Genomic DNA, 57,671 nt, shown 5'->3' on the forward strand with positions numbered 1-57,671 from the left:
CATCATCTATTTTTAAAAATTCAGACAAAGGGGACAGACAAAGGGGACGGTTCCTCTTGTCCGTTTATTTTGATTTTCAGACAAAAGGAACCGTCCCCTTTGTCTGTGTTATGCCAATAAAAAAGTAAGGCTCGTAATGGTCTTCGCTTCAGCCAGTACAAATCTCTTCATACCTCACTTAAAAGGCAAGGTATTGCAAAACCCATACTGACCTATGCTCGACTATTATAGATACCTTAGAAACCTTATGCACTTTGCATAAGACCTCCAGTCTAAGTACATGACGTACTTCGACCTGCGGAACCCATAATAGTCTTAGCTCGACTATAATACATCCTTTTTTAGCCTGAAAATTTAGGCTTTACATGGACATATTATAATCTGCCCGCCGACTAGCATCCGACCTTTCGATCGAATACCAATCTTTGGCCGGTCATCACAGAACTTGCGTCCTGTGATGACCTTGGCTCGACCATTACGAACCTTACACTATTATATTGCCCTTTTTGTCTTTTTATATTCATTTGTTTTTAAAAAAATTTAAAAAGGAATGAGATACCCACTTTTTTGGTTTAAGCTAAAGCTCTTAGTGAAAACAAAGGAACTGTACTTCATTTTGAATTATACAGAATATTGATAATTTAAAGCAATTACTTTTGGCTCACCTTCTAGATCTTTCTTAGTAATACCTATTTCTGTGGATAAAATCTTTTTGCCACCTGTCATTTCCAAAAAGTTATCCACAGTATCAATAGGGAAATTAATAAACTCCGTTTTATAGTGCATTGGTATAGTTATTTTAGGCTTTAACTGGTTCATCACTTCTACCGCTTGTTTTGCATCAATTGTATAATAGCCTCCAACAGGAATGAGTAGAACATCAACTGGTCCTATTTCTTCAACTTGCTTTTCTGTTAAAACATGTCCCAAATCTCCCATGTGACAGACTCTGATTCCATCAATATCAAAGACAAAAACTATATTTTTGCCTCTTTTTGCACCATGCTCGTCATCGTGAAATGTATTTACACCTTTTATGTTGATACCTTTTATATTATGTTCTCCTACTGTGTCAACAATATCAAAGTTTCCCTTTACCGCCTTAAAATAATTGTGGTCAAAATGGGAATGAGAAGATGTCACAATGTCTGCCTTCACATTTGGCATAGGGTACCCAACTGATTCATCAAAAGGGTCTGTGACAATGACCGTACCCTTCTCGGATGTCAACTTAAAACAGGCATGTCCCAACCATTTTATATTCATAAATTAACACCTCCTAACCATATTATACCACAAAATAAAGGCGGAAAAACCGCCTTTTACATTCTCTCTGGTGCAGTTATTTTTAATATATCTAAAGCGTTCTTTATGACAGTCTTTACTGCTAATATGAGCACAAACCTTGCTTTCATCAAATCTTCTTCTACGCCTTTTACTCTGTGACTGTTGTAAAAAGAATGGAAAAGCGATGCTACATCAAGTACATATCTCGTAATCCTATGAGGTGCCAATGTCTTTGCAGCAATGGTAATTTCTTCTGGGAAATATGCCAATTTTTTAATTAATTCTTTTTCCTCTTCTTCTTTTAAAAGGCTTAAATCTACTTCATCTATATTATCTATCTTTACTCCAGTTTCTTCTAACTGTCTAATAATTGAGCAAATCCTCGCATGGGCATACTGGACATAAAATACTGGATTTTCATTCGATTGCTCTTTAGCCAAGTCAAGGTCAAAATCAATCGGGCTGTCTGCAGACCTCATGTTGAAAAAGAATCTTGCTGCATCTTTTCCTACTTCATCTATCAGATCTCGTAGTGTCACCATTCTGCCTGTCCTTTTGGACATTTTAACAACTTGACCGCCCTCTATGAGTTTCACAAGCTGCATTAAAACAACATCAAGCCTATCAGGGTCTATGCCAAGTGCCTGCATCGCTCCTTTCATAGGAGCAACATGGCCATGGTGATCCGCACCCCAAACATTTATAACCCAATCAAATCCGCGAGTTATAAATTTATTTTTGTGATAGGCTATGTCAGAAGCCAAATAGGTAGGAAATCCATTAGACCTAACTAATACATCGTCTTTTTCCGCACCAAATAATGTCATTTTAAACCACAAAGCCCCGTCTTTTTCATAAGTATACCCTTTTTGCTTAAGCTCTTCAATTACTTTATATACTTCTCCGCTGTCATAAAGAGATTGTTCAGAAAACCACACGTCATATTCTATCCCGTAGAGTTCTAAATCCTCTTTTATTTTCTCTAAATTTTTCTTAAGTCCATATTCTATGAGTGCCCTTCTTCTCTCTTCTGATGGCACATCTTTATACTTATCTCCGTAAATTTCCAAAAACTCTCTTGCTCTATCTATTATGTCCTCTCCGTGATAGCCACCTTCAGGCACTTCAGCAGGTATTCCCAATAATTGAAGGTATCTCGCCTCAAGGGAATATCCAAACTTTTCAATCTGATTTCCTGCATCGTTTATATAAAATTCCCTAGTCACATTATATCCTGCATACTGAAGGACGGAAGCCAACGCATCTCCCAAAGCGCCGCCTCTTGCATTTCCCATATGCATAGGACCCGTCGGATTTGCCGATACAAATTCCACTTGCACTTTCTTGCCATTTCCTATATTTACACGTCCATAATCTTTTCCTCGTTCATAAACGAGCTTTAAAGTTTCTTCCAAAAATTTATCCTTCAAAAAGAAATTGATAAAGCCAGGTCCTGCCACTTCAATTCTTTCTATAAAAGTATTTGAAGTGTCCATTTTTGAAACAATAATTTCTGCAATTTTTTTAGGAGGCATTTTAGCCTGCTTTGCCATCACCATCGCTGTGTTTATTGCAAGGTCACCATGCTGCCTTTCCTTTGGTTCTTCTATTTCTATTTCTGGAATGTCATTTACAGCTATTAAACCCTCTTTTATTGAGTTCTCTATAGCATTTATCACCACATTTTTTATTTCATCTTTTACCTTTTGTACAATGTTTTCCAAATCAGTTTACCTCCCGAACTTTTAAGTATAGTTCATTATTACTGACGGTCTTGTTGTTAAAGTCAAGGGCATATTTTATAGTAACCTCACCACCAACTTCTGACATATCTACTTTTAAGTCCGTTGGTAGTATTCCTAAAAAAATTCTTCCGTAAGGGGTATAATAATCTGATTCATATCTTTTGTTTTTCTCAAAAACCATCTTCGATTTATTAGTGCCAAAACGTATAAGAGTGACTTTATCATCAGTTATCTTCAAAGTGGTAGTCGTTCCATTCATCCCTGATAATTCGGTTTCTTCATAAACCACGTAAAAAGCATTGCCTTTAATGTAAAAATTGCCTTCTGTCACAAGCTCTATTGTATCAGACTCATTTTGAGTATTTCTCTGAGTACCTTTAACAGATATAATCGCTTTTTTCAATTACCTCTCCCCTTTATCCCTTATTTTTGTTACCATTCGCTGCACTTTTCATTATAAGCCTGCAATGCCAAATTTATGAGGTCATCCAGCAACACAGAATAAGGCTTTCCACTTGCCTCCCATAATTTAGGATACATGCTTATTTTCGTAAACCCAGGAATGGTATTAACTTCATTTAGATAAAGGATACCTGTGTTTCTATCCATCAAAAAGTCTACTCGCGCCATACCCCTTAAATCCAATGCTTTGTACGCCTTTATAGCCAACTGCCTTACTTCTTCCATTTTTTTATCAGGAAGTGGTGCAGGTATTAAGAGAAGAGATTTACCCCCATCAAAATATTTAGCATTATAATCATAGAATTCATTAGAAGGAACAATTTCTCCTGCAATAGAGGCTTGCGGATTTTCATTGCCTAACACAGAACATTCAATCTCCCGGGCATCTATTCCTCTTTCTATTAATAATTTTCTATCATATTTCGCAGCTAATTTCAAGGCCCCAGTAAGTTCTTCCTCATTGTGGACTTTGGTAATGCCAACACTCGACCCCAAATTAGCAGGTTTTACAAAACAAGGATATCCTAAGTGTTCAATTTTCTTTTTAATAGCTTCCAAATCCTCAATTTCATTTCTATAAACTACTACAAAATCAGGCGTAGGCAGTCCCGCTTCTTTAAAAATTCTTTTTGTGAAGACTTTATCCATACATAAAGCAGAAGAAAGGACGTTAGCACCTACATAAGGCATCTCTAAAAGTTCTAAAAGCCCTTGTATAGTACCATCTTCTCCATTGGGACCATGTAAAACAGGGAATACCACGTCTATTGGATAAAAATCATTTTTCCTATCTTCGAAAGTTATTATGCCTCTATACTTTGTAGAAGCTCCCATAATCGCCGGAATCCCTTCTTTTTCCCATTCTCCAGTTTCTACTTTTTCTACATCTCCTTTGTATAGATACCATTCACCTTTTTTAGTAATACCTACCATATAAATTTCGTACTTATCTTTATCGAGATTGTTTATAATTGATTTTGCAGACATCAAAGAAACCTCATGCTCTCCTGATTGTCCTCCAAATAAAACCGCTACTCTTACTTTCCCCATGCTTTCACACTCCTACTCATTTTCTTACATTATCTTTATTCTACTCTTTTAAGAATATGTATTCAAGAAAAAATTTATTTTATAAATCTAAAGCCGAGGAAGATGTTTCTTCCCCGGCTTGGTGGGCATTTAGAAGGTGGTATTTCCGTTGTTATAATTTTCTACAAGCATTTTTTCTGCTTTTTCGATTGCAAGTTTTACAAGATTACCGCAATTTCTAGAAGAAACACTTCCCCAACCTTCCTTCATTACTGTGTCGTAAACGCCGAGTTCTTTAGCCAACTCATATTTAAGCTGGTCGGACATCAAGCCTCTGCGTCTACCCATTTTTATCCCCTCCTTCTTTTGCCCTACACTTATTTTGTGATTTTAAAAAGCATTTATGTTATGGACTACATGGTCAAATCTCCATGTTCTGTTTTTATGACTTTCAATATTTTTTCTTCATTCCCATTTAAAGCGTTTATATATACATAGAAAGTATCTCCGTTATAGGTGCCTTTAAATTCATAGGCTAATACTTCTTTTCCATTTTCAAGAGGAATAAGAGTAAGTTTAGCTCCTTCCAGTTTTAAGTTTTTACTTACCTTTTCTTTAGCTTCCGCTTCTGTCAGTTTTGGTTTTTCTAGTTTCCTTGTGGTATGATTCATATAATAAGCTGTGGCATCAAAACCTATTATATCCCCATTATCAAGGGCTACTTTCACCTTAACAATATCAGGATACAAATACACATCATTTTTTACAGGAACAAAGTTAAACTGTACACTGCCATCTGCCTTCATAGAATAAGTGTTTTCCATGTTTTTGAAACCACGTTGTTCCAAGAATTTTCTGGCATATTGAAGCGCTTGGGACTGAGATATGTTTATTTTTGTCACACTTCTTTGGTCCATCATCCATACTACATGCCCGCCTTTTTTGCTGACATTTATATACACAGGCAATTTACCTGTAACTTTCAATTCTACACCATATGCCTTTATTTTACCGTTATTGGGACTATACTTGTTCTGTGACTCTACAGGTTTTCCTAAAAAATCTCTCGCTATTTGAACAGCTCTGTCATAAGAAACATCAGGTCCTGATAATCCCTTGGGAGTTCTTTTAGCTAAACTTTCAGAAAAAGGACCATCGTAAATTAAAGTGGGATAATTTGTCATTGTCTGATTGACTGTATTCATTTTTACATTTAAGATTTTACTGTCAATTTGCCCCATTTTTTGTGTTCCTTTTTTGCGCAAATTCCCAAGTTCATACCCGCCTTGAATCCTTTTTCTTAAATCTTGAAGATTTTTGCCAAGAAATACAGCATAGTTATGTAGTTTTGCAATCGTTTCTAAGTCTTGTTGCGTCAACTTTTGCCCTGCCGCAACTTTTCTGGTAAGGCTGTAAGAATAATCTCCAATTTGTGTTAAAAACTTCGAAGTGTTGTCTATTTCAGGCTGACCTATAGGAAGTTGGTTTAAATGCTCTTGACCTGAAAAAGCCTCCCTCCATATTTCATCTAAAATGGGAATAGTCGTTTTATCAGAAGAAGCCACCATCAATTTCCCCATAGAAGTTTCAATATTTTCCACATTAGACACCAGCTGATAAAAAGACCTATCGTATTGAGCTTGTAAATACCTATGGTAGGAAATTTTTTCAATGTATTGCCTGTATCCCCATGCTCCAATGGTTAATAGGAGAAGCAGAACAAAAGCCGTCAAACCTCGTTTTACCATTTTTTCACCTCACCTTGCAAATATATGGCTACCTATTTGAGTTATAATAGGTCTATTAAATATCCAATAATTTGTCACCCTTGCAGCGTTGTAATAATACAATGCACCACCGGTAGGGTCCCATCCAGCAATCGCATCTCTTGCCGCCCTTATGCTGTCATTTGTAGGAGGTAGCCACATTTGACCATCATCTACTGCTGAAAAAGCCCCAGGTTGAAATATAACACCTGCTATAGTTTTTGGAAACCTCGGGTCTCTTACTCTATTCATCACCACAGCTCCAACTGCAACTTTTCCAATATAAGGTTCCCCTCTCGCTTCCCCGTTTATGAGCATTGCCAAAAGATATGCGTCGTCATTTGTCGTAACAGAAGTAGAAGCTTGATAAGTAGCAGCTATATCTTGAGCAGTAGTTGTAAATCCTAAAGCCACTTTTGTATCGTCATCCACAATTCCCGTTACATTAAGGCCGTTGTATGCTTGGAATTTCCTCACTGCCAACCATGTTCTTACACCAAAAAAGCCGTCAACCGCTCCGTTGTAATATCCCCAATCCTTAAGCCTCGATTGAACTTTAGCCACATCGCTGCCGGTATTTCCCCAATAAAGATTTGACATTGCTGTTTTATTTAAATTATAAGCAGTGTATTCTAACGTCGCAGTTATAAAAATAGCAAGTACCGCTATGATAATTTTTAACCTAAAAATAAAATCCCTCTTCATCTTGTGCCTCCTTTTCTTTGGTGTTTGTAAATATTTTTTGTAGTAACTACTGTATTATACATTTCCTATACATGGTCTTTTAAAAAATTAATAGCGCCAGTATAAGGCGCTTATTTATTCCAAGCCATCTTAAGTTTGTTGTAGTATTTTTCCAAAATCTCTGCTATCTTAAATTTTATTTCCGTCTTATCACTTTCAATAATTTCCATTTCGTCTTTTGTAAGATATTTTGCCATTTCCTCTTTTGCTTTTGAGTCAGTTATGCCATGGGTAATATCTATAAAGCAAAGGGGAGGAAACATGACACACCACCAATTCTTACCTTCACCATTTCCTATAACCACCTTAAGAGCATTGTAGCTTCCTGCTGGAAGAGTTATAGCTCCATAATATCTTGTAGGAAAATCGTACTTACCGTACATTACCTTCACATCATAATTTTTTCCGTCATTTAAAATTTCCTCTTGAGCAATTTTTTTAATTTCATCCAGGTTTTCCTTTATGATTTTTTCGGATTCTTTGACGCTCTTTGCCTTTTCAAATTTAGGATTTAAATTAAAAAGTATCGCATCCCTAACCTTAAGTTTAAGCTGTTGGTCTTGTTGCGAATCGCTGTTAGCAATTACATGAAAGCGTATCAATTTTCGAGATAAATCTTCTTTTTGAAGCGCTGAAGTCTTTGGCGTATTAAAATACCCAGATATAACCGCAACTACTACTATAAAAGCAATTATTTTTTTCATCTTTTATCCCCCAATTTAAATCTTTTACTTACATTATTGACTGCTAATTTAAAAAATATACTCTGTCATCTAAAAAGCCCTATTCTTCTCACATGAGAAGACACATCAACCTTTATCTCTATGTCAGGGAAAATATCATTCCAATTCTTCCCGACTTTTTCCCACAGTGTTGGATTATGCTTTTCAATATAGTCACCAACACCTAACATGTCTACTTTTAAATCTTTTTGAAACCTATCTATTGCTTTTTTTGTCATTTGCTTTATTCTTTCACTGGTCTTTTTTTCCATAACGTTTAACACATTTGTTTCCATCATCTTACCGTGTTTTTCAAAAGTATATTCAGTGATATCTCCTTCTACCTCTAATTTCACTTCATAAACAATTTTCCCATTTTCCTCTTTTACAGACCTTCTCCTGCTGACATTTGAAATGTTAAAGGGCACTTTTATATTTTCTCCATCCCCTGGCATTATAATAGATACATCACCACCTTTAACAAGGCCAGTAAGCCACATATAACCCATATTTTCATCGTCTTCCATCCATCCCACAAGCCTGTAATTCTTAATAATCGCAGAACCCGCTATTTTGATGTCCTCTTTGCCAGCAACTATTTTAGGAATTATGGCATTCCCATTTGTTTCATGAAGAGACTTGATAATTTTGTTATAATCAATACTTGGAAATATTGATGTTCGGTTGTACTGTTTAAAAATATCCCGTATATAAGCACCGGTATTAGGTTCAATTTCGTATTTTTTAAGAAGTATATCCTGCGCCCTTTGAGGCGTAACAAGAAGACGTAACTTACGACTCAGTTCATAGCTTCTATCTAATGAGTCTAAAACTTGCTGAAATTTATCTCTGTCTTCTCCAACATCTTTTCCCAAAATAATAACTTGCGTGTGCCCTAAATATAACGCCTTATTAAGTCTTGTGCTAATATGCCTTGAAGCAGAGAAGATAGTATCTGCCACTTCAGAAACTGCAAAGCTTGGTCTTTCACTTCCTCCTCCACCTCCACTGGTACCTTTTGCTATTTGAGCAGCATTAGGGAATTGAAAAGTGACAACATACCTTTTGGTAGATGAAGAAGACAAGTCGATGCCAATTGCCATGACAAAAGCTCTATCTTCTATTTCTACTTTATCCCAACAGCCTGTCAATAAAACCGCACTCAAAAGTAGCAATATTATAACTTCAAGTTTTTTCTTCATCCTTAGCACCTGCCTTTTTAAGCTTTAAAATAATAAACAGCACAACTGGCAAAATAGCTATAAAAAATATGGACATATACTGCGAAACATAACCGGCATATTTGTATACAGTCACAATCGAATCGGGTATCAACGCCATCGAATACATGATAGGAATCAGAGGTAATACAAAATAGGAATGTTCTCTGCTTTTCACAATTTTTGAAATCGTTAAAACAGCAAAATAATGAAAAGAGTAAATAGAAGTAAATATTGTAAATGTCCATATCCCCATCACAATTCCATCTACATTTTCAATGAAAAAAACAGGAAAATTAAGCGACTTAATAAGTGTCAAAAAAGGCCAAAGCTGCTCTTTTGTCTCTTTGTATCCAAATATGCCAATTACAAAAAAAGTTATGTACATGTAAAATAACATAGTGGATATCATCGCCACATTTACGCTTTTTCTAAGCTTATTAGAGTCAAAAACATATGGAAAAAGCATATAAAGTATCTCAAACCCTACAAAGCTATAAGTAGTTAAAAGTATGCCTTTTAGAAACTTACAAAAAGGAATTCTCATAATAGGAAGAAAATTACTTACATCCACATCCGTCAAAGCTGGCAAAAAAAGTAACATAAGTGGTATTACTATTATTGGAAATAAAATTTCAGACATCCTTGCAATCGGCTCAAGGCCATATCTCACAAGATAAGCCGAAGTAAAAAGCATAGTAAGGATTATAATCTCAATGGGCGTACTTGGCAAAAGGTATATCTTTAAAACTTCGCCAAAAATTCTCGCATCAAGGCTTACAAATATCATAAAATAAATTGTAAGTGTAATACTTACAATAACTGAAATAGGTTTTGTAATAAGTTTCGCTGTATACTCTACAAATGTTTCTGTAGCAAAAGAAGAAGAGATATATAATATCATTCTTGCAAAAAAAAGGGAAATAAAGCCTCCCGCTAATATGGCTATAAGACCATTAGGTCCCGCTTCTTTTGACACATCAGCGGGAAGGCTGAGTATTCCTGCTCCTACCATTGTAGTAAAAAGTAGAATACAAACTTGATTGGCAGAAATTTTGTCATTGTTTTTTATCATTCCTGTCTCTCCTATCATCTTCTATGCTTTCTATTTTTTCTTCTCGCAAATCTTTCATCTTCCTTTTATCAGGGGTATCTAAAATTTCAGGTCTGTTTTTGAAATACATTACAGGAGCTTTTATCAACGTATCCGCAAGGTCACTCATATCTATTTCCACAAAAGGTGAAAGATATGGAACTCCAAAGCTTTTTAAGACCACAAGATGAGTGAGAAGTACCATAAACCCAAGCATTATGCCATATAAGCCAAAGACAGCAGCAAAAAGTATAAATATAAACCTAAGCATCCTAAAAGCAATGGCAGCGCTGTAACTGGGTATTGCAAAAGAAGCTACAGCTGTAACAGCTACTACTATTACCATGAGAGGACTTACAATACCTGCTTGTACAGCAGCTTGACCTATGATAAGACCACCGACAATGCCAATGGTCTGTCCTATAGGTACAGGAAGCCTAACACCTGCTTCTCTTAAAAGTTCAAAGGTTGCTTCCATTACCAAAGCTTCAAAAAAAGCAGGAAAAGGAACACCTTGCCGAGTTGCAGCGATATAAAGAGTCAACTTCGTAGGTATAAGCCCTGGATGATAAGCTGTAAAAGCTATGTAAACTGCAGGTGATATTAAAGCTACAATCGCTGCAAGAAATCTTAAAATTCTTAAAAGCGAAGATATCATCCATCTTTCATAATAATCCTCTGGCGATTGAAACAAAGTAGCAAGTGTTGTGGGAATAATGAGTGCAAAAGGGGTATTATCCGTTAAAATTGCCACTCTTCCCTCCAAAAGAGAAGCTGCAACTTTGTCAGGCCTTTCTGTATTTAAAACTTGAGGAAAAGGAGAATGCCAATCCTCTTCAATCAATTGTTCTATGTATCCGCTTTCAAAAACCCCATCTATTTTTATATTTTTCAGCCTCTCCATCACTTTATCCAACACATTTCTATCAACAATATCTTCTATGTAAAGCACTGCTACATCTGTATGAGTCCTTTCTCCAATCTGCATCTGCTTTATTTTTAAGTTGGGATCTCTAATCCATCTCCTTACAAGAGCAGTGTTAACCCTTATTGTCTCTGTAAACCCTTCTCTCGGTCCTCTTACAACCGTCTCTGCCTCGGGAGGTGAAATTGACCTCATCTGCCATCCTTTACTAGAAATGATGACTATTTCATGAGAACCATCAAAAAGCAAAGCAGTGTCTCCACTCAAAATTGACAAAATACACTTGTCTAAATCTGTTATCTCTTTTATGTCTCCTCCTGTTATAGTCCCTTTCTTTATGACCTCATACAAATTTCTCTTTATCTTTTCAATAGAAGGGTCTGCTTGTCTTGAATCCAAAAGCAAAGAGTGGAGTACATGGTCATTTATGAGGTCTTTATCCACAAGCCCGTCTATAAATACAATTGCAAGGTTATACTGCTGGTTTTCTCCCACCCAAATATCTCTATATATTACATCATCACAGTCTTTCAATTTGTTTTTTATGTAATCTAAATTATACTTTAGGCTACTTGTAGCAGGAATACCTTCTTTTTTGCTGCTATTATTTTTTTTGCCAAATATTTTATCTAAAAATCCCATAGTATCCTCCTCACATTGTGAAAAAAGTTATTACTATAATTGCGATAACCCCAATAACTATGTATATTATCCCTATCCATCTGCACAATCTCGAATCCCTATCCAAACCTTTTTTATCTAAAAATTTAGGCTCAACAAATGCTTCATAAAAACCTACGATGAATACTGTAAAAAACATATAAACAGTAAAATACTGCCTTATAAAGTGCAGCAGTTTAAACATTTATATCACCTTCCTCATATATAATTTGCAGTTAAAAGAAAGAATATACAAAAAAAAATAGGCTTACGCCTATTTATCCTTCAAGTATTTACTTGCCATTATCACGTCTTCTTTTTTGTCTACATCATTTCCTATTTCAGGATACGGTGATATAATAGCTTTTCCTTTTATATTAAAAAGCTCTTCCACTTTTTTCTCAATATGAGGAATGGAAAGTCGACCTATTATAAACAAAAAAAGTATCTTTCCACCGAGAAGTTTTCCCAATTTCCACGGCTTTTTTCTGTAAGCTATAAACTGCCTAGCACTTTTTATTAACCTATCAATAATAGCAGGATTTACATAAAATATATTGCCTCCTGTAAAAGTCCCTTCTTTAATTCTGGCATAAGTCCTTTTAGCATCTGGAAATTTCCTTTCATTGTCCTCTTTTCGCACAATGGGATAACAAAGGTCAGCTCCTGTCGCTTCAGCCTTCTCGATAAAATCACAAACTGCCTCTTTTGTCAGCATTGGAATATCGCAGGAAAGTATTAAAACTCTTCTGTCATTTTTAAAAGGTTGCACACCTTTTAAAACATTGTCCATTATGTTATCAGATTGTTCTATAATCATGTCTATTCCTTGTATATTTTTTTCTTTGAGCTTATCAGCATCCCCAACCACTGCTATTTTGTCTATCTTGTCACACCCTCTTAAAGCCTCTATGACATAAGAAATCATATATTTGCCATTTATTTCAACAAAAGCTTTGTCAGGCAGTTTGTCTTCTTTGCTGCTGCCGGCCAGAATAATGGCATTCACTTAATATCACTCCTTGTAACTGAAATACTTCATATCTTTTATAAACTCTGTTTGGAAATTGCGGATATGCTTTTCTGCCCATTTGCGTGCACCATCAGCATCTCTTGCTTCAATAGCTTCTGCAATTTTTTTGTGCTCATGGTATATTTTTTTTAGCTTTTTTTTCCTCATTTATATACCGTACTCTAAAACGATGGACATGCTCTTGAATATTGTTCACAATTTGTATTAATTTGTCATTGCGTGATGCTGCAAAAATTAAATCGTGAAATTCTTTATCAAGCCTGATTAAAGCCTCATTATCACCCAGCTCTATATTTTTTTGAAACTCTTCTAAAATACCTTTTAACCTTTCAATTTCCTCATCAGTTATCCTCTCAGCAGCCAAAGATGCAGCCAGTCCTTCCAATGAACTTCTTACTTCTAAGACATTTAGTAAGTCCTTCGCATCCAGGTCAGAAACATACGCTCCTTTTCTGGGAACCATAACTACAAGCCCCTCCAGTTCAAGCTTTCTAATCGCTTCTCTAACTGGAGTTCGACTTACTCCTAACTTTTCTGCCAGCTGCACCTCCATAAGTCTTTCTCCTGGTTTTAATTCTCCTGTAATTATGGCATTTTTCATGTAATCAAAAACTATATCTCTTAACGGCTTGTAATTTTCTAATGATAAAAAATTAGTCATAGAATTCTAACCCCTTACCTATAGTTTTTGCAAACGCTACAAAACCGTAGTTTTCTTTCAAATCTACATAAGCTTTTTCAAGCTTTTTTGGGTCATCAAAAATCCCGTAGACAGTAGGTCCACTTCCTGTCATAGCACAACCTAATGCTCCTTTTTTAAGCAACTCAGATTTTATTTTTTGCACAACCTTAAATTTTGAAGAAGTTACAATTTCCAAATCATTTCCTATACTTTTTGCAATTTCATATAGATTTCCTTTATTTACAGCTTGTATCGCAGCAGCAGTACAATTTTGGCTTTTTATATTTAACTTGTCCCACTCTTGGTAAATCTCTTTTGTAGAAACTTCTATATCAGGTTTAATAATGAGCAAATCCAACTGAGGAGTTTTCAAATCCTCTAGAATTTCTCCTACTCCTCTTGCAATTTTTGTCCCACCTTCAAGACAAAAAGACACGTCTGCTCCTAATTTCAAGGCAATTTCCTTTTGTTCCTCTTCTGATAAACTCAAATCCCACAACTTATTTAAAGCGACAATAGTAGCAGCAGCATCCGCACTTCCACCTGCCAGGCCAGCAGCCAAAGGTATTTTTTTATTTAGTCTAATCAAAACACCCTCTTTTTCATACCTCTCTTTTAAAATTTTTACAGCCTTTATTATGAGATTATCTTCTCCTTTAGGCACTTTTTCATCATCACAAATCAATTTGATTTCTTCATTTCTTTCAAACTCCAGGATATCGCATAAATCAATTGACTGCATTATCGTGTAAATCTCGTGATATCCATCTTTTCTCTTTCCCAAGATATCAAGTGAAAGATTAATTTTAGCATAGGCTTTTACATTGAGTTTTTCCATTTGTCCATCCCATCCACAACATCCTAATTTATATTATAATTATATACTATACATTATACAACAAAATTCCTGTCATTTTTTAATAATATGCAAAAAAAATACGCAGTTTCCTGCGCATCATTCATCTCCACTAGGCACTATAAGTTTCATACCTTCAAATACCTTATCCTCTTTTAATTCGTTTGCAGAAATTAAGTCCTCTACGTTTACTCTATATCTTTTCGCTATATCCCATAAAGTCTCGTCTCTTTGAACCATATAAACGATAATACTGTGGTTATTTTCTTTTTCTCTGGGAGCATCAATTTCTTTTAGGTCTATTATAGCTTCAAACTCTTTTTCCACAAAAATGTCTGCAAGGCTATCTATCACAAATTTCAGCTCTATCTCTTTCATAGCCATTATTTCATAAGATACATGAGAAACTTTTATGTCAAGCAGTACTACACCTTGCACTTTTTCTGCTTCTACAAAAGTTCTAAAAGGATATTCATCTCTATAAGCCTTTATATTCCCCTCTTCTGAAACATACAAAATAGTATAATCTAATATGCCTTCTATCACCAATTTATCTACATCCATGCTGTAATCTGAAACCACAGGTATAACTACAACATCCACAAATCTTTTCAAAGGGGAAGGCAATTCTATATTAGTTTTAACGACAAATTGAGATTTAAAAGGCTGCAAGCTTTCAACAGCTTTAAATCTTTCTTTTATTGGTTGAATATACACTTTTGTCCCATAGGCATCAACAGGAATTTCTCTTTCTTCTGTCTCCGTCACAAATGCTTTAATTCTCATTGTCAACTCAACATCCAAAATCGTGCTTTCACCCTTTTCATCTTCCACAACAGTTGTGTTTATATCTAAAATTTCCTCTTGAGTCTTTGCAGACATGTAACTTAATGCACCTGGTATGTCAATAAAATTAGCATAATTCAAATCACATTCTAAATTGCCAAACTGCCCCTCTTTTGATTTGTATAGGATGTTGCAATCGACATTGCCTTGTACTACCACTTTGTTATCTGTAATTTTTATTTCCTCTGGCTTTATCACATTATCTGTTTTTATTACTTTTTCTATAGGTGATTCTCCCTCTGGTACTTTTACTTTGCCCTTCAAAAAAACTTCAGCGCTATTTTGTCCTACAGTATGCATTAATTTGACATTCTTTTTGAGAGATTGAATTTTAACAGAATCTTCTGCACCTACAACAATTTCTTTCTTCTCGGATACAAACAACCTACATTGAATTCTTACAACAGCCTTTATGTTTATCTTTCTGCTGTTTATCACTTTGTAGTCAATATTCTCTACGTTAGCTAAAACAACACTTCTGCTTCGTCTGTCAATCTCTTCCTCCTCAATAACATGAGAATAATCGATGTGTTTTTCAATCCTTTCTAATTCTCCATTTTTTTCACTAATATACAAAATATCTAATGCCAATTTACCCTCAAAATGTACTTTGCCATCCGTTACAAAAACTCCTTCGATATAAGTCCGAGGGTTCACTGTTAAAAGTGCCAGCACGTCCGGTTCATTCTCAGGAACAATGATGTCACTCTCCACAAGAATTTGGGCATCATAAGTTCCAGCCGCCAAGTCAAATTCCAACATATCTTTATAAACTTGTGGCATAATTTTACCTCCTCTATGGATAATAAACTTCGCAGTACGCTAATATAATATATAAATCCAAAGGTAAAATTATGCCAAAAAATAAGACCGAATACTTCTCGGTCTACTGCACACAATGTATTTTTTTATTTCCATCCATTACTGTCAGTTCCACTGTATCTGTCAAAATATCGGAGTAACTGTATGAAACCCTACGGGTTGCCCCTTGTCCATCCAGCACAACAATAAAAATGCTGGGATATGTTTTTTCAAGAAGGCCTTCCCTTATTATGGTCTTTTTGCGTCCTCCATTTGTCTTAAGCCGCACCCTTGACCCAACATGGCTTTCCAGCTGTTTCTTTATCTCATTAAGGGCTGATTTGTCCGCCAACTTCACCAACTCCTTAATACACATGCTGAAAATATTATAACACAATTTTCAGAACATGTCAAGGGTATAATATTATATGATAGTGTCAAGATACTGTAGGATTTTTTTAAGACAACCCCTGAAACTTAGTTAATTTCATACTTCAACTTATCATGCTTTTTATATAACTTGTGCATATTTTAATGCTCTTAAAACCCTATATATTGGCGTTACTTTCCCTATATTCAAAACCGTAATATTGTTTATTTTTTCATTTGTAGACGTTTTAACTCTCCTTACCGCTTCTTTTATTTGCTTCTTCGTTAAATTATAACTCCCAGCATTGATATTCTTTTTCTTACCCCATTCTGCTTCTCTTAAGTCTCCTCCATTCTTGCTGAATACCCTTAATTTCGCCATTAACTTTAATCCTTCTCTACTCCACCCTAGTGGATTCCTGCTTAATCTGGCTGAAAATACATGGCTTATATGCCCTTCTGCACTGCACCCTATTACATCTTCGTCTTTGTTGTATATCACTATTCCTTCCCAATTGTTTAGTATGTATTTCCTTGCTTCTTTTATCTTCTCTTTCTCTCTCTCTTCCTCTGCTGCCTTTATTAGCTCATCAAATACCTTCTTCACTCCTTCTTTATTCCCTTCATTTATTGCTCTCCATATCTTATCTCTATACTTTGGCTCTTTTGATGTTGCTTTTAATACGTATTTGTTTAAATGATATCTGTCTAACACAAACCTTGATTTTAATATCCATTTTAATCCCTCTTTTATCCACGGTGCCCCATCTCCTGCTATGTATATCTTCTCTATCTTCTCTTCTTTGTAATTGTCTTCTATGTAATTTGCTACATCTATCCATATGTCTTCAGGTTTCTCTCCTACATATGCTTTGTAATGCACATTTCTCAGTACATTTCTACCATTTTTCTCTTCTTTACCTTCATGTATGTATATCAATCGCGGTGTTTCATTGCTGCCATCTTGCAAAGGCACATGGTCTTCATCTGCTTCTATGTATAATACCCTTACCTCTTTCTTCTCTTTTATTTCTCTCTTTACTTCTACTTCTCCTATTTCCCTTATTGCGTTTAATACCGTCTGTTTACTTAACTCCTCTGGACATGCTTTTTTACTACTTCTCTCATATGATTCTTCTATCGCGTTTTCTACTAACTTTATTTTTACTCCCTTCTCTATCCTATCGTGCCGTCCTATCTCTAATGCATCATCTATCAAGTATGTATATCTTCCATCCTCTCTGGATTTGTAATATGTCCTCTCATATTCTATATCCCCAAGGATTGTCGTTAATCTCTTTTTATCTTTCCTCTCTACTACCCATTTTTCTTTCCTTCTCTTATCTTCTTTTATTATCCTATCTAACTCTTCAATAATTGCTTCTATTGCCTCTCTACCTAGTTTGTCCGTCAGTTCCTTTATCCTTGCTGCAAGCTCTGTAATATTCATTCCTTTATTTAATAAATCACCAAAAATTTCTACTACTTCCTTAGTGAAATTTAGAGCATTTTGTAGTATAATATCCTCAAAGATATTTTTTTTCACAAGAGACACCCCTTTCTGTATTGTTTTGTTTTCCATAATCTATTTTATCACAGGGGTTGTCTCTTGTTTTTTATCACTTAAAAAATCCTACGATAATTTTACACTATGTATTATATCAGTGTATAGGCCTTCTTGTCAATAATCATTTCTATACAAAAAATAAAAAATTTATGCAAGCTATAGAGATATTTGTACATAATCAAAAGATTTTGCTTTAAAAAGGATTATTTGCGAAATTTAATATTTGCCCTTAGGTATTCCATACCTAAACTTTCCCATTGTCTGTAACCCTCCAATTCCTGCTGCTCCTGTTATGGTGCTTTCTATTAATTCTTCTATCTTTACAATTTCATTTATATGAGAAAAAGCCACTTTTTCACTAACTAAAACGGGGTCAAGGCAGTGAATCAAAACCCTCTCCGGCGAACTGGCGTAATTTGCTCCAGCTTTTATTAAAGCTTCGTAATTAGATTGACACGCACCGGCAAAAATTACTAAATTGTCAAGGACGGGTTCATACTTTCTCGCATTTTTAACTGCTTCCACAAAATATTTGGAATTTCTATAACTATTCATGTCGCTATAACTTCTGGTACTTTTTATACTGTCATGTCCTGTAAGAACTAATATATCAGGCCCATATTTTTCCAACAGTTCATATACTTTATCTGGTTGTTCCTCTTCATTCACTACTACTCCCACTACATCCATTCCTACTTTTTTGTAAGCTTCAAGGCATATATTTAAATATTCTTCATCTCCGTCTATGTGAAGGACTTTTCCCGGTTTTCCATACGCCTCTTGACGACTTGACCGCAACAATCCTCGTATTCGCTGAAGGTTTTTTGAAGAAGCAATTTTTTTTAAAAGGTACTCAGCTTTTTCTCTATAAGGTCTATCGTATTCAGCTATTCTCGCGCGAGACGCTTCTATAAGGTCTTCCTCCGGTGCATCTGCTATTATCCGCATGTTTACCCCGTGTAAAAGATAATGCCTTACCCCTTTATTATCTATCACATCAATGACCCTAAACAAAATGTCAGAGCCATAGGACTTTCTCATGACAATGTCATTAATGCAAAAAGCCATATTATACCCCCCTGCATATCCAGAATTCTATATTTCATAATATGCAAGGGGGTATATGTGAGTGTATATAAATTTATTCCTCCATCTGTTTCCCTAAAAAAGCAGCCGCAGTTTCAGCGATTTTGGCTTCAACTTCCGTCACCGTTTCACCTGTCTCTTTTGTAAATATCACTACACTTCCTATTGTATCACCTCTTGAAATTATTGGGACTATAACTTGTGAAGTGATGGTAAAATCTTGACCTTCACTTATTTTAATTGGGCCCTTGTCTTTTCCTGTGCCCAACATCACCGTCTTTTTTTCTTCTAAATATTTCTCAAGGTCTTGGCTTATGGGCTTATCTATTAAATCTTTTTTCGCTACTCCCGCCACTGCTATCACATTGTCAGTATCCGTTATGCAAACAGGATGTTTTGTGGATTGATAAATGCTATCAGCATATTCCTGTGCAAAATCACTTAACTCGCTTATAGGCGAATATTTCTTTAAAATTATCTCCCCCTCTTTATCCGTGAAAATCTCCAATGGATCTCCCTCTTTGATTCTTAAAGTCCTTCGTATTTCTTTTGGAATAACAACTCTTCCAAGGTCATCTATTCTTCGTACAATTCCTGTAGCCTTCAAAGTAAATACCTCCATTTCCTAAAATTTTTAGCTCAAGATTAGTATTTATGTTTTTCCATAAATTTATGCGTAAAAAAAAGACACCGTTTAGTGTCCTTTTTCAGTGTCTTTAACTTACAGTAACTTTTATGTTTTGTGGAAATTTTTGTATTTTAGCTGCTTTTTCAAGGTCGCTATATTTCTCTTTAATTACCTCGTTTTTCTTATTGTTCAAAAGATGATTCTCTATGCTGTCTTTTACTTCCTCAAAAGGTTTTACAGTGGCGCCTTCGGATTTTATTATATGATAACCATACGTTGTTTTGACAGGTTTTGATATTTCTCCTTTTTTAAGTGAGAAAACCACCTGGTCAAACTCAGATACCATAACACCGCGAGGAAATTCTCCTAAATCGCCACCACTATCTTTGGTAGCAGTGTCAATAGAATACTCTTTTGCTAAAGAAGCAAAGTCCTCTCCTCTCATCAATCTGTTATATATCTCATCTGCAGTCTTTTCATCATTAACCAAAATATGGCTGGCTTTGACAACCTCAAACTGGCTTTTATTGTCATCGTAATACTTTTTCACTTCCTCTGGTGTAACTTTTACGTCTTTTGTGTACTCATCAAAAAGTTTCGTTATCAAAAGATAATTTTTTACATCCTCTTTTGTAACATCTTTATTAACTTCTTTCTCCTTTTCGTATTCACTGTTTATTTCCTTGTCTGAAACTGTGATATTTCTCTTTCTCGCTTCTTGCAAAAGTAACTTTTGCGTTATGAGATTTTCAAGGACGTTTTCTTTAACAACCTCCAAAAATTTTTTACCTTGGTAGTCTTGATTCCAAATATCTTTTGTGTATTGAGGGCTGCTCTCAATCTGAGCCTTTACTTGGTCAAAAACTTTTTTGTATTCGGCATTAGTGATGTTTTCACCATTGACAGTTGCAACAACGTCTTTTTTGGTAGAACAGGAAACGGTCAAAAGCAAAATAAACACAAAAGACAAAATTAAAGCGATCTTCCTTTTCAAAATAACATCCTCCTGACTTAAAAAATTCACAAATACATAACTCAATTATATACCACTTTTACTCCATCTGCAAATTTTTTATCTTTTCTACAAGCCCAATTAGCTCTTTTTGTATTGTTTCTTTTTTGTTGAATTTGTAAGTAAGGTAAGGTGGAATTTGATTTGAAAACATTAGATTCCCCCTATACTCTTTTGTGAGTTTCTCTATTGTGTCTAAATTTACTGACTTAGTATCTTTAAATTTTAAAATAACATAATTGCCCCTCTCTGTTATTTCAGTTATGCGCAGTTTAGAAGCAATGGCTTTCAAATAAGCTATCTCAAGTAGTACTTCAACCGGCTTGGGATAATCACCAAACCTGTCTATAAGCTCCTCTGAAATTTCTTCCATATCCTTTTTAGATTCAATAGAGGCTATCTTTTTATACATTTCCAGTCTTAAATTTTCATCCTCGATATAGGAAGAATCGATGTAAGCATTGACTTTTATATCCACAGTAGTAGTGACCTCTTCTTCTATGACTTCTCCCTTTAAATTTCTTATGGCTTCTTCTAAAAGCTTGAGATACATGTCATATCCCACTGCATCGATATGGCCATGTTGTTCAGCTCCTAAAAGATTTCCCGCCCCTCTTATCTCCAAGTCTCTCATCGCTATTTTAAAGCCAGAACCAAATTCAGTAAACTCTTTTATCGCCTCTAATCTCTTCTCCGCAACTTCACTTAAGACTTTGTCCTTTCTGTAAGTAAAGTATGCGTAAGCGAGCCTATTTGACCTTCCAACGCGCCCTCTTAATTGATACAGCTGAGAAAGTCCCATTTTATCCGCATCATAAACTATAATCGTATTGACATTGGGTATATCAAGGCCTGTCTCAATAATCGTAGTGCTGACTAAAACATCGTATTCCCCGTTTAAAAAGTCTATCATCACTTTTTCAAGGCAGCTTTCTTCCATCCGACCGTGAGCGACAGCTACTCTACAGTTCGGAATCAATTCTTTTATAAACGAAGCCATTTTTTCTATGCCGTTTATGCGGTTGTATACAAAATAAACTTGTCCTCCTCTCCCCATTTCTCTCAGTATTGCATCTTTTATTAATTCTTCATTAAATTCTACTACATAAGTCTCTACCGGATATCTATCTTCAGGCGGATTTTCAAGTATGCTCATATCTCTTATGCCAATCAAGGACATGTGAAGAGTCCTTGGAATAGGAGTCGCTGACAAAGATAACACATCTATACTTTCTTTAAGCTTTTTTATCTTTTCTTTGTGAACAACCCCAAATCTCTGCTCCTCGTCTATAATTAAAAGCCCCAAGTCCTTAAACTTTATGTCATTTTGCAAAAGCCTGTGGGTACCAACAATAATGTCAATATTCCCTTCTGCTAAAGCCTTAACTATTTGCGCTTGTTCTTTAGGAGTTCTAAAGCGGCTGAGCATCTCTATTTTAACAGGAAACTCTTTGAATCGCTGTAGAAAATTTGTATAATGCTGCTGCGCCAGTATAGTCGTTGGGCACAGAAAAGCAACCTGTTTTCCATCAGCAACCGCTTTGAAAGCAGCTCTTAAGGCCACTTCTGTTTTGCCGTAGCCTACATCCCCACAAAGCAATCTATCCATGGGCCTATCCTTTTCCATGTCCTCTTTAATTTCTTTTATGCACCTTAACTGGTCTTCTGTCTCTTCATAAGGAAACTGCTCTTCAAACTCCTTTTGCCATGGTGTATCAGGAGAAAAAGCATGTCCTTTTACCATCTGTCTTTTGGCATAAAGCTTAATCAAGTCTTTCGCAAGGTCTTCCACAGCTTTTTTAGCTTTTCTCTTTGCCCTTAGCCACTCACTTCCTCCCAGCTTGTTTAACTTAGGAGGATTGTCAGTAGGTCCCACGTATTTTTGCACGAGGTCCAATTGCTCAACTGGTACAAAAAGTGTATCTCCACCTGCATAGGTTATCTTTAGGTAATCCCTTATAATCCCATCCACTTTTATTTTTTCTATGCCCTCGTATTTGCCTATTCCGTAATTCACATGAACAACATATGAACCCGCAACAAGCTCTGTAAAACTCTTTATTTTATCTGCATTTTTAATCTTTACAGTTTTTCTCGCTTTTTTTGTCTGTCCAAAAATTTCGCCGTCGCTTATAACAGCAAATTTTGCATCTACATATTCAAAACCTTTGCTTATCGATGCAGGATATATCACAACTTGCCCTTTTTGTATATCGTATTCACTGTCTTCAGCCACAATTGCGTCAATTCCATAACTATCAAGGGTTTCTTTGAGAATCCTTCCTCTCTCTTGATTTCCACTTAATAGTAAAACTCTGTAACCGGTATTCTTGTAATATTTTAAATCGTCAACTAATATATCCATTTTGCCGTGAAAAGGATGCATAGTCTTTGCTACAAAATTAACAATTGCTTTTGGCTGTAGTTCACTGTCAGGTTTTGCTAAAGTGTTCATAATCAACAGAAATCTGAACCTGCATCTTTTTAATATGTCCTCATAGTCAAAAAGAAGTTTGTTTTGCTCAGGTAGTACTTCTCCTTTCTCTAACAAAGTTTTAAAATTTTCGTTAAATTCCATGTGAATATTGTTTATTCTCTGTTTAATTCGAGAACTTTCGTCCAAAATTACAATCGCATCTTCAGGCAAATAATCGATGATAGAATACACATCTTTATAAAAATAATCTATGAGTTCGTTGATATTTTCAACCCTTTTAGACTCTGTTATTTCTTCCATAATCCCTTCAAATTTTTGCTGCAATTTTTCGGCAATACCGCTTTTTAGTTTTCTTATTTTAGATAAATAAGAATTTAAATGACCTGACACATTCGAGATTCCGTATTTTATGTGCTGGCTTTCTACAATAAATTCTGTTGCTGCAAAAAGACTCACTTCATTTACATTTTCCAAAGACCTCTGAGTAATAGTATCGAATATCCTTATAGAATCTATTTCATCGTCAAAAAGTTCAATCCTATAAGGATATTCTTCAGTAGAAGGGTAAATATCAATTATACCTCCTCTTAAACTAAATTGACCTTTGCCTTCTACCATTTGAACCCTTTCATAACCCATCGTCAAAAGATTCTTTATAGTATTTTCCAAATTGATAGTATCTCCGACTTTAAAAGTAAATTGATATTTTTTAAACAATTCTATTGGAATAAGCTTTCCAATAACCGCATCTATTGAAGCGACAACAGCGTGAGGTTTGCTTTCAACCAGTTTTTTGATGGCTTTAAGCCTTTGCGATGCAAGCTCTTGGCTGGCAGCATCTATTTTGTAAAACAGCGCTTCTCTTTTAGGATACAATGAAGCATTTCCAAAACTAAAAGAATATAAATCCTCGTAGATTCTCCTCGCTTCTACGTCGTCATAAGCAATAAATAAAACAGTCTTATTGAATTTGTTCATAATATGGTGAGCAATATGAGCTTTTTGTGAATCGGTAAGTCCATAAGCTAAAACAGGTCCATTGCCTTCTATTAAAGATTCTTCAATAGTCTTGACTTCTTTTAAATCTTGTATCTGTCGTGTAAACATTTCAATCACCTCAACATAACCCTATTCCAAAAACCGTGTACTAAAGATGCTACCGCTATTGCAAAAAATATGTTTGTATGCAAAACCAAATAATATGAAATCCAGCCAAAAAATGTATGACTTAATATACTCAGTACAGCAGCTTTTAAATTAATTTTGTAGGAGCTCCTTTTGTAATCATTTACTGCCTCGGCAATTCCAAATATTATATGAGATAGAATGATAGAAGAAGTAATATATCCAGCCAATGTTTTACAAGCTTCTTCTATAATAGGAACAAAATATATTATAGCTTTTTCTTTGTATTTATTTACTGCTATTCTATTTAAAAAATATGCCAAAACAACTCCGCCAATTCCAGACAATAGCCACATAGATTAGCTTTTCTCCTTTTTTTACTCTTTTATCCCCCATTAAACTTGCTCATCGCATGTTCTATACCATTTTCAATAATGTCTATAACTGCGTCTGCTGCTTTTATGATAGCCTCGTCAATCAATTTTTTCTCATACTCATTAAATTTACCCATTACATAGCTTACAAGGTCATTTTCGGGTTTGCCTATGCCTATTCGCACCCGTGGAAAGTCCTCGCTATTTAAAAGATATATGATAGAATTCATACCATTGTGACCGCCTGAACTGCCTTTTCTTCTTATCCTTATTTTACCCACATCTAAATCTTTATCGTCATAAATTACAATTACATTTTTAAGTGGAATTTTATAAAAATTTACAATATCGTATAGGGCTTCGCCACTCAAATTCATAAATGTCTGAGGCTTTTGAAGTACGATCTTTTCTCCTTTGTAATTACCTTCACCAATAAGAGACTTAAACTTGAGCTTACCCACATCTATATTTAATTTTTTTGCCAGCTCATCTATAACCATAAATCCCACATTGTGTCTTGTCCCTTCATATTCTTTTCCAGGATTTCCTAAACCAGCGATTATATACATATGACCACCCTTTCTTATCACATTTTTTATTATACATAACTAAAACAAAAAAAGCTATAGAGTACATAAAATACCGACCAGTAAAATCACTGGCCGGTTTTATTGAAAATTAGCACTACTTTGCAATTTTACAGGAACTGTGAAGGTCTTGCCGTTTCTCCAAATAGTTACATTTATTACATCTCCAACTTTGTGGCTGCTAATTACACTTTGTAAGTCTTCAAAAGAAGTCATGTTTTTGCCATCAACTTTTATTATAACATCTCCTGGTTGAATGCCTGCACGTTCTGCTGCACTATTAGGTTGAACTTGGGCTACATACACTCCTACAGGCAAGTTATATTGGGCTGCATCTTGTTTTGTAATGGTCTGGGCACCTATGCCCATCATTGGTCTTTCTACATAACCACGTTTTATTATCTGTTCAATTATAGGTTTTGCTTCGTTTATTGGGATTGCAAAGCCCATTCCTTCAACTGGAGTACCTTGGCTTTGGAACAACCCGAAAGGATCTTGCATGCTTGGTCCTGTTGAAGTAAGTTTAACACTTGTTATCCCTACAACTTCAGCTTTACTGTTTACAAGAGGTCCACCGCTGTTGCCAGGATTTATCGCAGCATCTGTTTGTATGAGTTTGACTGGACCATAATCACTTTGGAGGTTTCTGTTAAGTCCGCTTATTATACCTGCAGTGACTGTCCCTGCAAAGGAATCTCCCAAAGGATTTCCTATCGCGATTGCCAGTTCACCCGGTTGAAGTTTTGAGGAATCGCCAAGTTTTACAACAGGTAAATTAGGAAGGTTTATCTTTAAAACTGCAAGGTCTGTTCTCGCATCTTTGCCTATTAACTTAGCTTCTGCACTTCTACCATCCAAAAGTTTCACTGTAATCTTTGAAGCACCATCAATAACATGGTTATTTGTTACAATATATCCATCAGAGCCTATTATAAAACCAGAACCACTGCCTTTGGGTACATATTCTGTTCTATAACCGTTTGTGTAAGCAACGTTTGTATCAATTTCTACCACTGCAGGACTCACTATTTTGTAAATGTTAGGTATTAAATCTAAAATGCCGTTTGAGGATGTTTCAGTATCTGACAGTGGCAAATACCTTGTAACGACTTGTGGTGTAGATCCCGTCCCTGTTCCATAATATTTCATTACAGCCCCTGTAACTCCGCCGCCAATGAGAGCTGCTACCAATGCCACTGCTACAAAGGAAGCTAACATTTTTCTTCTAAATCTCTTTGCCATTTTGCCAAGGCTTTTTTTATTGTTTCTAAATTCTACTTTGGGATGTATAGCAGTATTTTGATCTTCTTCCGGTTGTTGTTCTTCTGCTTTTAATATTTCTTGACTTGCATCCTCTACCGTATACTCCGCCTCTATTTCATTTTTTTGAGAAGGTACCACATTTTCAGGGTCATTCTTTTCGATTTTATTTTCAAAGTCCTTGTCGTAATCCATACTCACTCACTCCTTTCGTTCTTTCTTGTCTCTAATTATACCCCCTGTTTATTAACAAATTATGAACATCGTGTAAAGATTTTAAGTACTTTTATTGAAATAATTTTTAAAAACTGCCACAAAATAAATGTGCGGCCCAATGGGTGGCTTGGGCCGCTATAATAAGGGAGGTCAAGGAGAGGCATTTGTCGCTCTCAAGTATCATTATATCCTTTATTTATGAATAAAGTGTTAACAAAGTGTAAATATTTTATTGTGATTTTTTAAAATTTTTTCACCGGTAAAGTAAAAGTAAATGCTGTACCTTTACCGAGTTCACTTTCTACCCATATCTCCTCATTATGAGCATTTATAATGCGCTTTACTATATAAAGTCCAAGGCCTGCTCCATCTTTCCCTCTCGATTTGTCCGCTTTATAAAATCTATCCCATATATGCTCTTGGTCTTCTGGAGAAATACCTATTCCATTATCTTTTATAGTAATAAATGCCTTGTCATCTTTTATTTCAGTAAAAATATGAATTATACCCTTTTCTTTAGAAAATTTTATTGCATTGTCTATAAGATTTGTCAAAACTTGTTCTATCTTATCTTTATCAGCTATAACTATTCTTCTGTCTTCTTCAAAATCAACTTTAACGCTTAGATCTTTTTCCACTATTCTTTTTTCAAACTTTATAACAGCCAGTCGAATAAGTTCATTTATATCAAATTCAGTCTTATTAAGTGGAAATTGGCCTGACTCAAGTTTAGTCATTTCAAGAAAATCGTCTATGAGTCGAGACATCCTCCTTGTTTCTTTTTGCACTATTTTAAGATAATCGCAAGCTTTTTCCTTTGGTATAGTTCCATCTAATATTCCATCAATATAGCCTTGTATAGATGTCAATGGGGACCTCAATTCGTGAGAAACATTTGCCACAAAATCTTTTCTCATGTCTTCTAATTGTTCTAATTCTTTTGCCATAACATTAAAGGATTTAGCTAAATCCCCTATCTCATCATCTTCTTTATGTTGCACCCTTGCAGAAAAATTCCCCTTCGCTACCTGCTGAACAGCTAAGCTCATCTCTTTAAGAGGCTGAGATATTCTACTGGAAGTATAAGAAATGAGCACAAAACCTATTATAAGAGCTACTCCTCCAGATAAAAGCATTAAAATAAAAATGTTTATAATGGTTTTATTCATTTCTGTCAAAGGTGCATGCATAAATATAGCCCCTTCAATACGGCCATTTATAACAAGAGGCACTCCTACTGTCAAAACAGGCTGATTAAATTTACCACCAAAATATCCTTTTTTTACAACAGATTGTCCATCTAAAATGCTTTTTATTTCTTCTTTACTGAGGCTTACTCCTGTCCACGCTTTGCCCTGCTGCTGTGATTGACTGTAAATTAGCCCTTCTTTATCCACGATCCATACAGTAGCATTAATCAACCTAGTAACAACATTTAATTCTTGATTCCATTTATCTATATTTATGTCACCTACTGCAAATTCATTTAAAATTGCATTTATTTCTTGAGCCTCTTCCAACATTATTTTTTCTTTGTCGGCAAAATAATAGTTTTGAAACATCAGATAAAACATCCCTGAAAGGATAGACAAAGTAATAAGGATAATAATTATATTGCTTATAAAAAGTTTTTTAAAGAGTCTATTTTTGCTCAAATTTAGTTCACCTCAAATTTGTAGCCTACACCCCAAACAGTAGTAAGTTTCCAGTTGGGTCCATCTCCCATTTTCTCTCTAAGCCTCTTGATGTGGACATCTACAGTACGGCTATCCCCCATGTAGTCATAACCCCAAACGTTTTCCAGTAATTGGTCTCTTGTAAACACCCTGTTGGGGTGTGTACACAAAAAATACAAAAGTTCCAATTCTTTCGGAGTCAAATCGATGTTTTGACCTTTGTACCTTACTTTGTACTCACTTAAGCTTACATAAAGGTCGGGATATGTGACCGCTTGTTTATCTTCTCCTACAGGTTCGTATCTTCTTAAAACAGCTTTTACTCTAGCCACCATTTCTTTCCCATCAAAAGGCTTTACAATATAGTCATCCGCCCCAATCTCTAACCCTAATACCTTATCAAAAGTGTCTCCTTTTGCAGTAAGTATTATAATAGGCACTTTTGAAAATTTTCTCACTTCCTTGCAAAGGGCTATACCGTCAATACCAGGAAGCATCAAATCAAGTATAATGAGCCTTGGAAGTCTTTCTTGGATCTTCTTCAAAGCCGTTTGCCCATCGTATATTTGTTCCACTTCAAAACCTTCTTTTTCAAGATACAAAGAAACTATTTCACATATATTTTTGTCATCATCTATAACATAAATTTTCTGATTTTCTCCCACAAAACCACCCTCTAAATTTTCATATAGACTTTACTATAATTATACCATAAAGTGCTATAAAGGAAAATGCATTTTAAGTGAAGTGAAACAAAAAAGGCACATCAAGTGCCTATACAAATAATTTGCTTACAGACATTCCCTCATGAATCCTCAAAATCGCTTCTGCAAACAAAGGAGCAACAGACCTTACTTTAATTTTGTCAATTCTCTTTTCTTCTGGAAGAGGAATTGTATCAGTTATAACCAATTCTTTAATAGGTGATTCCTTTAACCTCTCAACTGCAGGTCCTGACAGCACTCCATGGGTTGCACATGCATAAACCTCAGTAGCTCCGTTGTCAATGAGAGCCTCTGCTCCTTGCACAAGTGTGCCTGCAGTATCAATGAGGTCGTCTACTAAAATAACTTTTTTGCCTCTCACATCTCCTATGATGTTCATTATCTCTGCCACATTAGCTTTAGGCCTTCTTTTGTCAATGATTGCAAGAGGCGCATTAAGTTTTTCTGCGAAATACCTTGCCCTTGTCACACTGCCGTGGTCAGGAGAAACAACTACTACATCATCCCCTAATTCTTTGTCAATAAAATATTTCGCAAGAATAGGTCCTCCTAACAAATGGTCAACAGGAATGTTAAAATAGCCTTGTATTTGAGGAGCATGGAGGTCCATAGTAACAACTCTATGAGCACCAGCAGCAGTTATGAGGTCTGCCACCAGTTTTGCAGTAATTGGGTCTCTCGCTTTTGCTTTTCTGTCTTGCCTTGCATATCCATAATAAGGTATAACAGCGTTTATTTCTGCGGCAGAAGCCCTCTTAAAGGCATCTATCATTATTAATAATTCCATTAAATTGTTATTAACTGGTGCACAAGTTGACTGAATGACAAAAACACTTGCCCCTCGAACACTTTCTCCAATTCGCACACTTATTTCTCCGTCGCTAAAAGTCCCAACCTCAGAGACGCAAAGCTTAAGTCCAAGATGCTCTGCTATCTCGCTTGCCAATTTAGGATTTGAATTTCCTGAAAAAATTTTTAAAGAATTAATATATCTCGCCATTTAATTTAAAGCCTCCTTTTTTTATTTTTTCCTGTACCCAGCCCTCCTTATTAGTCTGTCTGTTTCTCGCTATAGCAAGAGCCCCTTCAGGAACATCCTCTGTTATTGTTGAGCCTGCAGCAATATAAGCATTGTCCCCAATTTTTACTGGTGACACAAGATTCACATTACATCCCACAAACACATTGTCTCCTATTATCGTCTTGTGTTTTTGCTTACCGTCATAGTTAACCGTGATTGAACCACAGCCCATATTGACATTCTTGCCTAATTCTGCATCTCCAACATAAGTAAGATGCGGAACTTTTGTCCCCTCTCCAATGACAGATTTCTTTATTTCTACAAAGTCACCTATTTTAACTTTGTCATGTATCACGCTTTCCGGGCGTATTTGCGCAAAAGGTCCAACTTTGATGTCGTTCCCCAATTTCGAAGATAATACAACAGAATACATAATATTGCATCCATCCCCTATTTGAGAATCGACGATCCTGCAATTAGGACCTATTTCACAGTCGCTTCCTATAACAGTCTTCCCTTCTATCACACAGCCCGGAAATATGACAGTATCAGGTGCTATTTCAACATTAGCCCCTATATAAGTGGTCTCAGGGTCGATTATTGTTACACCGTTTTCCATGTGGCGATAATTAATTCTCCTTTTCATGACTCTTTCTGCCTCAAAAAGCTGGACTCTGGAGTTAACTCCCATTATTTCTTCCGGTGAAGCAGTAAAAGCGCCAATTTTTCCTCCCATTTCTTTTATAATTTCTACAGCATCCGTCAGATAATATTCACCCTGTGCGTTATTATTTGTGATCATTGTCAATGCTTTTTTTAGTTTGGGTATATCCATAACGTACATGGCAGAATTTATCTCATGGATGCCTCTTTCTTCCTCTGTTGCATCCTTATCTTCCACGATTTTTATAACGTTTCCATCTTCATCCCTTATTATCCTTCCATATCCCGATGGGTCTTCTACCACCGAAGACAAAATTGTAACACTGTTGCCTTCTTCAATATGAAAGTTTACCAAAGCTTTTAATGTTTGTGAAGTGATAAGAGGGGTATCACCTGTCAAGATCAAAACATTACCTTCTTCCGGTAATAAATCCTGTGCCATCTTTACCGCATGCCCTGTACCTAACTGCGTTTCCTGATATGCATACTTTACCCTGTCCTTTAATACCTCTTTTACCTCTTCCGCCTTATGGCCAACTACCACAATTACGTCATTGTTGCCCACATCTTTTGCCGCATCTACAACCCATTCTATCATTGTTTTCCCGCATATCTTATGGACAACTTTGGGATGTTTAGATTTCATCCTCTTTCCAAGCCCAGCTGCTAAAATCAGTGTCACCAAACCTTCCAATTTTAACACCCTCTATACCAATTTAATTCTCATACCCTATACTATTTTAACTATAATCGCCACAAAGTTCAACAAAAAAATAAAAAGGAGACAAGCTCCTTTTTATTCCCTATGTGCAGCTTCTTGTTCTTTTGCTTTCTCGTATTCTTTAAGAATAGCGTTCTGTAATTTAGATCTGGTATCTGAATTTATAGGGTGAGCAATATCTTTAAACTCTCCTTCCGGAGTTTTTCGGCTCGGCATAGCAATGAATAATCCATTTTGGCCCTCTATAACCTTTATGTCGTGGACAACAAATTCATTGTCAAAGGTTACAGAAACTACAGCCTTCATTTTGCCTTCCTCATTAAGCTTTCTCACCCTTACGTCTGTAATCTCCATAAGCTCACCACCTTCCTGAAGCTTAAGCCCATATGTTAGCGTTCGTGGAACTACTCTCCCCTTTCGGGTGAGCTTCTTGCTTCATTGACTGCTTATTTTTCTTTCGCAATCTCCACAAGCGTAACTTCGGCGTGTTCCCCACCTACATTAAAAACTTCTTACTTTATAAATTAAATATTCGCCATAAAATCAAAATTTCCTTCATCAAAATACAAACTTCAGAAAAATTTTTAAAAAATTTTATTCCCGTCATTCCCCCATTATCCAATCACTTATTTCAATATCAATTATATTCTTTTCCTCATCCATATTTTTTAACACAAAAATTGAAATATAATTGTTTACAAGTTTTTCTTCTGGTTTTTGTGTAGAAATCATAACGCCTGCACCTACCACTTCTGCATCAAACTCTTCCATAAGCTCCATCATTCCTCTAATTGTACCGCCTGCCTTCATAAAATCATCTATAAGTAAAACCTTAGAACCTTTCTTTAAAGACCTTCGAGATAACGACATAGACCTTATATGCCTTTGTGAACCAGAAACATAGTTGATAGAAACAAAAGATCCCTCTGTAACCCGGCTATCTTTTCTAATTATAACAAGAGGGACATTGAGCGCCCTTGCACACATCATCGCTATAGGTATACCCTTTGTTTCCACTGTTACTACCGCGTCAATATTCTTTTCCTGAAAGGGATAAGACAAAATCTCTCCAATTTTTGAAACGACAGAAGGAGAATAAATCAAATCAGCAGTGTACAAAAAACCTCCCGGAATTATCCTTGATGCATCTTTTAACTTTTCACACATTTCTTTCACAAAAGAGCGATAACTATCTATATTAGATATAGATAGATATTTTATGCCTCCACCTGCACCAGGTACAGTTATTAATTTTCCAAAATTAAATTTCTCTATAACGTCTTTCAAAATATCTATATCTTCTGAAGCTGTAGATTTAGCTATGCCAAAAAGATTCATAAAATACTCTAAATTGATAAGAGTATTGGGATTATCGTTAAATATTTTAACGATTGCTGCTAATCGTTCGTACCTTTTGTACTTATTCATAAAAAAATAACCTCCAAAAATACAAACTTTTATACTAAAATTATATTTAAAAGTTCACTCTTCTGCAATATGTGATATAATCTTTTTATAAAATAAAATTGTTTCATTTTAGAAGTCTAAATCATATTTTAACCATGGAAGGGCAATAATAACAATAGAATCTGAGAGGAGCGTACAAATATGGATATAAATCTTGAAAACTTTAAAAGAGTGCATTTTATAGGAATTGGCGGTATAAGTATGAGCGGTTTAGCTCATATACTTTTAAAAAACGGTCACATTGTAACAGGCTCTGATATAAAAAACTCTCACATAATTGATAGATTAAGGCAAGAAGGCGCTGTTATAACAATACCCCATGAAGAAAGTAGCGTAATAGGTGCTGACTTGGTCATTTACACCGCTGCTATACATGAAGATAACCCTGAGTTTAAAAAAGCTAAAGAATTAAATATACCAATAATAGATAGAGCAACGCTTTTAGGAATTATAATGAAAAAATACAAATACGGAATTGCCGTAGCAGGAAGCCATGGCAAAACAACTACCACATCTCTAATATCCGTAATACTCGATGGTATGGGATTTGACCCAACGGTTTTAGTAGGTGGGGAAGTAGACATAATAGGTGGAAATGTGAGAGTAGGAAGTAGCGAATATTTTGTTACAGAAGCCTGTGAATATACAGATAGTTTTTTAAAATTTTATCCCTACATAGCTGTTATTTTAAACGTCGATTCAGACCACTTAGATTACTTCAAAAATATTGACAACATAAAACAGTCTTTTAGGCAATTTGCTAATTTAGTTCCACCAGATGGATTTGTGGTAGCATGCAAAGATGATGCAAACACCATGTATGTTGTAAATGGGTTAAATAAAAACATTGTGACCTATGGTATTTACCAAGATAGTGATTGGAAAGCAAAAAACATAAGTTTTGATGACAAAGGCTGTGCAATTTTTGACGTTTATTATAAAGAGGAATATATGGGCAATTTTAAATTATCAATACCCGGAAAACACAATGTTTACAACGCCTTAGCTGCTTTGGCAGTAAGTCACCTTGTAGGAATTGACATAAAAAAAGCTTCTCATTATTTAACTGAATTCAAAGGCACTCATAGAAGATTCGAAATAAAAGGAATAGTTGATGGCATAACAATTGTGGATGACTATGCTCATCACCCTGCTGAAATTAAAGCAACTTTAGAAGCAGCAAAAAATTATCCTCATAAAAGAATTATTTGTATATTCCAGCCACATACTTACTCAAGAACTAAATCTTTGCTTAATGATTTTGCAGGATCCTTTGACAATGCGGATAAAATAATAATAGCTGACATATACGCCGCAAGAGAAAAAGACACAGGAATTGTTTCATCTAAAGATTTAGTGGAACTAATCTCTCAAAGAGGAAAGGATGTTTTGTACTTAAAAGATTTTGACTCTATAGTTGAGTATTTAAATAAAAATGCAAAAGCAGGCGATTTAGTATTAACAGTTGGAGCAGGAAATATCTACGAAGTAGGAGAAACGTTTTTAAAAGGCCATGAAAAAGCTGTAGGAATATAAAGCCCTACAGCTTTTTATCTTGCAACACAAGATTTCCTCTCCACAAGCTTTACAGGCACAATGATGTGGTCTGTGTCTACATCCTTTTGCTTTAACCTTGCAATCAAAAGTTCTGCAGACTTAATTCCCAAATCAAATGTAGAAATATCTATTGTCGTAAGGGGTGGGTTTGCAAAAGCTGACAAGGGAATGTTGTTAAACCCTACTATTGATATATCCTCAGGAACTCTATATCCTTTATCTATTGCAGCCCTTATAACACCAAATGCCATAACATCATCAGTAACCACAACTGCAGTAGGTTTTTCTCTTTCTAATATTCTCATCATCGCTCTGTATCCACCGTCTTCTGAAAACTCGTCTTGTTCCACCAACTCTCTCTTAAAAGGTATCCCATTTTCCTCAAGGGCAAGTTTATAACCATCCAATCTATCTAAACTCACTACGTATTCCAATGACCCACTTATAAAAGCAATTTCTCTATGTCCATGTTTAATAAGGTAATTAGTAGCAAGCTTAGAAGCCCCTATATTATCATTATCAACCCAATACACACCCTTGGCGTCTAAAGGCTTACCTATAACAACAAAAGGAAATTTCTCATCTCTTAACCACGGTATAAGTTCATCGGTTGTACGGGAAGATAAAAGAATTATTCCATCTACTCGTTTGCCTTTTACCATATTTATAACCGCTTCTTTTTCCTCTTCTTGATTTCCAGATGTCGACAAAAGCAAATCATACTTTTCTCTATGGGCAACAACACTTATGCCCCTCATAACTTCAGGGAAAAAAGGATTTGAAAAAGCTTCTTCTGTGGAGCGAGGCATTATAAGTCCCAAAGTATTTGTCACCTTACTTGCAAGGCTTCTGGCAATGGCATTTGGATAATACCCCAATTCCTCCATCGCCTTCCAAACTCTTTCTTTTGTCTCTTTACTTATACGCGGATTATCAGCAATAACCCTCGATACAGTAGAAGGAGCAACATTTGCCTTCTTTGCCACATCTTTAATCGTTACATTCATGTATATCACCACCTTTAAAATGAAACCGATTGCATTTCTTCTATTTATTATTCTATCCTATTCTTTTATTTACGTCAACAGTTTTCATCTTTTTTAAGGATTCTTTATATAACCCCAGCTATTTTTAATATCTGTTCAGTAATTCTATACAAAAATACTAACACTGATAAAAGCACCGGCCAATGCAAGAAAATATATAAGTCTTCTTTTAACTTTGTAGTACCGCGGATAACATATGGGTCAGTTACTTTCTTCAAATATCTTAATAGCACATACAAAAGAATAGCAGCAAATAATGCAAAAATCCCATAACCAATGACAACAATAAATGGAATATCTACCTGTTGTAATGGAGTTGTCTTCCCAAAATTTTGTTGTGCTACAAAATATGATAACAACACAGAAATAGTGTTATTTGTAAAATGGCCTATCATTCCCCCATATATGGAATTAGTTCTATACACCACATATCCCAATAAACTACCGAGAAAAAGTATACCTAAAAAATTCTGCACATTTAAATGAAGCATTGCAAAGAATATAGCGGTTATAAAAATACTCTTTATAGAACCTCTCATTTCAAAACTTCTCATAACAAGTCCTCGCATAAATATTTCTTCACAGCAGGCAGCTACAGCTCCAAATATTAGAATTTGCATAAAAAGTTCTTGTGTATTGGAAGCTGCAGGTATTGGCATAACGGGAATTTTACCCAGTTTAGATAGAAAATAATTTGTCAAAAGTGCAAAAAAACTCGACACTATCCAGCCTAAAATAGCTATTATTATCACTAAAAAAACTTGTTCCCCCTTTATAGGATTTAACCTTAAAACATATTTTACATCATATCTTTTAAAAAGAAGGTAAAGAATAACAGGCAGTAAAACAAGAAAAAATTCTGTGATTAGTATACCTATATATAAAGAAGCCTTTTGCACCAAATATCCAACTGTTATGAGAAGTAACATGACAAAAAAGTACAACTTACTTACATCTTTTTCATCTGGCCGCATTCAACCACTTCCTTTTTTACATCATCAATTTCACCCTTATAGATTTTAACATATAAAGAATAAAAAAGTAAGAATTAAATGTGAGATTTTTGTGAAACCTAATAATTGAAAATTTCAATCAATGTGATATAATAAATAGTAGAAAAATATGGAGGTGATGTAAATGAGCCTTATGAGACGAGGACGCGACTGGTGGGATTGGCCCTTCGATTTCAATATTAGAAATTTGCCAAGCATTTTTGATGTGAATTTCCCATCTATTTCAGGTCTATTTTCTCGGCCAAGAGTGGACATCACCGAATCTGAAACAGAAATAGTGGCAACAGCTGAACTACCGGGCGTTGACAAAAAAGACATTGAAATAAATGTCTATGACAATATACTGGAAATAAAAGGGCAAACCACAGTAGATGAAGAAAGAGAAGATAAAAATTATTACATGAGAGAAAGATATTACGGAAGTTTTGCCAGAAGAATAGAATTACCCGCAGAAGTAGACCCTGAAAGAACTACTGCTAAATTTGAAAACGGCATTCTCAAAATCACAATGCCAAAATTACATCCAAGCAAACCAAAGGGAAGAAAAATAGATATAGAATAATATGAACAAAGGTAAGCAAAAAGTGGAGATGCAAAATATCACATTATCTTTGCCTAAGGGTTTATTACAAAAGATAAAACATATAGCTATAGATAGACAAACATCAGTATCTAGCCTTTTAACAGAAACTCTTGAGGAAATTGTAAGAAAAGAAAATTCATATGACAAAGCCAAGTCACGCCATATATTAGAAAAAGGTTTTAACTTGGGTACGGAAGGCGAACTTACCTCGAGCAGAGAAGATTTGTATAGAGACCTAAATTCAGGTCAGTACTCTGGCAAAGTAAAGGTGCAAAATCCTTTTAGCAAATAAAAAACTGGAAGGCAACAGCCTTCCTTTTTTATTCTACTTTTTTCTTAAGAAGCGCTACCATTAATGCAGTAACTACTGTACCAACTGCTATTACTCCAATGTAAAGAAGAGGATTTGACACAGCTATCGGTATTACAAATATTCCTCCATGAGGAGCTCGAAGTTCAATGTGGAAGAGCATTGAAAGAGCACCTGTCACAGCAGAGCCCACCATTATTGAAGGTATTACCCTGAAGGGGTCTGCTGCTGCAAATGGTATAGCACCTTCTGTTATAAAGGAAGCACCTAAAACCCATGCTGCTTTACCTGCTTCTATCTCTTCCTTTGTAAATCTATTCTTGAAAAGAACAGTTGCAAGTGCAAGTCCAAGAGGAGGTGTCATACCAGCTGCCATGACCGCTGCCATTGGAGCAAAAACATTTGATGCTAAAAGACCTGTTGCAAAAGTATAAGCTGTCTTGTTTACAGGACCACCCATATCAAAAGCCATCATAAGTCCTAATATTGCTCCAAAAATCACTGCATTTGTCGAACTCATACCAGTAAGCCAGTTAGTCAAAGATGTCATTATAGCTTTCATTGGAGAACCTATTACATATATCATTAAAAGTCCAACTATTAAAGTTGATAATACTGGCAATATGAGTACTGGCATTAAACCTTCTAATGTTTTAGGAAGCTTTATTAACCTTTTCAGATAAACTATCGTATATCCTGCCAAAAATCCTGAAATGATGCCGCCTAAAAATCCCGCCCCAGTGGATACTGCCAGCATACCGCCTACCATACCGGGAACAAGACCAGGCCTATCTGCTATAGAAAATGCTATATAGCCAGACAAAATCGGAACCATCAATGCAAAGGCTGAGCCGCTGCCAATTTTCATCAAAGCCCAAGGAAGAGTTCCTTCTACCTCAAAGGCTTTATATCCCCAGAAAAAGGAAAGTGCAATTAAGATACCACCTGCAACTACAAAAGGTATCATGTAGGAAACACCTGTCATAAGGTGTTTGTAGGCACCTGTCCTTTGCGCTGACCTTTCTTTATGAATCTCCTCTACCTTTTCTACATAATCTTTTGGCTTTTCCATCTTAAGAGCCTTTTCAATAAGCCCTTTTGCATCCTTTATAGCATCTTCAACTGGTACCTCAAGTACAGGTTTTCCTACAAATCTTGATTTATCAACTTTCGTTGCAGCTGCTATTATGACAGCATCAGCAGTTTTTATATCTTCTTCAGTAAGCTGGTTTTCTGCACCTATTGACCCTTGAGTCTCTACCTTTATGTCTACTCCCATTTCTTTGGCTGCCATCTGAAGATTTTCCGCCGCCATATAGGTATGAGCAATACCTGTAGGGCAGGCTGTAACAGCAACTACCTTTTTCATAATTAATCCCCTCTCTTAAAAATTTACTTCTCAAAAGCCTTTATGACTTCCTCAGGTGTCGAAGCTCTTTCTAACTCTTCTCTCACCTCCTTATGCATCAAAGACCTTGAAAGCTCAGACAAAACTTTAAGGTGCAGCTCATCAGAGTTGTCTGGCACAGCAATTAAGAAAAATAAATGTGCAGGTTTGCCATCCATTGAGTTATAGTCTATTCCCTGGCGAGACTTTCCAAATACTATTGCTGGCTTTTTCACAAGACTGCTTTTGCCATGAGGTATTGCAACCCCATAACCTATACCTGTAGAAAACTCTTCTTCTCTTTTTTTCACCACTTCTAAAAAGCCTTCTTCATCATCTACAACTCCATTTTCTTTTAAAACACTTACTAACTCTTCCAATACTCCATTTTTGTCCTTTGCCTTTAGGTCAAAAACCATCATTTTTTCGTTCAATACATCTTTTATTTCCATTTCCCTCACCTTTCTATCCTTTCTATTTCAATCTTATCCTTTAATATATTTACCTCATCAAGGGTACCTGCTCTTGTGCCTTCTTTCATAACAACTGATGTAGATAAAGCTGCTGCTATTTTTATTGTCTCCTCAATGGGAAGTCCTTTGTATATTCCATGAGCAAAGCCTGCAACAAACGCATCTCCTGCCCCAACTGTCCCTTTTACTTCAACTTTTACAGGCATTACCCTATATATCCCTTCCTTTGTTATCACAACACTGCCGCGGCCTCCCATAGAAATCGCAACTATTTCTATACCTGAATCCTTCAGCTTTTTCCCTTCTTCAATAACCTCTTCTAAACTTTCAAGCTTTTTGCCTACTGCATCTTCTAACTCCTGCACATTAGGTTTTATCATGTAAGGCTTTTCTTCTATGCCGTATAAAAACGCTTCTTTGTCAGCATCGAGAATTATTTTTAAATCGCCGCTTTTTATTTCTCTAATTATGTCTTTGTAAAAAGTCTTTTGCACTCCTTGTGGTAAACTTCCTGAAAGCACAAGCACTTTTGACTCTTTGGCGTATTTACATATACTTTTTTTAAGTAGCTCGATTTCTTCTTCGCTTACATGAGGACCATATTCATTCAAATCAGTGACTTCCATCCTTGAAATATCAGAAATCTTTATATTTGTCCTCGTCTCATTCTTTATTTTCACAAAGTCAGTTTTTATACCTTCATCTTCTAAACAATCGATTATATATTTAGCATTAGGTCCTATAAAGCCGAGAGCAATAACATCATCTCCAAAATTTTTAAGGTTTTTGGCGACATTTATGCCTTTTCCCCCAGCATCTACTCTTGAGCGAATTACCCTATTTACATAACCAAGTTTCAAATCCTCAACAATTATTGTCCTGTCAATCGCTGGATTCGCCGTTACCGTCGTTATCATTATTTTCATCCTTTCCAAAACTTACTATATCTATATTTGCCTGTTCATATTTTCGCACTATCTCATAATCAACCTCATCATCTGTTATTATTGCCGTAATGTCTTTTATATCTGCAAATTTGACAAAAGATTTTTTACCGAATTTAGTATGGTCAGCCACTATATAAACTTCGTTTGCTACATCACACATCGCTTTCTTTGTATTGGCTTCAATTAAGTCTGGAGTCATAAGCCCATCCTCAAAAGATATAGCATTGGTCCCTATAAAGGCTTTGTCAACTTTAAACTGCTTTATCACCATTTCAGCAATTGGACCAACTAATGCCTTAGTCCTCCACCTCTGTATGCCTCCTGTTACAATAAGTTCAATATCCTCATGTTTTGAAAGTTCTATCGCAATAAGAGGAGAATTTGTGACAACAGTAAGTTTCATATTTTTAAGATTTCGCGCAATTTCAAGAGTAGTCGTACCAGCATCTAAAATTATAGAATCTCCTTCTTCTATCATTGATGCAGCAATTTTACCTATTTTTCTTTTTGCCTCAAGTTCTACATCTTCTTTTTCAAAAAATGCAGGCTCATAATGAGTACCAACATTCAATATCGCACCACCGTGAGTCCTCTGTATGAAACCCTTTTCCTCCAGCACATGCAAATCTCTTCTTATTGTAGACTCAGAAACATTAAAGATTTTACTAAGCTCCGCAACGCTTATACTTTTATCCTTACTTATAATCTCTGCAATCTTTAAGCGCCTTTCCTCGCCAAACATTCTATCAGATATACTCATATTCATTCACATCCATTCAATTTTGTCCTGCTTAATTGTGAATGATTTTGCTCAATTTTGATTATATATTATCATTTTTACTTTGTCAATAGGCAAAAAAATAAAACAGGCAATGCCTGTTTTAAAGCAAATAAAAGAGTCCCCCAAGGAGGAGGACTCTTTATAGTTGAATATTATTGTACTATTTCTATTACAAATACTTTACCTACGTCGTTAGTATAGAGGTTAACTCCTGTATCCTTTGTAATATCGCTTAATCCTTTGAGATTACCATTTGTATCTACTACTATAAAGTTAGGATCCAAGAGATATCCTTTATTGGTAGTATCAGTAATTCTTAAATTAGCTTGATCAATATTTGTTAATTTTACTCCTGAAGCAACCGTTGGCAACGCAATGTTTGCAATTTTTCCATTAGTTAATGTTAATACAACCGCTTTATGTGTATAATTTGTAGCTAATTGTGAATTTGCATCATATGTCTTTGTTTGACCATTTTCAAGAACTGTTAATCTAGTAAATGTTGAGCCATTTACGTACACATCTGCTGTACCTGTTACATATGCATAAACTGTAGATGTTGTAGTTGATACAAAAGATGCATTATTAAATACTACTACCTTTGCCACATTGTAATTATCCGCTACAATCTTAACGTTCAGGTTTGTAGCATCTTTTAGATCTGTCAGTTTTAATGCTTTATAACCATCACTTGTGTTGTTAAGAAGCACTGTGTTGTCTGTGATGTAGTATGTCGTACTACCTTCAGTTAATACTTTTGCATCAGCTTTATATGAAGCACTGCTAAATGGTTGATCATTTGCCCTCTGTATGTCATTTAATTTACCATTTGCATCAACTGTATAGGTTACTATAGTACCTTCCGCTAAGTTGACTTTATCATATACGTCGCTGTACACCGCATCAAATACTTTTTCTGCAGCATCTGGCAGTATCAACTTCACTTTTGCAAACCAAGCAGTAAATGGATCTGATTTCTCTTTAAATATAGCATAATTTACAGCTGTTGTTGTAGTTGTTGAAGATATTCCTACAATTACATTATCTTTATTAAGTATGACTGTTACTTTCTTACCTGGTTCAAGCTGATTCCATACATTATTATCAGCTACAGTATAAGAAACATTATCTATGGAAGCCTTATATGTTGAACCACTGACAGACTTTTCTGTAACAGTACCAGTTACCTGATTTCTTACAACGTATATTACTGTTCCCACAACATTTCCATTTACATCATATTGCTTGCCATAGTAGATATAATCATTAGCTTTAATATCTGTTACTTTTGATACTGCACCTGTTACTGTTACTGTTCCTTTCAATTCGTAATTAGAATCTCTATTGAGGTACTTGTCACCACTTTGTACATCATTGTACACAATTGTTGAGTTGTCATAAGAACCATTTACAATGAGATAGTTGTTGTTTATAATTGTTACTTCCGCACCTTCTTTTACAGTCACTTTAGAAACTTTTGTCAAATAGCCATTGTAAAGTACATACGCATTATCATCAACTTTTATAGCAGTTTTATTATCATCATTCTTATATACTGTTGTACCAACGGAATCTTGACCTTCTGTAAAGCTTACAACATCATTATCTCCTTCAGCAACATATACTGGGTCACCAAATCTCTCTGAGTATACAATTACTTTTTTGCCAAGATATTCTGAAAAGTCAACAAGACCTGCGTTAATAGTAGTTAATTTACCATCCTTGTCTAATACTGCAACTTTGCCTTCCTCAACTGACCTGTCTTGAGCATTTGTAGCTATTACTGTATATTCTGCCTTTGTTGCAACTTTTGAAATGAGCGGCTCTCCAAGCACTTCTTTGCCATCTACATATTTAACCATTGGTACTTCCAATGCTCTGTCCAATATTAATGCCAAGTCACCACGTTTAATTACTCCGTTGTAGGCAAGATTTAAGCCATGTACTAGTCCGAGGTCTTGAGCTTTAGCGAGATAACCATAAGGCCAGTCAAGGTCTTTGAAGCCAAGTGCTCTTAATACAAATGCCAATGCTTGTGCATATCTCAGCTCGCTATTTGGATCAAATTTACCATTTCCAACACCTTGCGCCAGCCCTAATTTGTAAGCCAAGTTAATTTGTCCAACTGCCCAGTGATTTTGTGGTACATCTTTAAATGCTGATTTCTCGCTCTTAGCCATTTCAGCTAAGTCTTCATAGCCCAGCATTCTGTTTACGAATGTAATCATCTGAGCTCTTGTAACTGGCTGATCTACACCAAATTTGCCATCTCCTACACCATTCGTGATATTAAGAGCATACAGACGAGCCACTGCTGATGCATAAGGTGCATCATCTTTCACATCGGTGAACGGTGTCGTTGCAGCAAACCCTACTGCCATCGCACTGAACACCAATGCGAACGTGAGAACCACTGCTATTAACTTTTTGAGGTTCTTCATACAGTCAATCCTCCTCCTTGTATTTGTATTTTAATTTTTATATTATTGTTTTGAAAGGCATAAGCCTTTCAAAAATTTTTTACCTATGTAAGTACATTTTAGAGTATGTAGTATGTTTTGGATAAACAACCTGATTATATTATAGCATCAGGTATTTAATGAGTCAATAATTGTTACCAATTTGTAATATTTCTGTAATATTAATTTAACATTTCTTTGAGTATTTTTTTGAATCTGGGATGAGTAGCTCTATGATGATAAAGATACTTTAATCAGCTTTTCTTTCCCATCCCATTTAACTTTATATCCTATTTGTGGAGCTACTTCTGTTAAAGGAAAATAGGAGCTACCGTTTAGAATAAATGCACCTTTTTTGCCGTTTACAATAACTTTATAGGATTTTATATCAAATGTAGTGGTGTTACTTCCTTTTAAAAGGGTTAATCTATTGTTTTGTGAATCCCAAAATACTTTCGCTTTCATGTATTTTTTCAATACAGACGAGGATATAAAGGTTTTTCCATTTAAGACTAAAATTCCGTCTTTTACTACCATAAATTCATTGTTTACAGTGCCTTCAAGGTTAGGACCTACATCACTTAAAAAGTATGGGTCACTGATTAAATTAGAATAGGTTTTTAAAATTCTTTCATCGTCCGTTATGGCATAGTTGTTTATTCTTCTGCCTTGAGGTGCATTTACCAAGTTATTTACATCAAAATAAAATATAGATTTGACCCTCGGATATTTTGTTTTTAAGCCATTGTACATGCGGGTTATTTTCTCAATTGCAAAGTCTACATAGTATTTTCCATCAGTTATAGTATAGTGAGTAGCGCCAAATTCAGAGATCTGGATAGGCTTTCTTTCACTGAAGGTGTCATAGACATAATCCAAAAGTTCCAACGGGTCTTCATGGTCTGCTTTTAAGTTTATGTTATTATTGTGATAAACTACATTGTATATATTTACTCCTACCCAATCTACATAATCATCACCAGGGTAATAGGACAATATGTTTGACTGTGGAAAGGTAAATACAGTCCATACCATCATAACGTTTGGCGCTTCTTCTTCCATCACATCGTGAACAAGTCTCCATTTTTCTATGTATTTTTTGGGATTGCCACTATAGGCAGTCCAATCCCCATTCATTTCTGAGGCAAATCGCAAAAATACAGGTATGCCAGATTCTTTTAATTTTCTTGCAAAGTTTCTTAAATATTGGTCGTCTTTTACTTGGTCCAATCCGTTATTTGGTTCGAAAGCTATATGAGCAGCTGCGCCTACTTCCTTTAACTGGTCAATCCATTTTTGAGGAAAGGGGCTTCCGTATCCAACATAAATGAAAAACGATGCATGTTTTTTGCCTGTAATCTCGTTAAATTTCTTCATGTCTCCATTTATTAAAGTGTCTTGGTATACATAAGCTCCAAGGTATACACCTTTTTTAGGCTCGTATTTTGACAGTTTGTAGTCATTTACTTCAATTAGAACTCTTATGTTTGAATTCGCAGCAAATGTTTGTTCTGCCTTTGCAGAAGTAAAAGATGCACAAGTAAAAACAAAAATTAAAATCCATAATGCAAGCTGTTTAATTTTTGTCATCTCCCTACCTCCACAACTTTATCTTTGGTTTTGTAAAATTACTTGAGGCATAACCTCTATTTCAAACATTCTACTCCAAGGGTATTTTACTTTTACTTCTATATCTTTTATACTAAAAGAGCTATTTCCCGTCTTTACTATTTCTCCAACATATTTTTTCTTTATTGTATCAATAAGGGGTTTCATCTTTATTGTAAGTTCCTCGTCGGCAGTTTTTTTATCTATGCTATCTTTACTCATGTGGTTTGACTCTGCCCATTTGTACATTTTATTTCTTACATCAGCTTGATAGGCAAAGTCATCCGCATAACGTATAAATGAAAAAGAAATAAAGCTTTTTATGGCATTTTCCTCCGCGTAAGGAGGAAGTATGCTTTTGTCAAGGATCATTTTTAAAGACATTTCAGATATAACTGTCCCTATTGTGTTGCTGGGTGTGTTCCAACCTGCATAAAGAAAAGTCAATGGGTTTAAGTCAAAGAGCACGTTGATTAGCTTTTTATCCGCCATATTAACATATGCGACATCTGCTATTCCGAAAATTTGTCCTTTACTTTTATATTTTTGTATTTCGTTTTTTATTCCTAAATTTTCATGTGTGTGGACATATAGTATACATTCACCACTTAAGTCGATTTTTCCTCCTATAAAATTAATTTTTTCTTCAACAATTTTCTTAAGGTTTGCACCTTCATAGGGCAAAATAATTTTATCAGGGTCTTTTACGTCATAAACGACTTGAAAACGAGGAACTTGCTTGTAGTACTCATTTGCAAGCCTTGCCGTTATCTCCATGCCAATTTCATCAGCACCATGGAGTACATACACATTATCAGATACTTGCCGTGCTTTCGCATAGTATTCAAGTTTTCGCGCAATCATGTTTGACATACTAAACTCTTGTGTGTCGTCAATACCTATAACTAATGTTTTTATATATCCCTCTTTCGTCCATTCAATGAGTTTTTTATTTATTACTTCGTTTAACTCAAAAAGTTCAGTATAACTAGTAAGCACATCAGTTGGTATACTTTTTCTTATTTCTTCAAGCCTGACTTTATCTTTCTCTTGGTTAAAAAGGTCAACTTTATCAGATAACATTGAGAATTCTTTTATCATATCACTGTATTTTATATACTGGTAGTCGGAAAATTGTGTAGGTGTAAGGCGAGGTATTATTGAAAATATGATTATATTTTTGTTTTCATTCTCTGTCAAAAATTTGTAAAGTAGCGAAAGTCTTTCTTCATAATCTTTATAGTTTTTGATATCACGGGATGCTATAAGGCCCCCGTTCAAATACTGTTGCAGTGATATTACAACAGCATAAACATTACTTCTATGAATAACCTCATTAAGCCATTTATTTAGCCCTTCAAAGTTTCCCGGCTTTGTGTAGTCATCAAGTACATTTTGTGGAGGCAAAATCAAGTTTTCCCCCACATATTTGTCAGAAGGCTTACATTTTGGGTATTTACAGGCCGGCTGTCAAGAGGAATAAAAATTATGTCGTCTTTAGGTACTGTAAATTTTTCATTGTAAGTAGAAGCTGGCAAGGAAAATATACATAAAGTCAGTACAAACCACAAAGCTTTTTTAAACATATCCTTCTCCTGCTTGTCTTTTTGTATAAATTATACCATAACAAAAGGGAATTTTCATTTTATTAATCTTTTTTGGGCTTGGGGATTTTTCTGAGTGCGGATTATAATTACAAATCAGACTGATGACAAACTTTCGTAAAGTAGATATTTTACATAAGTTGCGACTTGTGACAAAGCGTTAACAAAGCTTAGCAAGACTGATTTAAATAATTTTTGACTTTGTCAACAAGCTGCCAAATGTTTTTTTATAAAAAATTTAATGTTTTGTTAACTTTTTTGTAACATATTTGTGATAATTGTGTGATATATTTATGGTAAATTTGTGTGAGAGGTTGGAAAACATGAGTAAAAAAGCGTTAATCATCCTTACAATCATGGTAACAATCGTACTTGCTGTATCAATTCCAGTGCTACATTCAAAGGCACAATCTAAAAAGCCATTCGTACCTGTTTTAATGTACCACCATCTTCAAAAAGAAGGTACATTTGATTCTAAAAAGTATGGTGGTGTGATAATCGACCCAGAAAGATTTGAAAAGCAAATGCTTTACCTTAAAGCTACAGGATATCACACTATAACCTTAGAACAGCTCAGAGATTTTGTACTGTACAACAAGCCTTTGCCACCAAAACCTATTGTAATAACTTTTGATGACGGATATTTAAGCAATTACACGTATGCATATCCTATACTTAAAAAATTAGGAATGAAAGCTGAAATAAATATTATAGTAAGTTATGTGCCAGATGAAGTAAACAAGCAAAAACCCGAAGTTGTTATACCGCATTTTACGTGGCAACAAGCAAAAGAAATGGCAGACAGCGGAGTAATAGAGATTGAGAGTCACACATATGACCTCCACGGTTACAGGTCAAATGATTTTAAGAAAATCCCAATGGTAATGGGACCTGTAATCATTAATGGACATCTTGAAACAATGGAACAGTATAAAGAAAGGCTATATCTAGATTTCTTGCGCTCACGAGAAATAATTAAGGAAAAAATAGGTAAAGCGCCTATATGTTTAGCATATCCTTTTGGTTCAGGAAATAAAATAAGCGACGAGATAGCAAAAAAAGTAGGTTTTGAAATGGCATTTGGCATTAAAGAAGGAGTAAATTATTATGGCGATAATATTATGAAGTTAAAACGAATTACTGTGAAGGATTCCGATACAGGTCAAGACATTGTTGAAAAAATAAACAAGTTGAGTAGGGATACGGGATTTATTCCTTTTTGGGATATTAAAAATATGTGGTCTGAAAAGAATATACTTAGTTTGGTAATAAAAGGAATTTTTGCAGGATATGAAGACGGATCTTTTAGGCCAAACAAAATTATATCTAGAGCAGAATTCGCTTCTTTGATAGATAGAGCATTTTTAAAAGATAAACCGGTATTGCAGCAAGAAATTTCCTTCAAAGATGTTTCTCATAATGCATGGTACTATAAACCTATTGCAAATATAGTAAATAATGGAATTATGAAAGGATACGAGGATAACACTTTTAGACCTCATAATCCCATAACGCGAGAAGAAGCCATTAGCGTTCTTATGAAATTTTATGAGCCAAAAGAGAATGTTGATTTTGCTATTTTTGATCCCGCAGACAAAAATGACATTTCATCATGGGCATATGATTTCATTAAAATAGCTTATGAGAATAATTTAATAGCTGGTACAAATATAGATGGTAAAATATACATTTATCCTAAAAAGCCTTTGACCCGAGAAGAAGCAGCAGTACTATTAGATAAAATAGTGAAGGAGTAGCGAAAAAGCCACTCCTTCATTTTTAATAATTAGCAAATACGTCTTTTAATTCATCATTTAGTGTATTCCAAGTATATATTGAATATCCAACTGCATCTTTTGAAGCATCAAGAGCTCCCTTTAATTCATCTGCAGAGGGAAGTCCATAGCCATCATCATAACCGTGCAAAATGACTTCTATGTTGACGTTGTTTCCTGCTAAAAATTGTACTTTTTTAATGGAATCAGATACAAAATTTTTTGCATCATCATAGGTGTAGTTGGCGCTTGATACGTGCCAGTAGTCCATTAAAGCAATTGCATCAAAATATTTTGCCATTGTAGCATAAGGGTAGTTAGGCCTGTATTGAGGTGGATAAGTGATCGCAATAAAAGGCATTCCTGCAGGTAAATTTTTTATAGTTTGCGTCGCATAGTCTTCTACCATTTTTGACGCTGTAACCGGATCTTTTTGAGGCAATTCTTCAATATCTGCAGCAACCCCATCTACGCGATAACCGTTTGGAGTGACATAGCTGGCAACTTGTGCTGTTAGAGATGCATCATATGTGGTATCTTTTAAGTCTGTGTACAGCCACGCTATGACCTTTATTCCGGCTCTGTGAGCCGCAGGAAGTAAGTCATCTAACCATTTTTTCCATTTGTCTGGAAATCCCGCTTTTGATGTAGCAACTTCAAGGTAAATATGAGTTACTCTGGCAGTTACAAAACGGCTTAAATCATTTGCAGTAGGCATCGCAGAATATATGCTGTACCATACTCCTTTTCCTGCATAGGGTAAAGACGTAAGAGCTTGACCAATACCTCCTCTTGAAGGTTGACTGCCACCAGCTGTCAACGTCCTTCTATCAAAATTAGAAATATCACTCGCTATTTGATTAGGATTGTTATATGCAATTGTAAGCCATCCTGCAATCCAACCTACTACTCCGTTTTGAAGTTTGACTTTATACCAATCACCTGATTTGTCAATTACACTTAACATGTCCCCATTATTGACCTGCGTTATGATGTCATACTGTGTACCTGGGCCTGTCCGTATATTTACTACATCAGCGTTTACCATTAAAGAGGAAGGTAGAGTTGTAACAATTTGATCGCTCAATTTTGCAGAAGCAATTTGCGTGTCTGTCCCTGTTTTACTGTCTATATACACAGTGTTTGTATTTTCATCCCAATTGACGTTATTTTTGAAAGCTTCACTTATAAATCGCAATGGGACATATGTACTGCTTTTACTATTTTAATATTTTTATACTCTTTAAGTTGAAGCAAATGATTGTCACCTGTGACTATGAAGTCACAACTTCCTTCTAAAGCACACTCTAAGAAAATATTATCTTTTGGGTCTTCTTTTATAACCTCTATTTTTTGTTTTGGATATACAAATAAAACCCAATCAAAAGATAAAAGCCTATTTAGCAAGTCAAGTCTTTTTTCAATAGTGCCAAAAACAGCAAACTTATCTCGTGTCAACACAACGGCATATTCTTCCACAATTTCTTTGCTTACTACCGGGTCAAATTTATTTAAGACCCAGTAATCAATAACTTTTGCAGGATAGCTTTTTTTGCTAATAAAAGATGAAATTAAAACATTAGTATCAATTACTGCACGCATTTTCGTGCTTCCTCTATCTCTTTTTGTACGTCTTCCTCAGATAAGCCTGCTGTTTCGGCTTTACTTCTAAATTCGTTTAAAATTTGCATAATCTCTAATTGTTTTGCCTTCTTTTCAAGTTCTTTTAATTGATTGTACATAGAATAACTGATTATAACTCCTTTGGGTTCAGATCGAGAAGAAACTATTATCACATCGCCTTTTTCTACTTTTTCTAAATATTCACCTAATTTGGGTCTTAATTTGTCTACTCCAATGACTTCTTCCATCTGTTTTCACCTCCAGATTAATTTTAAAATTAATTTCTAGATATATTATAACCTTTTTGTTCATAACTATCAAGTAAAATTTAAGGGCTGGATATTCACCAGCCCTTATTCCTTGTCTTTTAACATTGCTCCTATAAAATCTCTAAACAATGGATGAGGTTTTAAAGGTCTTGACTTGAATTCTGGGTGGAATTGGGATGCCACAAAATAAGGATGGTCTTTTAATTCTATCATTTCAACCAACCTTTCATCAGGAGAAAGACCTGAAAGCACAAGGCCTTTTGAGGTTAAAAGCTCCCGATATTGGTTATTGAATTCGTATCTATGTCTATGTCTTTCATAAATTAATTCGTCTTTATAGGCTTCATAAGCTTTTGTTCCTTCAATTACTTTACAAGGATACACTCCCAATCTCATTGTGCCGCCTTTTTCATCTATGTCTTTTTGTTCAGGCATGAGGTCTATTACAGGATGGGAAGTATCCGGGTCAAACTCTGTAGAATTAGCTCCTTTTAGTCCTGCTACATTTCTTGCAAATTCTATTACAGCACACTGCATCCCAAGACACAATCCAAGGTAAGGAATTTTGTTCTCCCTTGCATACTGGATAGCCCTTATTTTACCTTCAATGCCTCTATCACCAAATCCTCCCGGCACTAATATACCGTCTGCTCCTTTTAAAAGTTTTTCCACTGTCTCATCATTTACATGCTCAGCATTTACCCACCTTATATTCACAGCAGTTCTATGATAAACTCCCGCATGTTTTAATGCTTCTACAACGCTTATATAAGCATCATGAAGGTCAACGTATTTTCCCACCAAAGCTACTTCTACCTGTCTTGTGGGATTTTTTTCTTTTTCTACGTATTCTCTCCACTCTTTTAAATCCGATTGGCCAAGGGGCAAATTTAATCTTCTTAGCACATATTCATCTACTTTTTGCTTTTCGAATTCCAATGGTACTTCATAAATTGATTCTACATCTCTATTCTCTATAACCGCTTCTACATCTACATTGCAAAAAAGAGCGATTTTTTCTTTTAAGTCCTGCGTTAGAGAAAGTTCTGTTCTGCATACAATCATATCCGGTTGAATACCTATTGACCTTAATTCTTTAACGCTATGTTGAGTAGGTTTTGTTTTTAATTCCCCTGTATTACCAAGATGAGGTACTAATGTGACGTGGATAAACATAACATTGTCTTTACTTTGTTCAATTGCTACTTGTCTTATAGCTTCAAGGAAAGGGAGGCTTTCTATGTCTCCAACAGTTCCACCGATTTCTGTTATTACTACGTCCACATTTTTTTCTTTTGCAACTCTGTATACTCTTTCTTTAATTTCGTTTGTTATGTGAGGTATCACTTGCACTGTGGCACCAAGATAATCCCCTTTTCTCTCTTTTGTAATAACTGACCAGTACACTTTACCTGCAGTTACATTGCTATTTTTGGTAAGGTTAATGTCTATAAACCTCTCATAATGGCCAAGGTCTAAGTCTGTCTCCGCCCCATCTTCTGTAACAAAAACTTCACCATGTTGGTATGGACTCATTGTGCCGGGATCTACGTTTATATAAGGGTCAAATTTTTGAATAGCAACTGATATGCCGCGACTTTTTAAAAGCCTTCCCAATGATGCAGCAGTTATGCCTTTCCCCAAAGAGGAAACGACTCCTCCTGTTACAAAAATATATTTTGCCATTTTCTCACCTCTTAAGTGTATTATCGTTTTTTTAGACTGACTTTTAAGGATTTTTTAACCCATAAAAAAATCTCTATTTTGGAAAAATAGAGACTCGTATCCCTTTAAGTTTAAATAAATTTTTTTAAATTTTTGTCATCTCGCCAGTTCATAAAAAAGCACCTCGTAAAAATAAATACTTATTTATTATATAGGATTTTAAAGTGATTGTAAAGAGGATAAAACATCTCACCTCACAAATTAAATCAATCACTTTAAATTATTATAACACAAATTGCATTAGTTTTTGCAAAATATTATAATGTTGTAAGATATTAAAATTTTAAAGTTTTATATTGTTGAAAAGGAGGAAAAATATGGCTGCAGATTATCACGTACACATAGAAAACGGCCCTTATACTATAGAATGGCTTAAAAAGTTTATAGATTCTGGTTTAAGTAAAGGTCTGGTTGAGATTGGCATTTCTGAACACGGACATAGATTTAAAGAAGGATATAGCGCTTATAAAAGTGACGATTTCAGAGGAGAATGGATAAAAAGTTACATGGACCAAAGCATTTCTAATTATGTTGAATTGATAAAGGAAGCAAAAGCAATGGGACTGCCTGTAAAATTAGGTATAGAGGCAGACTACTTCCCCGGAAAAGAAAAAGAATTGAAAGAATTTCTTGAACCTTATCCATGGGATTATGTGATAGGGTCTGTTCATTGGATTGAAGATTGGGGAATAGACCTTGAAGAATCTATAGAAGAATGGAAAAGGCGTGATATTGATGAGGTTTATCTTGAGTATTTTAATATAATTGAAAAAATGGCTAAAACAGGTCTCTTCGATATTATAGGGCATATTGACCTTGTGAAAATTTTTGGATTTATGGCAAAGCCTTATACTTTTGATAAGATAAATCGGAATATTGAGGAAATCTCTAAAACAGGTATAGTAATTGAAGTTTCTACGGCAGGGCTTAGAAAGCCTGTTGGGGAAATATACCCTTCAAAAGAAATAATGGGAATGATCAAGAAATATAATATACCTATTGTAGTAAATTCTGATGCCCATAATCCTTACGATGTGGCAAGAGATTTTGACAAAGCTTATGCTTATGTAAAATCATACGGGATAAATACTCTTTATTATTTTGAAGGGAGAAAAAAACTGCCCTATAATATTTAAAAGGAGCAAGAAAGACTTTGCTCCTTTCAGTTTGTTAACAAAGTTAAAAAATATTCAAAGGAGATATTTTGCATCGTCGCTCCGATGTTCCAACTTAAAGATAAACTTCTGGGGAAATGGTATTTTGGCATAGGTACATATCCCGATAACGGGAAAAATAAAGAAGAGCTAATTAATTTTGCAAAAGAAAGCCTAATGAAGGAAATATCAGATTCATGTCAATAAAAAGTGGAAACAAAGGGAATATAAAATGAAAAGAGTTGTATGTTACTGTTTCATTGTGCATAGATGTAAAAATTTACAGATCCTTTGATTAATTTACATTACAAAAATAAAGGAAATTTTTAAGATGTGATTAAAATACTTCTAATAGAAAGGGGATTGTTTTTATATGAATAAAAACAAGAAAGTTATAATTGCAATATTTATATTTGCTTTTGGAATAATTATAGGACTTTTAGGAAGAGAGAATATCTTACAAAAATTTTTTTCTGCTGTTTTAGCACTTGTAATCTTTACTACAATATGGGATATATACGATGTATTTAAAGCCAAAAAACATTTTGGAAAAACAAAGTGGAATATCAAAACTACTAATAATTCATTGGTGTTAGCAATGAGTATATATATTATTTTAATAGCAGCAATTTCTAATACTAATTTAAAAGACACGTTGCACACAAAACTCCTTGCAATGATTTTTATAGCCGGGATAATTCCTTTGGCTCATTCGTTAATACCAAACGGAATCAACGAAAAAGGCATAATGCACTGGGGAGTATTTCACAGGTGGGATGATATTGATAGCTATAGTTTTACAGACAAGTACCTTGTAGTTACTTTAAAACCGAATAACAAGAAAATTACATTTATTGTTGCCAAAGATGATAAAGAAATGATAAAGGATTTTTTAAAAAGAAAAATTTGGGAAATAAGGAGTTAGATCAAAATGATAAAATCTATTATAAGAGCTTTATTTTCAGGCGTACTCTTTATATTTTTACTACTTTTATTATCTGAAGAAGCAAGAAATGATTATAAGCAAAGAGGTTTAAAACCTTTTATTTACATGTTTTTAGTTTATGTTGCAGTATATATTTTTATTGGATTGAGCATTAATGTTTTTTGTAAATGAAGATTCCCCACTTTTGCAAAATGAGTAATGGAAAATTTATCAGCAACTTACACCATTATAATTGTATTTAAAAATCCTTCAGGGATTCGCTAACGCTAACCCCTACGGGCTTTGTCCTTGACATGATTTTCAAAAATAATTACTAAAACATTGTCCTGCTTGTTCAAAAAAACTGGGAATTTCCCGCTACAATTCTGGGGAATTTTATTTTGCAACTTACAACATACCCTACAAATAAATCTAAATATGGCCCCTGTTTTCGCAATATGAAGACAGGGGCTTAAATTTTGTTTTATTAACACAAATTTAACAAAAAATTTCACGGAAAAACTAAACTTAATAAAGAATTTACCACTTCCGGCTTTACCTATCAAAGTTTTTTCAAAACAGGAAAAATATCTAATCAAAAAATATAACATGATACTGGTGGAGTTTAAAGACATATGATAAACATAAATTTTAAAACGAATTACAAGATTTTTATACTTTACAAATGAAATAGGCAAATATATAAAATAAATACAAAAACTCCAGTAATAACAAGCAGAAATGGAAGAATTTCTGAAATTATAGGGGACTACAAATACACATTTGACCCTTACAGCAAAAAACCAGCATGTCAATTCTCAAATTAAATCTCTAAAGATTTTCAAATTATAATGGCATTTTTTAAGTGCATAAAAGTATTTTTTCTCAAATTATTACAGCCTGATTAAAAATTTTTTTCACTTTCCAAAAGCATTACCGCTAAAATATGTTAATATCTGTTATTGGCAATTTGGGTTAATTGAAGTATAATAAAAAATGAGAGTAGCGAAAGCTACTACTCTCATAAACTTATTTCATTTTGTGCCTGGTATATTACTTCTTCATCTATTTCTCTTAGCCTTTTAGAATACGCATAGAGTAAAGAAGCTGTTACCAGGTTATTTATTATCCTTGGCAGCCCTTTTGTTAGAGAATATATTGCTTCATATGCTGATGGTGTAAATATATCATCCATCATTCCGGCTATTTTCATTCTTGTTTTTATATAATCTTGAATTTCTTCTTTTTTTAGCCCTTGCATCATATACTTTACGGTAATTCTTTGCCTTAGTGCACTGTTTACATTGAGAGCTAATTTGTTTCTTATGTGTGGTTGCCCCGAAAGTATCAGTATATACGGGTTTTGAGAATCCATATTAAAGTTAAATATTATTCTCAAATCTTCGAGAACATCATTAGAAACCAGTTGTATTTCATCTAATATTATGACAGGAGTTATCTTCTGGCTATAGTAAAGTTCTGTTATCGCTCTTTGTATCTGGTGAAAGAGCGTTACTTTTTTGTATGAGGGTGTTTCGCCTAAAATCATAGCCAATGCTTGATAGAATTCTCTCACTGTGAGCGTAGACAGAGCAAAATAACACGGCTTATACGAAGAACGGTTAAGGCTTTCAACATATTTTCTTAATGCGGTAGATTTGCCTGAACCGGCCTCACCAATGATAAGTCCTATACCTCTTGTTTCTTGTAAATATTTTAGCCTGGCATTTAATTCAGCAATGTCTTCACTTATGTATAGGTCGTTTACACTTATCTCTTTGGAAAATGGATTAAATTTCATTCCAAAATATTGAGTGAACATTTAAAACACCTCTTTTTTTAATCAATGATATCATTAAAGGATATTACTGTGGGATTAGGTTTTGCAGCAAAATCCACAGTATCTTCATTTTCGTTTACAACCTTTCTGTCTTTGATATATTCTACAGGAATTTTAGCATTCTCATGAAAATTTACCTTATAAGTAGTGTCTCTTTTAAAGACTTTACAATCATATTGAAAGAATACTGAAAATGAGGAATACAGAAATCAGGAAGATAGGAAAGAGTCCTTTTGCACACAGGGCATATATATCTTCTAATGGTGATCTTTATGCAGACGGCTCCATCTAAATAGTAACGATGGTAAAAGCCGTGTTTTTTTAATTTCACTTTGCATTTGCAATCAGGATGTGGGCATCTATCTTTAGGCTAAATTAATTTGAGAAATGACATTGTTAAAACAAAATGATGATGGTACATGGATAGTGTATTACCAAGATGAGAGAGGGAATAAAGATACAATAAAAACTTTTACATCAGAAGAAGATGCATGTGAATTTTTTTATAATCTTGTAACTACAAGATATGAAAAAGCAAAGCCATATATTAGGAAAAACATAGAATAATATTCTAAAGCAGCACCATAGTATAAATTTAAGCTGTGGTGCTGTTTTAGAAAGATGGGATAGTAGCACTCTATAAAGGATGGAAAAAGTCGGGAGGAGCAAGACAGATATTTATGTCCAATTCAGAAGTATTAAAGGAGGGGAAGAACACATGGTACTTAAAAGGAACAAGCTATACGAAGTAAGAGAATTAATAGAAGCACTAGACAATGTAATACCATACCTTGAAAAAGAAATAGAGAATAGAAAAAAGGCATACCAGCATATGGAGAAGTAAGGCAGCTTGAATTTATAAAAAGAGAATTAGAAGAGTTAAGGAAAATAGCAGTAGAGAACAGATTACCACCGAAAAATAAAAGGGTATTGCAATATCTATTGATATAGTATTAAACCAATTAATCATAATGTATCCTGGAAGACTTGAAAAATACCTATAGGTGGGCGAAGCCCGAAAAAATTTTTTTCTCTAGGCAGGGTACCTACGTCAGGTGGCATCCATGCCTTAAGCTGCCCGCCTTCGCCATCCATGGCTTCGTCCCTGCCTCCACCCTCGGTCTTGCTAAGTTTCCGGCACTCAAGTAAGAAAGTTTATAAAGCAAAAATAGAAAAAATAAGCATACTTACTTGAGTGCCGGGCCGCTTTGTAACAACTCGCTCCTTATGCAAAATATCTCCTTTACGAAAGTTTGTCTACAGTCTGAAAGGAGCAAGGCATAAAAATTTCACTATGTTTTTACTATGTTCGCAATGTTGCTTTTAGACGATTGGGGTTTAATAATAAATCCATAGCATCAATTATATCATTTACTACAATATCTGCATAAACTAATGCTTTCGTATAGCAACCTTCTTTGCCCAATACTGCTATAGCCAGCCTACTGTTTTTAAACATCTCTACATCATTTCGCCCATTTCCTATTACAATGGTATTTTCTTTCCCCAGTTTATCAACTATTCTTTTCTTATCTTCTGCTGCATTATCTTTATCAAATATTTCTATTTTAATCGGTAGTTCTTTGCATTGTTCTTTTACAGTTCCATACGTGTCTGATGTAAGAATATAAATGTCTACACTTTTGTATGATAACTCCTTTATTTTCTCTTTTACTCCATCGATTAAAATTCCATCTTTAGCAAGTGTCCCATTAAAATCAAAAACCAAATTTTTTATTTCAAGGTTTTTATCTCCTGGAATATTAATCTTAATCATATTTAATCAT

The 57,671-nt window shown here is 34.9% G+C and carries 55 protein-coding genes and 4 pseudogenes; 10 read left to right on the forward strand and 49 right to left on the reverse strand.

Annotated features, from left to right (window positions below; all coding sequences use genetic code 11):
- Positions 1 to 621 precede the first annotated feature (621 nt).
- The 31 genes and pseudogenes from TKV_RS11115 to purR form a co-directional block, all read right to left on the reverse strand.
- Entirely contained in the window at positions 622 to 1,266 is a 645-nt protein-coding gene (locus TKV_RS11115) for an MBL fold metallo-hydrolase (RefSeq protein WP_049685980.1), read from the reverse strand.
- 56 nt (positions 1,267 to 1,322) lie between these two features.
- On the reverse strand, positions 1,323 to 3,011 hold the full coding sequence (gene argS, locus TKV_RS11120; protein ID WP_049685981.1) for an arginine--tRNA ligase: 1,689 nt from the start codon (positions 3,009 to 3,011) through the stop codon (positions 1,323 to 1,325).
- Between the two features lies 1 nt (position 3,012).
- Complete coding sequence (locus TKV_RS11125; protein WP_049685982.1) at positions 3,013 to 3,435, reverse strand: DUF1934 domain-containing protein; 423 nt, start codon at positions 3,433 to 3,435, stop codon at positions 3,013 to 3,015.
- Positions 3,436 to 3,464: 29 nt separating this feature from the next.
- Complete coding sequence (locus TKV_RS11130; protein ID WP_049685983.1) at positions 3,465 to 4,544, reverse strand: D-alanine--D-alanine ligase family protein; 1,080 nt, start codon at positions 4,542 to 4,544, stop codon at positions 3,465 to 3,467.
- Between the two features lie 129 nt (positions 4,545 to 4,673).
- Complete coding sequence (locus tag TKV_RS11135) at positions 4,674 to 4,871, reverse strand: small, acid-soluble spore protein, alpha/beta type (RefSeq protein WP_003867630.1); 198 nt, start codon at positions 4,869 to 4,871, stop codon at positions 4,674 to 4,676.
- Positions 4,872 to 4,936: 65 nt separating this feature from the next.
- Positions 4,937 to 6,271: a germination protein YpeB gene (gene ypeB, locus TKV_RS11140; protein ID WP_049685984.1), complete on the reverse strand. Its 1,335-nt coding sequence runs from the start codon at positions 6,269 to 6,271 to the stop codon at positions 4,937 to 4,939.
- 9 nt (positions 6,272 to 6,280) lie between these two features.
- Positions 6,281 to 6,994, reverse strand: a complete 714-nt coding sequence (gene sleB, locus TKV_RS11145) for a spore cortex-lytic enzyme (protein WP_049685985.1) — start codon at positions 6,992 to 6,994, stop codon at positions 6,281 to 6,283.
- 110 nt (positions 6,995 to 7,104) lie between these two features.
- A complete protein-coding gene (spoIIR, locus tag TKV_RS11150; RefSeq protein WP_049685986.1) occupies positions 7,105 to 7,737 on the reverse strand; it encodes a stage II sporulation protein R in 633 nt (210 codons plus the stop codon).
- A gap of 65 nt (positions 7,738 to 7,802) precedes the next feature.
- Positions 7,803 to 8,957 (reverse strand): Ger(x)C family spore germination protein, encoded by a 1,155-nt coding sequence (locus TKV_RS11155; RefSeq protein WP_049685987.1) that lies wholly within the window; start codon positions 8,955 to 8,957, stop codon positions 7,803 to 7,805.
- Positions 8,941 to 10,050, reverse strand: a complete 1,110-nt coding sequence (locus TKV_RS11160; RefSeq protein ID WP_049685988.1) for a GerAB/ArcD/ProY family transporter — start codon at positions 10,048 to 10,050, stop codon at positions 8,941 to 8,943. Before TKV_RS11160 ends, TKV_RS11155 begins: the two co-directional genes overlap by 17 nt.
- The gene (locus tag TKV_RS11165; RefSeq protein WP_049685989.1) at positions 10,034 to 11,635 is read right to left on the reverse strand and encodes a spore germination protein; all 1,602 of its coding nucleotides are present in this window, start codon (positions 11,633 to 11,635) and stop codon (positions 10,034 to 10,036) included. Before TKV_RS11165 ends, TKV_RS11160 begins: the two co-directional genes overlap by 17 nt.
- 10 nt (positions 11,636 to 11,645) lie before the next feature.
- Positions 11,646 to 11,858: a CLC_0170 family protein gene (locus TKV_RS11170; protein WP_049685990.1), complete on the reverse strand. Its 213-nt coding sequence runs from the start codon at positions 11,856 to 11,858 to the stop codon at positions 11,646 to 11,648.
- Positions 11,859 to 11,927: 69 nt separating this feature from the next.
- Positions 11,928 to 12,662 carry a nucleotidyltransferase family protein gene (locus tag TKV_RS11175; RefSeq protein WP_049685991.1) on the reverse strand — a complete coding sequence of 245 codons (735 nt, stop codon included), beginning with the start codon at positions 12,660 to 12,662 and terminating at the stop codon, positions 11,928 to 11,930.
- A gap of 6 nt (positions 12,663 to 12,668) precedes the next feature.
- Positions 12,669 to 13,347, reverse strand: a pseudogene (locus TKV_RS11180) (GntR family transcriptional regulator).
- The gene (ispE, locus tag TKV_RS11185; RefSeq protein WP_049685992.1) at positions 13,340 to 14,206 is read right to left on the reverse strand and encodes a 4-(cytidine 5'-diphospho)-2-C-methyl-D-erythritol kinase; all 867 of its coding nucleotides are present in this window, start codon (positions 14,204 to 14,206) and stop codon (positions 13,340 to 13,342) included. Before ispE ends, TKV_RS11180 begins: the two are co-directional and overlap by 8 nt.
- A gap of 117 nt (positions 14,207 to 14,323) precedes the next feature.
- On the reverse strand, positions 14,324 to 15,853 hold the full coding sequence (locus tag TKV_RS11190) for a DUF3794 and LysM peptidoglycan-binding domain-containing protein (RefSeq protein WP_049685993.1): 1,530 nt from the start codon (positions 15,851 to 15,853) through the stop codon (positions 14,324 to 14,326).
- 103 nt (positions 15,854 to 15,956) lie between these two features.
- On the reverse strand, positions 15,957 to 16,223 hold the full coding sequence (locus TKV_RS11195) for a Veg family protein (RefSeq protein ID WP_049685994.1): 267 nt from the start codon (positions 16,221 to 16,223) through the stop codon (positions 15,957 to 15,959).
- Positions 16,224 to 16,382: 159 nt separating this feature from the next.
- Complete coding sequence (locus TKV_RS11200) at positions 16,383 to 17,786, reverse strand: ISLre2 family transposase (RefSeq protein WP_049686150.1); 1,404 nt, start codon at positions 17,784 to 17,786, stop codon at positions 16,383 to 16,385.
- A 237-nt stretch (positions 17,787 to 18,023) separates the two neighbouring features.
- Positions 18,024 to 18,875, reverse strand: a complete 852-nt coding sequence (gene yabG, locus TKV_RS11205; protein WP_049685995.1) for a sporulation peptidase YabG — start codon at positions 18,873 to 18,875, stop codon at positions 18,024 to 18,026.
- A 73-nt stretch (positions 18,876 to 18,948) separates the two neighbouring features.
- Entirely contained in the window at positions 18,949 to 19,500 is a 552-nt protein-coding gene (spoVT, locus tag TKV_RS11210; protein ID WP_049685996.1) for a stage V sporulation protein T, read from the reverse strand.
- Positions 19,501 to 19,609: 109 nt separating this feature from the next.
- Entirely contained in the window at positions 19,610 to 20,515 is a 906-nt protein-coding gene (locus TKV_RS11215; RefSeq protein ID WP_049685997.1) for a peptidylprolyl isomerase, read from the reverse strand.
- Between the two features lie 58 nt (positions 20,516 to 20,573).
- On the reverse strand, positions 20,574 to 24,077 hold the full coding sequence (gene mfd / locus TKV_RS11220; RefSeq protein ID WP_049685998.1) for a transcription-repair coupling factor: 3,504 nt from the start codon (positions 24,075 to 24,077) through the stop codon (positions 20,574 to 20,576).
- A 5-nt stretch (positions 24,078 to 24,082) separates the two neighbouring features.
- On the reverse strand, positions 24,083 to 24,451 hold the full coding sequence (locus TKV_RS11225) for a hypothetical protein (protein WP_049685999.1): 369 nt from the start codon (positions 24,449 to 24,451) through the stop codon (positions 24,083 to 24,085).
- A gap of 29 nt (positions 24,452 to 24,480) precedes the next feature.
- A complete protein-coding gene (pth, locus tag TKV_RS11230) occupies positions 24,481 to 25,038 on the reverse strand; it encodes an aminoacyl-tRNA hydrolase (protein ID WP_049686000.1) in 558 nt (185 codons plus the stop codon).
- A 99-nt stretch (positions 25,039 to 25,137) separates the two neighbouring features.
- Positions 25,138 to 26,511: a S1C family serine protease gene (locus TKV_RS11235; protein WP_049686001.1), complete on the reverse strand. Its 1,374-nt coding sequence runs from the start codon at positions 26,509 to 26,511 to the stop codon at positions 25,138 to 25,140.
- Positions 26,512 to 26,774: 263 nt separating this feature from the next.
- Positions 26,775 to 28,187: a sensor histidine kinase gene (locus TKV_RS11240; RefSeq protein ID WP_049686002.1), complete on the reverse strand. Its 1,413-nt coding sequence runs from the start codon at positions 28,185 to 28,187 to the stop codon at positions 26,775 to 26,777.
- 2 nt (positions 28,188 to 28,189) lie between these two features.
- The gene (locus TKV_RS11245; RefSeq protein ID WP_049686003.1) at positions 28,190 to 28,873 is read right to left on the reverse strand and encodes a response regulator transcription factor; all 684 of its coding nucleotides are present in this window, start codon (positions 28,871 to 28,873) and stop codon (positions 28,190 to 28,192) included.
- Positions 28,874 to 28,982: 109 nt separating this feature from the next.
- The gene (locus TKV_RS11250; RefSeq protein WP_049686004.1) at positions 28,983 to 29,933 is read right to left on the reverse strand and encodes a ribose-phosphate diphosphokinase; all 951 of its coding nucleotides are present in this window, start codon (positions 29,931 to 29,933) and stop codon (positions 28,983 to 28,985) included.
- The gene (glmU, locus tag TKV_RS11255; protein ID WP_049686005.1) at positions 29,917 to 31,311 is read right to left on the reverse strand and encodes a bifunctional UDP-N-acetylglucosamine diphosphorylase/glucosamine-1-phosphate N-acetyltransferase GlmU; all 1,395 of its coding nucleotides are present in this window, start codon (positions 31,309 to 31,311) and stop codon (positions 29,917 to 29,919) included. The genes TKV_RS11250 and glmU overlap by 17 nt, the downstream gene beginning before the upstream one ends.
- Positions 31,312 to 31,413: 102 nt before the next feature.
- Positions 31,414 to 31,692 carry a septation regulator SpoVG gene (spoVG, locus tag TKV_RS11260; protein WP_049686006.1) on the reverse strand — a complete coding sequence of 93 codons (279 nt, stop codon included), beginning with the start codon at positions 31,690 to 31,692 and terminating at the stop codon, positions 31,414 to 31,416.
- Positions 31,693 to 31,941: 249 nt separating this feature from the next.
- Positions 31,942 to 32,766, reverse strand: coding sequence for a pur operon repressor (gene purR, locus TKV_RS11265; RefSeq protein WP_049686007.1), 825 nt, complete (start codon positions 32,764 to 32,766; stop codon positions 31,942 to 31,944).
- A gap of 180 nt (positions 32,767 to 32,946) precedes the next feature.
- Between purR and murC the strand changes: the two genes are divergently transcribed.
- The gene (gene murC, locus TKV_RS11270; protein WP_049686008.1) at positions 32,947 to 34,341 is read left to right on the forward strand and encodes a UDP-N-acetylmuramate--L-alanine ligase; all 1,395 of its coding nucleotides are present in this window, start codon (positions 32,947 to 32,949) and stop codon (positions 34,339 to 34,341) included.
- Between the two features lie 14 nt (positions 34,342 to 34,355).
- Here murC and TKV_RS11275 read toward each other — a convergent pair whose 3' ends face one another.
- Together TKV_RS11275 and TKV_RS11280 are read right to left on the reverse strand one after the other, a co-directional pair.
- On the reverse strand, positions 34,356 to 35,369 hold the full coding sequence (locus TKV_RS11275; RefSeq protein WP_006569771.1) for a LacI family DNA-binding transcriptional regulator: 1,014 nt from the start codon (positions 35,367 to 35,369) through the stop codon (positions 34,356 to 34,358).
- A 104-nt stretch (positions 35,370 to 35,473) separates the two neighbouring features.
- Positions 35,474 to 36,382 carry a CPBP family intramembrane glutamic endopeptidase gene (locus tag TKV_RS11280; RefSeq protein ID WP_049686009.1) on the reverse strand — a complete coding sequence of 303 codons (909 nt, stop codon included), beginning with the start codon at positions 36,380 to 36,382 and terminating at the stop codon, positions 35,474 to 35,476.
- A gap of 163 nt (positions 36,383 to 36,545) precedes the next feature.
- Here TKV_RS11280 and TKV_RS11285 point away from each other — a divergent pair, with 163 nt between their 5' ends.
- Both TKV_RS11285 and TKV_RS11290 read left to right on the forward strand, forming a co-directional pair.
- On the forward strand, positions 36,546 to 36,983 hold the full coding sequence (locus TKV_RS11285; protein WP_004399058.1) for an Hsp20/alpha crystallin family protein: 438 nt from the start codon (positions 36,546 to 36,548) through the stop codon (positions 36,981 to 36,983).
- Between the two features lies 1 nt (position 36,984).
- A complete protein-coding gene (locus tag TKV_RS11290; RefSeq protein ID WP_049686010.1) occupies positions 36,985 to 37,296 on the forward strand; it encodes a hypothetical protein in 312 nt (103 codons plus the stop codon).
- 28 nt (positions 37,297 to 37,324) lie between these two features.
- Here the strand turns inward: TKV_RS11290 and TKV_RS11295 are convergent, their stop codons facing one another.
- The 8 genes from TKV_RS11295 to TKV_RS13680 all read right to left on the reverse strand — a co-directional run bounded on the left by TKV_RS11295 (position 37,325) and on the right by TKV_RS13680 (position 46,555).
- Positions 37,325 to 38,683 (reverse strand): PTS fructose transporter subunit IIC, encoded by a 1,359-nt coding sequence (locus TKV_RS11295; protein WP_049686011.1) that lies wholly within the window; start codon positions 38,681 to 38,683, stop codon positions 37,325 to 37,327.
- A 23-nt stretch (positions 38,684 to 38,706) separates the two neighbouring features.
- Positions 38,707 to 39,153: a PTS sugar transporter subunit IIA gene (locus TKV_RS11300; RefSeq protein WP_049686293.1), complete on the reverse strand. Its 447-nt coding sequence runs from the start codon at positions 39,151 to 39,153 to the stop codon at positions 38,707 to 38,709.
- A gap of 5 nt (positions 39,154 to 39,158) precedes the next feature.
- Positions 39,159 to 40,091: a 1-phosphofructokinase gene (pfkB, locus tag TKV_RS11305; RefSeq protein ID WP_049686012.1), complete on the reverse strand. Its 933-nt coding sequence runs from the start codon at positions 40,089 to 40,091 to the stop codon at positions 39,159 to 39,161.
- Entirely contained in the window at positions 40,057 to 40,887 is an 831-nt protein-coding gene (locus tag TKV_RS11310) for a DeoR/GlpR family DNA-binding transcription regulator (protein ID WP_049686013.1), read from the reverse strand. Before TKV_RS11310 ends, pfkB begins: the two co-directional genes overlap by 35 nt.
- Positions 40,888 to 41,054: 167 nt before the next feature.
- Entirely contained in the window at positions 41,055 to 43,343 is a 2,289-nt protein-coding gene (locus TKV_RS11315) for an S-layer homology domain-containing protein (RefSeq protein WP_049686014.1), read from the reverse strand.
- Between the two features lie 249 nt (positions 43,344 to 43,592).
- Entirely contained in the window at positions 43,593 to 44,951 is a 1,359-nt protein-coding gene (locus TKV_RS11320; protein WP_049686015.1) for a stalk domain-containing protein, read from the reverse strand.
- 18 nt (positions 44,952 to 44,969) lie between these two features.
- Positions 44,970 to 46,376, reverse strand: a complete 1,407-nt coding sequence (locus TKV_RS11325) for a DUF4127 family protein (RefSeq protein WP_236617267.1) — start codon at positions 46,374 to 46,376, stop codon at positions 44,970 to 44,972.
- 2 nt (positions 46,377 to 46,378) lie between these two features.
- Positions 46,379 to 46,555, reverse strand: a complete 177-nt coding sequence (locus tag TKV_RS13680) for a DUF4127 family protein (RefSeq protein WP_236617268.1) — start codon at positions 46,553 to 46,555, stop codon at positions 46,379 to 46,381.
- A gap of 341 nt (positions 46,556 to 46,896) precedes the next feature.
- Here TKV_RS13680 and TKV_RS11330 point away from each other — a divergent pair, with 341 nt between their 5' ends.
- Complete coding sequence (locus TKV_RS11330; protein ID WP_049686016.1) at positions 46,897 to 48,330, forward strand: S-layer homology domain-containing protein; 1,434 nt, start codon at positions 46,897 to 46,899, stop codon at positions 48,328 to 48,330.
- Positions 48,331 to 48,352: 22 nt separating this feature from the next.
- On the opposite strand, the pseudogene TKV_RS11335 reads toward TKV_RS11330, so the two are convergent.
- The 4 genes and pseudogenes from TKV_RS11335 to TKV_RS11350 form a co-directional block, all read right to left on the reverse strand.
- A pseudogene (locus tag TKV_RS11335) lies at positions 48,353 to 49,558 on the reverse strand (SH3 domain-containing protein); the annotation flags it as partial.
- Positions 49,534 to 49,950 (reverse strand): putative toxin-antitoxin system toxin component, PIN family, encoded by a 417-nt coding sequence (locus TKV_RS11340; protein ID WP_049686017.1) that lies wholly within the window; start codon positions 49,948 to 49,950, stop codon positions 49,534 to 49,536. The gene TKV_RS11340 and the pseudogene TKV_RS11335, both read right to left, overlap by 25 nt.
- Complete coding sequence (locus TKV_RS11345) at positions 49,938 to 50,219, reverse strand: type II toxin-antitoxin system Phd/YefM family antitoxin (protein ID WP_029689318.1); 282 nt, start codon at positions 50,217 to 50,219, stop codon at positions 49,938 to 49,940. Before TKV_RS11345 ends, TKV_RS11340 begins: the two co-directional genes overlap by 13 nt.
- A 105-nt stretch (positions 50,220 to 50,324) precedes the next feature.
- Positions 50,325 to 51,926 (reverse strand): CTP synthase, encoded by a 1,602-nt coding sequence (locus TKV_RS11350; RefSeq protein WP_049686018.1) that lies wholly within the window; start codon positions 51,924 to 51,926, stop codon positions 50,325 to 50,327.
- Between the two features lie 356 nt (positions 51,927 to 52,282).
- Here TKV_RS11350 and TKV_RS11355 point away from each other — a divergent pair, with 356 nt between their 5' ends.
- The 4 genes from TKV_RS11355 to TKV_RS11365 all read left to right on the forward strand — a co-directional run bounded on the left by TKV_RS11355 (position 52,283) and on the right by TKV_RS11365 (position 54,236).
- On the forward strand, positions 52,283 to 53,101 hold the full coding sequence (locus TKV_RS11355) for a histidinol-phosphatase (protein ID WP_049686019.1): 819 nt from the start codon (positions 52,283 to 52,285) through the stop codon (positions 53,099 to 53,101).
- Positions 53,102 to 53,185: 84 nt separating this feature from the next.
- Positions 53,186 to 53,326 carry a hypothetical protein gene (locus TKV_RS12925; protein WP_236617270.1) on the forward strand — a complete coding sequence of 47 codons (141 nt, stop codon included), beginning with the start codon at positions 53,186 to 53,188 and terminating at the stop codon, positions 53,324 to 53,326.
- 166 nt (positions 53,327 to 53,492) lie between these two features.
- Positions 53,493 to 54,044, forward strand: coding sequence for a DUF986 family protein (locus TKV_RS11360; protein WP_049686020.1), 552 nt, complete (start codon positions 53,493 to 53,495; stop codon positions 54,042 to 54,044).
- A gap of 6 nt (positions 54,045 to 54,050) precedes the next feature.
- Complete coding sequence (locus tag TKV_RS11365) at positions 54,051 to 54,236, forward strand: hypothetical protein (RefSeq protein ID WP_049686021.1); 186 nt, start codon at positions 54,051 to 54,053, stop codon at positions 54,234 to 54,236.
- An 829-nt stretch (positions 54,237 to 55,065) separates the two neighbouring features.
- On the opposite strand, the gene TKV_RS11375 is transcribed toward TKV_RS11365, so the two are convergent.
- The 3 genes and pseudogenes from TKV_RS11375 to TKV_RS12585 all read right to left on the reverse strand — a co-directional run.
- Complete coding sequence (locus tag TKV_RS11375) at positions 55,066 to 55,866, reverse strand: ExeA family protein (RefSeq protein ID WP_049686023.1); 801 nt, start codon at positions 55,864 to 55,866, stop codon at positions 55,066 to 55,068.
- Between the two features lie 17 nt (positions 55,867 to 55,883).
- Positions 55,884 to 56,027: pseudogene (locus tag TKV_RS14305) on the reverse strand (IS481 family transposase); the annotation flags it as partial.
- A pseudogene (locus tag TKV_RS12585) lies at positions 56,027 to 56,254 on the reverse strand (DUF6431 domain-containing protein); the annotation flags it as partial. The pseudogenes TKV_RS12585 and TKV_RS14305, both read right to left, overlap by 1 nt.
- 17 nt (positions 56,255 to 56,271) lie before the next feature.
- Between TKV_RS12585 and TKV_RS12935 the strand changes: the two are divergent.
- The gene (locus tag TKV_RS12935) at positions 56,272 to 56,451 is read left to right on the forward strand and encodes a hypothetical protein (RefSeq protein WP_148307273.1); all 180 of its coding nucleotides are present in this window, start codon (positions 56,272 to 56,274) and stop codon (positions 56,449 to 56,451) included.
- Positions 56,452 to 56,530: 79 nt separating this feature from the next.
- Positions 56,531 to 56,728 (forward strand): hypothetical protein, encoded by a 198-nt coding sequence (locus TKV_RS11380; protein ID WP_049686024.1) that lies wholly within the window; start codon positions 56,531 to 56,533, stop codon positions 56,726 to 56,728.
- Positions 56,729 to 57,187: 459 nt separating this feature from the next.
- Here TKV_RS11380 and TKV_RS11385 read toward each other — a convergent pair whose 3' ends face one another.
- On the reverse strand, positions 57,188 to 57,661 hold the full coding sequence (locus tag TKV_RS11385; RefSeq protein ID WP_049686025.1) for an HAD family hydrolase: 474 nt from the start codon (positions 57,659 to 57,661) through the stop codon (positions 57,188 to 57,190).
- Between the last annotated feature and the right edge of the window lie 10 nt (positions 57,662 to 57,671).

The organism is Thermoanaerobacter kivui (genome assembly GCF_000763575.1).
Classification (GTDB): domain Bacteria; phylum Bacillota; class Thermoanaerobacteria; order Thermoanaerobacterales; family Thermoanaerobacteraceae; genus Thermoanaerobacter; species Thermoanaerobacter kivui.

Coding starts and splice junctions, on each gene's coding strand:
- TKV_RS11115 (WP_049685980.1), bottom strand. CDS start 1,266: ATGAATATAAAATGGTTGGGACATGCCTGTTTTAAGTTGACATCCGAG.
- TKV_RS11130 (WP_049685983.1), bottom strand. CDS start 4,544: ATGGGGAAAGTAAGAGTAGCGGTTTTATTTGGAGGACAATCAGGAGAG.
- TKV_RS11135 (WP_003867630.1), bottom strand. CDS start 4,871: ATGGGTAGACGCAGAGGCTTGATGTCCGACCAGCTTAAATATGAGTTG.
- ypeB (WP_049685984.1), bottom strand. CDS start 6,271: ATGGTAAAACGAGGTTTGACGGCTTTTGTTCTGCTTCTCCTATTAACC.
- sleB (WP_049685985.1), bottom strand. CDS start 6,994: ATGAAGAGGGATTTTATTTTTAGGTTAAAAATTATCATAGCGGTACTT.
- spoIIR (WP_049685986.1), bottom strand. CDS start 7,737: ATGAAAAAAATAATTGCTTTTATAGTAGTAGTTGCGGTTATATCTGGG.
- TKV_RS11155 (WP_049685987.1), bottom strand. CDS start 8,957: ATGAAGAAAAAACTTGAAGTTATAATATTGCTACTTTTGAGTGCGGTT.
- TKV_RS11160 (WP_049685988.1), bottom strand. CDS start 10,050: ATGATAAAAAACAATGACAAAATTTCTGCCAATCAAGTTTGTATTCTA.
- TKV_RS11165 (WP_049685989.1), bottom strand. CDS start 11,635: ATGGGATTTTTAGATAAAATATTTGGCAAAAAAAATAATAGCAGCAAA.
- TKV_RS11170 (WP_049685990.1), bottom strand. CDS start 11,858: ATGTTTAAACTGCTGCACTTTATAAGGCAGTATTTTACTGTTTATATG.
- ispE (WP_049685992.1), bottom strand. CDS start 14,206: ATGGAAAAACTCAATGTAAAAGCCTATGCTAAAATTAATCTTTCACTT.
- TKV_RS11190 (WP_049685993.1), bottom strand. CDS start 15,853: ATGCCACAAGTTTATAAAGATATGTTGGAATTTGACTTGGCGGCTGGA.
- yabG (WP_049685995.1), bottom strand. CDS start 18,875: ATGGCTTTTTGCATTAATGACATTGTCATGAGAAAGTCCTATGGCTCT.
- mfd (WP_049685998.1), bottom strand. CDS start 24,077: ATGTTTACACGACAGATACAAGATTTAAAAGAAGTCAAGACTATTGAA.
- TKV_RS11225 (WP_049685999.1), bottom strand. CDS start 24,451: ATGTGGCTATTGTCTGGAATTGGCGGAGTTGTTTTGGCATATTTTTTA.
- pth (WP_049686000.1), bottom strand. CDS start 25,038: ATGTATATAATCGCTGGTTTAGGAAATCCTGGAAAAGAATATGAAGGG.
- TKV_RS11235 (WP_049686001.1), bottom strand. CDS start 26,511: ATGGATTACGACAAGGACTTTGAAAATAAAATCGAAAAGAATGACCCT.
- TKV_RS11250 (WP_049686004.1), bottom strand. CDS start 29,933: ATGGCGAGATATATTAATTCTTTAAAAATTTTTTCAGGAAATTCAAAT.
- spoVG (WP_049686006.1), bottom strand. CDS start 31,692: ATGGAGATTACAGACGTAAGGGTGAGAAAGCTTAATGAGGAAGGCAAA.
- purR (WP_049686007.1), bottom strand. CDS start 32,766: ATGAATAAGTACAAAAGGTACGAACGATTAGCAGCAATCGTTAAAATA.
- murC (WP_049686008.1), top strand. CDS start 32,947: ATGGATATAAATCTTGAAAACTTTAAAAGAGTGCATTTTATAGGAATT.
- TKV_RS11275 (WP_006569771.1), bottom strand. CDS start 35,369: ATGAATGTAACGATTAAAGATGTGGCAAAGAAGGCAAATGTTGCTCCT.
- TKV_RS11280 (WP_049686009.1), bottom strand. CDS start 36,382: ATGCGGCCAGATGAAAAAGATGTAAGTAAGTTGTACTTTTTTGTCATG.
- TKV_RS11285 (WP_004399058.1), top strand. CDS start 36,546: ATGAGCCTTATGAGACGAGGACGCGACTGGTGGGATTGGCCCTTCGAT.
- TKV_RS11290 (WP_049686010.1), top strand. CDS start 36,985: ATGAACAAAGGTAAGCAAAAAGTGGAGATGCAAAATATCACATTATCT.
- TKV_RS11295 (WP_049686011.1), bottom strand. CDS start 38,683: ATGAAAAAGGTAGTTGCTGTTACAGCCTGCCCTACAGGTATTGCTCAT.
- TKV_RS11300 (WP_049686293.1), bottom strand. CDS start 39,153: ATGGAAATAAAAGATGTATTGAACGAAAAAATGATGGTTTTTGACCTA.
- pfkB (WP_049686012.1), bottom strand. CDS start 40,091: ATGATAACGACGGTAACGGCGAATCCAGCGATTGACAGGACAATAATT.
- TKV_RS11310 (WP_049686013.1), bottom strand. CDS start 40,887: ATGAATATGAGTATATCTGATAGAATGTTTGGCGAGGAAAGGCGCTTA.
- TKV_RS11315 (WP_049686014.1), bottom strand. CDS start 43,343: ATGAAGAACCTCAAAAAGTTAATAGCAGTGGTTCTCACGTTCGCATTG.
- TKV_RS11320 (WP_049686015.1), bottom strand. CDS start 44,951: ATGACAAAAATTAAACAGCTTGCATTATGGATTTTAATTTTTGTTTTT.
- TKV_RS13680 (WP_236617268.1), bottom strand. CDS start 46,555: ATGTTTAAAAAAGCTTTGTGGTTTGTACTGACTTTATGTATATTTTCC.
- TKV_RS11330 (WP_049686016.1), top strand. CDS start 46,897: ATGAGTAAAAAAGCGTTAATCATCCTTACAATCATGGTAACAATCGTA.
- TKV_RS11340 (WP_049686017.1), bottom strand. CDS start 49,950: ATGCGTGCAGTAATTGATACTAATGTTTTAATTTCATCTTTTATTAGC.
- TKV_RS11345 (WP_029689318.1), bottom strand. CDS start 50,219: ATGGAAGAAGTCATTGGAGTAGACAAATTAAGACCCAAATTAGGTGAA.
- TKV_RS11350 (WP_049686018.1), bottom strand. CDS start 51,926: ATGGCAAAATATATTTTTGTAACAGGAGGAGTCGTTTCCTCTTTGGGG.
- TKV_RS11355 (WP_049686019.1), top strand. CDS start 52,283: ATGGCTGCAGATTATCACGTACACATAGAAAACGGCCCTTATACTATA.
- TKV_RS12925 (WP_236617270.1), top strand. CDS start 53,186: ATGTTCCAACTTAAAGATAAACTTCTGGGGAAATGGTATTTTGGCATA.
- TKV_RS11360 (WP_049686020.1), top strand. CDS start 53,493: ATGAATAAAAACAAGAAAGTTATAATTGCAATATTTATATTTGCTTTT.
- TKV_RS11365 (WP_049686021.1), top strand. CDS start 54,051: ATGATAAAATCTATTATAAGAGCTTTATTTTCAGGCGTACTCTTTATA.
- TKV_RS11375 (WP_049686023.1), bottom strand. CDS start 55,866: ATGTTCACTCAATATTTTGGAATGAAATTTAATCCATTTTCCAAAGAG.
- TKV_RS12935 (WP_148307273.1), top strand. CDS start 56,272: ATGACATTGTTAAAACAAAATGATGATGGTACATGGATAGTGTATTAC.
- TKV_RS11380 (WP_049686024.1), top strand. CDS start 56,531: ATGGAAAAAGTCGGGAGGAGCAAGACAGATATTTATGTCCAATTCAGA.
- TKV_RS11385 (WP_049686025.1), bottom strand. CDS start 57,661: ATGATTAAGATTAATATTCCAGGAGATAAAAACCTTGAAATAAAAAAT.